Consider the following 57,671-nt stretch of genomic DNA (forward strand, 5'->3'; position numbering starts at 1 on the left):
TGGTCCTTGTTCTTCGAACTGCATCCCGGCCCGTGGCTATCAGGCCACATCAAGAGGCCTGACACACGACCGATAGAATTCCTCGTTCGCGGACTACCGTCAAAAAATCTTCTTGCCAAACCGGGGGCATCCACACACGCCCCGCCGCGATCCGTTCCACAGACTTGGAAGCTCCGCTTCGCGAGGTCGATCGTAAGGATTTGCACTTGTGTCATCTGCCTTTCCTCCGTGAGCGCTACCATGCGCGGGGCAGGCATCATACTCCGATGCCAACCGGAGGGGCATCCACCCCATCAGTTCATACTGTTGGTGCTATCAACAATTTCACTCAATGTCCGGCTTCCCCATTGGTCAATGCGCGGAGCGCAGTGGAGGCAACGATCTGTTTCGTTCTGCCTATCGATATGCCCAAGGCCGTCAAGCGGACATTGGAAGCCAGACTGATCGACGCAGCGAAGGAAATCTCCTTCGCTGCCCATGGATGAGGCAGCCCGTCCTTACAGGGGTATTGTCAGAACTCCCATGGGAGAATGACATTGAGCCAAACAGGGTTGCGCCGTCACTGTACCGTCCGTGGTGGGGCCAAGGTATGGGAAAAGACGATTTCGTCTCCTCCCTGCGTGCTCGCGTTTGTCGGGTCAGTAAGATGACAAAAGCATGTGCTTTCCGTGCAAAACGCTCGGAAAGTCGGACGTGCTTCATACTCCTGTGGCTTTATCTTTCGCGGTGATCGTTCTCTACTTTCATCCAGCGACGAGTGCGAGCGCACGGACTGGCGAGCCGGTGCCTTTTACGAACTTCAAAGGGGCTGCGATCAGGATCGCGCCCTTGGCCGGTAGTTGGTCAAGATTGCTCAGGCTTGCCAGACCGTATCGGTTTGCCTTGTGCATAAGATTGTGTGCTGGAAACGGTGGGGTCATATTTCCCGCCGATCCCGCATCTGTACCGATCGTTTCCTGACCCCAGCCAACAATGCCTTTGGAAAGCAGATACTCGATTGCTTCGGCCGTTGGTCCTGGAGAATGCGGGCCGTTTTCATCGGCATTCAGAAATGTATCAGTCGAACCATTGCGCTTGTACCAGTCGGTGCGCATCAAAACCCATGATCCGGCTTCAATTTCTCCGTGCTCGGCTTCCCATTCCTTGATGCTCTCCACCGTCAGAAGATAATCGGCGTCGGCGGCGGCCTGTGCGGAACGGTCAATTACGTTTACGGGAGCAACGAAGTTCTGCGGCGGGATCGTATCGGTGGTGTTGTCGGCGTGATCTTTGCCGGTAATCCAGTGACAGGGAGCATCGAAGTGGGTGCCGGTATGCTCGCCAAGCTCTATCCAGTTCCAGGCCCAAAACGGCCCGTTTTGATCGTATTTGCTTATAGTGTGAACTTTAACATTCGGCGTGTTCTTGCCGAACTGGGGGGGAAGGTAAAGGACAGGCGTATCCGGGCCAAGTGGGGCCGTGATATCAACGACCTTGACGGCACCAGACAGTAGCCCAGATGCAAGGCTGGAAAGAGCAGATATATCGTTCATGAAATCCCCATTTCGTCCTGAACCGGCGCCGGCATTATTGTGCGGTCGTTGATGAACCGGTCTCTTTCGGACGTTCGCTCGAAGCCTATGGCAGAGAATATGCTCTTGCAAGTATCCCTTTGTGAAAATCTTCTTGGACCGTCTCTTGGAACGGAGGAGTAGGCGTCTGAAAGGCAATTATCTGGACTTTTTTGTAAGAGGGGGACAGTCCGACTGACAATAAATCTCTGGCGGAGGCGAGTGTCATTATATGCATTCAAGTATAATAGCGGTCGCCGGTGGAAACTTCGCGTGCGTGTCCAAGGCTTGCATATTGTATCCTCACAGTTCGATTGCTTTTCAGGAGGATTGCGTCCCGACCAGCGGACCAATAAAAGGCGCGGGGTGAGGCACTCAGGTTTATTTAGGCTTGAAATATCGGCTGGCTGGCGCAATTCTCGTGACTGCAGCGCAATAATATCACCGGGCGGGTAATGGATCTTGAATTTATAGTCACTGAAGTTGATGAGGGCGAGAAGCAGGAATTGCGCCTCTGGCTTCGTATGCTGGCAACAACGAGACTGGTTTCACAGGAAATTCGCCGCCGTCTGCGCAATGAGTTTGGCGTGACATTGCCACAATTCGACATTCTTGCCCAGCTTTACCGGGAGCCGGACGGATTGAGGCTGGGGGAGCTGTCGCGCCGGACCATGGTGACGAACGGCAACATAACCGGCCTGATTGAACGGCTGGAATCCGATGGACTGGTGCGCCGTGAGACACCCGGAGCCGACAGACGTGTTACTGTCGCGCAGTTGACCGAAGCCGGACAAGCGGTATTCGCCAAAATGGCACGGGTCCATGAGAGCTGGCTACGGGACCTTATGGCTGAGCTCGACCGCGAAACGATCGCTTCGCTGCTGAGAGATATGAAACATCTCAAGGAATCGGTTGGTGGTCACCTTATCGATGATAATGAAGAATAGTATTCTCTTCTGCCTGTTCCATATGAACCGCATTGCTCTATCTTCTTCTGCCGTCGCGTTGATTATTGAATAAAAAACAAATAATAACAAATAGATAGAAGATAAATCATGTTTCCATGACAGCAAAGGCTTCAGGAAATATTCTTCTTGCTTATTTGATCAAATGATCGTTAGATTGGGTGTGCGGGGATCGTTTCGGTTGGAGCGGCGTTTCTGCGTACCCCTCAAAACAAGTGCCAGCAGCGGAACGGCGGTGCTGGCATTGGTCCGCCTGCCGATCATGTTCCCGGCAACGTCGCTTTGGCCGTCGTCTCAGGGCGGGCCAATGCCGACAACAACAGGAGAGATACATTCATGGCCCGCCTAGCCAAACGTATTACCGAAAGCTCCCGCAAATCCTTTGGTATGTATGCTCGGGCGGCAGCGCTTGGCGCGAATGCCGGTGACCTCATTCACATGGAGCTTGGCAGCCCCCATTCGGATACGCCAAGGCATATCAAACAAGCGACGGTCGACGCATTGATGTCAGGCGATGTTCACTATTCGCATTTTCAGGGAATTCCTAAATTGCGGGAAGCCTTGGCGGTCCGTCTGCGGGAAAAGAATGGTATGGATGTTTCAGCCTCCGATATCGTTGTCACCAATGGGCTGACCCACGGGTCCTTTGCCGCTTTCATGGCGCTGCTTGATCCGGGAGATGAGGCAATCCTGTTGGAACCTTATTATCCTCAGCATATCGGCAAGATAGAACTCGCTGGAGCCAAACCCATTCTGGCACCGCTGGATGCCAGCGATCGGTTTTCAATCAAGGCGGAACTGATCGAACCGAAAATCACAGCCCGCACAAAGGTAATTGTGCTGATCAATCCGTGTAACCCGACGGGACGGGTCTATAGTCGTGAGGAACTTGAAGTCCTGGCGGATATTGCCCGTCGTCACGATCTGGTGGTGGTTTCAGACGAGGTTTACGAAGAGATACTGTTCGATGGCGCACGTCATATTTCGATTGCTTCGTTGCCCGGCATGAAGGAGCGAACGATTTCAATGTTCGCCTTTACCAAAAGTTTCGCCATGGATGGCTGGCGCCTCGGCTATCTCGCAGCGCCTCCGCATATGATCGAAGGCATTTTGAAGATCACGACCAACGACGTCACTCACGTGAACACATTTGTTCAGGCGGGAGCACTGGCGGCCGTATCCGGTCCGGAGGAGATACTGGCCGAACTGGTGACGGAAGACAAAGTGAAGCGCGACATTGTCGTATCGCGGTTAAACCAGATGTCAGGTGTCACATGCGACTGGCCAGAAGGCACGATTTACGCATTTCCCAAAATCGCTGCGTTGGGTCTTAAGTCCCAGGATATGGCTGAACGCATCATGACCGAGACAGGCGTGGTGGTGGAAGCGGGGAGTTTTTACGGAGCGGGCGGCGAAGGACATCTGCGTGTCTGTTTCGGTTCGCAATCGGTTGCACGTGTCAATGAAGCCATGGATCGCCTACAGCGTTTTTTTGGTTCCATTTGAGCCGTTGGAAAGCATCTTTGCTACAGCACGATTGTTCAAGCCGACGCGTTTTTAGTTGAAACTTAAAATTCAGTGTGATCAAATAATCAAATAGGTCGACACAAGTAGAGCCTGGACTTCTACCGAAAAGAAACGACCCATAGAGGGAACAACAATATGATGATCTGTCGCCGTACATTTCTGGCTATGGCAGGCCTTGTGGGCGCCTTTGCCATAACAACCGCATCTCTGGCTGCCGACACGCTTAGTATCGGTGCATATCCCAGTAATCCTCCTTTTGAATTGAAAAACGCCGATGGGACATTCCAAGGGTTCGAAGTTGATATAGCTACGGAGGCAGCAAAGCGGGTCGGTCTGAAGCCGGAAATAGCTGATTACGGGTTTCAGGCACTGTTTGCCGCGACCACTTCTCGCCGTATCGACGTGGCCGTTTCGTCTATCACGATCACGCCCGAGCGCCTGAAATCGCAGTCCTTCACCCAGCCTTATTACGATTCAGACATTGGGGTTGCCACCAAGGCCGATAGTGCTGTCACAGGACTAGGTGATCTGAAAGGCAAGACGGTTGGCGCACTTTCTGGCTCTACCGGCGAAAAATGGGTCAAGGAAAACAAGGAGACCAGAGGTTTCGCCGATATCAAGGGCTACAACTCGCAACAGGATCTGTTTCTCGATCTCGGTGCAGGCCGTATCGACGCCGTCATCTCTGACATACCCGGCATGGAGCATCTCTTTCTCAAGATGAAGGGTTTTGCCGTGAAAGACCGAATTCAGACCGGCGAACAATATGGTCTGATGATGGCGAAGGACCATCCGTTGCTTGGCAAGCTCAACGATGCAATTACCGCGATGAAGCAGGACGGTACCACTGCGGCTATTCATAAAAAATGGTTTGGTACAGACCCAGCAGCCAGTTCTTCGACAGTAACCGTCGTACCGATCCCGAAGTCGTAGTCTTTTGACGTTGATGGCAGATGGGCCACATTTGCAGGATTGGCCCATCTTCGACCGTTACTGCTTCAACTGACCGGTCGTGCGCTCCCGGGATTGCCTGCGAAGGACGCCAATATGACATTCGTCGAAACCTTCCTGAATGCCGATGTTCTCGCTTCGAGTCTGCCAGCGCTTGGACGCGGCCTGCTCAATACGTTTCTTATCGGTATCGCCAGCATTTTCTTTGGTGTTCTATCAGGCTTGCTGATCAGTATTGTGCGCATATACGGGCCGAAGATACTTCGTTATCTCGCCATCGCCTATATTGATGTATTCCGCGCCATGCCGGTTTTGGTGGTGCTGATCCTCATCTATTATGCGCTTCCATTCATCGGCATACGTTTTTCGGCCTGGACTTCAGCCATCTTGTCTTTTTCCATGGTCATGGCCGCATATTCGGCGGAAGTGTTCCGATCCGGCATTGAAAGTGTGCCGCGCGGTCAGTTTGAAGCCGCTTCGGCTCTTGGAATTTCATTCCCGGTTACTCTTTGGAAAGTGGTTTTGCCACAGGCAATCCGTATCATCATTCCGCCGACTACCAGCAATTGTGTTTCCATGTTCAAGGACACTGCACTGGCGTCTACTGTAGCTCTGCCCGAGCTTTTGAAGGAAGCGCAGGACGCACAGGCGCTTTATGCCAATCCGACACCATTGATTGGCGCGGCACTGATTTATCTCATCCTTTTGCTGCCGCTGGTGCGCCTTGTGGCGCTCCTTGAGGCACGCTTCAAAAAAGAGAAAGTCCGATAGATCGCCTTCCGGTTTCACCAGTGGCATCGGCAATAGCAATATGGCAGACAGAACATGAGCGGCTATTTTCTCTATCACTCGATCGGCACCTTTCCGGGTAAAGCGGAAAAAGTGAGAACGGCACTCAATCGTTACTCGGATATATGGTCGGCGGAAAATGACGCTCAGTGGCCGGCAATGCTGGAGGAGCGGAGCCATTTCATCCGAAGTTGGGAAAGCCTGATTGGCGCTCCCGCTGGATCCATGACCACTGCGGAAAATGTGACGCTGGCCCTTTACAGCCTGATCGGTGCTTTGCCGGATGAATTATTGCGCGGCCGCCGCATTTTAACGGCTGCCGATTGTTTCCCCAGTCTGCATTTTCTACTGGCCGGGTTGCAGGCTCGGTTCGGATTCACGCTTGAAACGGTGCCCATGAGACCGGGTGAGAGTTTTGTACGTGATGAAGACTTCATCGACGCCTGGGGCAGCGACGTTGCGGTTGCGTTGGCAACATGGGTGTCATCCACGACGTCGAAGCGTGCAGACATGGACCTGATCTGCAAATACGGCAAGCAACACGGCACGATCATCGTGGCGGACATCACTCAGGGTGTTGGTATTCGTCCCTTTTCCGTCGGTGAGATAGACGTGGTGGTAGGGTCGTCTCTCAAATGGTTGTGCGGAAGCTCGGGAGCAGGGGCGATCTACGTCCGCCCGGAATTATTGGCCACATGCAAGCCGGAACTGCGCGGCTGGTTTAGTCAACCCAATCCGTTTTCCTGGAATCTCGATACGTTTGCCTATGCCGAGGATGCGCGGCGCTTTGACCATGGCACGCCTGCCGTTCTGGCGGCTATCGCCTCACAACCCGGTCTTGATTTTGTTTCCGCGATGGGGGTCGATATACTGGCCCGGCACAATGAACTGTTGACCTGCATAATTGCGGAACGGATAGCTGCCAACCCTGCACTGGCACTGGCCTCTCCAGAAAAGCCTGAAGAGCGGGGCGGCAGTGTAATGGTGCAGGCGACTTCTGTTGAAAAGGCGGCGGCGATCGCGGCCGCATTGAAGGAAGAAAATTTCTATTGTGATTGTCGCAGTCGCATTCTGCGGTTTTCACCAGGGTCGGTGACCTCCCGTGCGGAAACAGAAGCATTGTGCGACGCGCTGGATAGGCTGGCGATTGGTTAAGCATTGCAGTTAAATGCCGATTTCTACTCGAACCCGTTGTTTTCACCGTATTTATGCGGCACCCGGTGATCCTATCGGCCGTTAAAATGCTATAGCTAAAGAACACGGAGACAAGGGATTTGAAGCAAATGATCGGTGAAACCCGTCTGTTGAAAGTATCCTCACGCGTAACTGTACAGGACGGCGTCTACGAACAGCTTCGCCAGGCTTTGATGTGGGGATCATTCGAGCCATCGCAGGCAGTGACGATAGCTTCGCTTGCCGCGGAGTTCGGTACAAGCCATATGCCGGTACGCGAGGCGCTGCGACGGCTGGCGGCGGAAAACGGACTGGAAATTGCCCGCAACGGATCGGCACGCGTTCCCGATATTTCGCGTGAAAGGCTGGACGACATTTCTCGAGTTCGCGTCGCTCTTGAAGGGCTTGCCACTGAACTTGCAACACCACGGATGGGAGCTGCAGACATTGACCGCTGCCTGACGCTGGCGCGAGAGCATGAGGCTCTCGGCCATGAAGGCAAGATCTATGACATGCTGCGCAAGAATCACGAATTTCATTTCACGATCTATGAACTGTCGGGATCGGAAACGTTACCTCAGATGATTGAAACGCTGTGGCTGCGACTTGGACCCTATATGCGTCTTCTTTCCAATCATGTTCGTCAACAGGTTGATGATGGCATTGTCCATCCTTATTCAGCCTATCATTACGAAATGCTGGACGCCGTCCGCGCTGGCGACGCAAAGAGGGCGGGCAGCCTGATGATCAAGGATATAGAAGCTACGCAAAAGCTCTTGCAGAAACTCTGCTAGGCGCAGATGTGCTCAATCTTGCAAAATGGCGTGGGCGAAGCCGTGGATGTGCCAAACGCCAGATCGTTGTCATAAGCGCTAAACCCTTTCGAGTGCGATGGCGATACCTTGTCCTACTCCGATGCACATCGTGGCAAGGGCAAGGCGACCGCCACCAAGTTTCAGTTCCAGCGCTGCGGTGCCAGTGATGCGCGCTCCAGACATGCCGAGCGGATGTCCGAGAGCGATGGCACCACCATTCGGATTGACGCGGGTATCGTCGTCGGCAATTCCAAGAAGGCGCAACGTGGCCAAACCCTGGCTGGCAAAGGCTTCATTCAACTCGATTATATCGAATTGCTCCTGTCTCATTCCCAGCCGTGTCATCAATTTCTGACTGGCCGGCGCTGGACCAATACCCATGATGCGTGGAGGAACGCCGGCCGTCGCGCCGCCCAGAACGCGAGCGACAGGTGAAAGGCCGAATTTGCGGGCAGCAGCTTCCGAAGCAATGATGAGCGCGGCTGCACCATCGTTGACGCCGGACGCATTGCCAGCCGTAACCGTGGCCCCTTCCAGCCGGTTGATTGGTTTCAGTTTGGCCAATGCATCAAGGGTAGTTTCACGCGGATGTTCGTCAGCGCCGACAATCACGGGATCGCCCTTGCGCTGAGGAATGGAAACAGGTGTAATTTCTTGTGTCAGTCGACCGTTGCCTTGTGCTGCTGCAGCCTTCTTCTGGCTTCGCAAGGCGAATTCATCCTGATCGGCGCGTGTGACCGCGTAATCGACAGCCACGTGATCCCCGGTCTCCGGCATGGAGTCGATGCCGTATTGAGCTTTCATTACCGGATTGACGAAGCGCCAGCCAATTGTCGTATCGTGGATTTCCGCGCGACGCGAGAAGGGGCTGTCTGCCTTGGGTAAAACGAAGGGTGCGCGGCTCATGCTCTCCACCCCACCAGCAATCATAAGTTCTGCTTCGCCTGCACGGATGGCTCGTGCGGCGGCGAGCACTGCATCCATTCCGGAACCGCACAGTCTGTTGATTGTCGTCCCTGTAACAGCAACGGGAAAGCCCGCAAGCAATGCTGCCATGCGCGCAACATTCCGGTTATCTTCCCCCGCTTGATTGGCACATCCGAAAATCACGTCCTCAATCGCCTCGCAATCGAGTGCCGGATTACGCTCAACGAGTGCTCTGAGCGGTGTAGCGGCAAGATCATCCGCGCGGACGCTGGACAACGCTCCGCCAAAACGCCCTATTGGTGTGCGGATGTAATCGCAGATGAAAGCTTCTGTCATCGGGTTTCTCCAGTCTGGCGTGTCGCGAACATGGGGCCGCCCTTGATCGAGGGGAAGCCGTAGCCGTTGACCAAAACGAGATCGATGTCGTCGGAATGGCGCGCAATGCCTTCTTCAAGCAGGGCTTGCCCTTCATGCGCCATGGCGGCGAGCAGGCGCTGCATGATCGCTTCATCGCTGAAGCCGCGTGCGACAATGGCATTGCGTGCGCGGTAATCGTCGATCAGCGCGTGGACGTCCGGATCGTTTGTGCGAACACCGTCCACATAACGATACCAGCCGAGACCGGCTTTGCGACCAAAACGCCCAGCTTCGCATAACTTGTCGGCAACATCGAAATAGGGAAGGTTGGGATCGCGGCTTGCCGCCGCTCTCTTGCGCCGCGCCCAGGCAATTTCCAGGCCAGCCATGTCGTAAACCGCGAAAAGCCCCATCGGAAATCCATAGGCTTCCATGGCGCGATCGATATCTTCGGGATAAGCGCCTTCGGCCAGCATCTTCTCGGCTTCCGTGCGATAGGCCGAAAACATCCGGTTGCCGATGAATCCTTCGCAAACACCGGTGACGATGGGCAGCTTCTTGATCTTGCGGGCAAAAGCGATGCCGGTTGCAAGCGTCTCGTCGGATGTTTCCGCACAGCGCACCACTTCCAGGAGCCGCATGATATTGGCTGGCGAGAAGAAATGCAGGCCCAGCACCCGGTCGGCGCGGTTTGTGACAGCGGCCAGTTCGTCCGGGTTGAGATAGCTCGTATTGGTCGCCAGAATGGTTGCCGCAGGCAGCAAGGCGTCAAGCTCGCGGAACAGCGAGGCCTTGACGGTGAAATCATCGAATACAGCCTCGATGACGAGATCGGCATCGGCAAGCGCGGCCATGTCGGCGCTGACGGAGAGCTTTGCACGCTGCGTGTCAGCGGCCTCAGCGGAAAGCCTGCCGGTATCGACGGCCTTCTGGATCATATCGTTAATCCGCGCGTGGCCCTTGGCAGCGGCTTCCGCCGTCGTTTCATAGCCGATGACCTGGTAGCCAGCCGCAAGGCAGGCAACGGTAATACCTGATCCCATCAAGCCGGTTCCGGCGATGCCGATGGTGGAAAGCGCCAGAGGTTTCGCCTCCATGCCTTCCACTTTTCCAGCGGCGCGTTCGGCAAAAAACAGATGCCGCAAAGCTGCTGCCTCTTCGCTGTCGCGCAGGCGGAGGAACGTTGCGCGTTCTTCGGCCAGACCGTCGACAATCGCGGTCGTTGTGGAGAGCTGCACCAGCCGCGCGGCTTCGCCGGGGGCGGTCGCGCCGCGGGCTTTCTTCAGTATTTTCGCCTTGGCCTGCTCAAAGGCGGCAGCATCGGGTGCGGTAACTGGCAGATCGCCGGTCCGGCGCAAGGGCTTGCCGACCAGCGCATTGGCAAGCGCGATGGCGTCGGCCACAAGCTCGCCGCCCGATATCTGATCAATGAGGCCCAATTGCTGCGCTTCGTCCGGGGCGATCTGGCGTCCGGTGGCGATCATGTCCAGGGCCGCAAGCGGCCCGATCAATCGGGGCAGGCGCTGTGTGCCGCCAGCGCCGGGCACGATCCCAAGCTTAACTTCGGGCAAGGTAAAAGTGGCGCTGGTCGATGCGATCCGCGCGTGAGCGGCAAGTGCAACCTCCAGTCCGCCGCCCAAAACAGGGCCGTTAATCGCTGCCACTACGGGTTTGCCGGCGCTTTCGATGATCGCGATGACATCCGGCAATGTCGGTTCGACCGGCGGCTTGCCGAATTCGCGAATATCCGCCCCGCCGATGAAGATCTTGCCTGCGCCGCTCAGCACGGTGGCGCGGATCGCCGCTTCTGCGGAAGCATGGCGAATGGCTGCGGCAAAACCTTTGCGCACCTCGGCGGAGGTGGCATTGACCGGCGGGCTGTCGATCGTGACGACAAGAATGCCATCGACAACAGTGCCGGTCACAACGGAGGAGAATTCGCGTCTATCGGCCATGGCGGTCTCAGTCCGGTATAACGGCGAAAGCCTGTATTTCGATCTTGGCCCGATCTTCGACCAACGCGACCACCTGCACCGCCGCCATGGCGGGGAAGTGCTTGCCGATCACGTCGCGATAAGCGCGACCGATGCCTTTCAGATTGGCGGTATATTCAGCCTTGTCGGTGAAATACCAGGTCATGGAGGCGATATGCTCCGGCCTGCCGCCAGCTTCCGCCAGAATGGCGACGATGTTTTTCAGTGTCTGCTCGGTCTGCTCGACGAAATCGTCGGTCTCGAACTGTTGCTGTTCGTTCCAGCCGATCTGGCCGCCGATATAGACGGTGCGTCCACGCGCCTCAACGCCATTGGCATATCCGATGGGGCGGGCCCAGCCTTGCGGCTGAAGTGTCTTAAGCATGTTGTGTCTCCAGAAAATGCGCGCGGGAGGCGGGCTTTAATTCGCCTTCAGCAGTTCGCGCGCGATAATGAGTTTCTGCACTTCCGTTGCGCCCTCATAGATGCGAAGTGCGCGTATCTCGCGATAAAGCCGCTCGACGATTTCGCCGCTTTTCACGCCGCGACCGCCAAACATCTGCACCGCCTTGTCGATGGTTTGCTGGGCGTTTTCCGTCGCAACCATCTTGGCCATTGCGGCCTCCTTGGTTGTGTTCAGCTTCTGAACGTCGCGGCGCCATGCGGCGCGATAGGTCAGAAGCGCTGCGGCGTCGATATCGGTCGCCATGTCGCCAAGCGTGGCTTGGGTCAGCTGTAGGTCGGCCAATGCGCCGCCGAACATCGGACGCGACCGCGCATGCGACAGCGCCTCGCTGGCTGCACGGCGCGCAAAGCCAAGTGCTGCCGCCGCAACCGATGCACGGAAAATATCAAGCGTGCGCATGGCGATCTTAAAGCCCTCGCCCGGCGCGCCGAGGCGGCGAGAGGCCGGGATGCGGCAATTGTCGAAGCGGATCGTCGCCAGCGGATGCGGCGCGATCACGTCGATGCGCTCCGCGATGGAAAAGCCGGGATCAGTGGCGAAAACGACAAAGGCCGAAATGCCCCGTGTTCCGGGCGCTTCGCCTGTGCGGGCAAAGACGGTGTAAACATCAGCGATGCCGCCATTGGAAATCCAGGTCTTTTCGCCATCGAGCACATAGTGGTCGCCATCGGCTCTGGCAGCGCAACTCATCGCTGCCACGTCAGATCCCGCAAGTTTTTCCGACAGGGCAAAGGCTGAGATCCATTCGCCGCTTGCCACTTTCGGCAGCACGGCCTGCTTGAGCTCGTCCGATGCGGTGAGGCTGATCGCGCCGGTGCCAAGGCCCTGCATGGCAAAGGCGAAATCCGCCAGACCATCGTGATAGGCCAGTGTCTCGCGAGCAATGCAAAGCTTGCGGGAATCGATCCCTTCGCCGCCGGTCAGGCTGACGGCTGCTTCCAGCAGCCCGGCTTTGCCCAGTGCTTTCACCAAAGCGCGGCAGGCATTGTCCGTGTCGCTGTGATCGACATCGGCCAGTACCGGGCTTTGAGCAAAGGCATCCAGTTTTGCGGCCCAATCGGCATGGGCTTTGTCAAAAAACGGCCAGTCGAGGTGCCCCCGCGTCAGCGGCAGTGCTGCGGAACTTTCCATCATCAGTTCCCCTCGAAAACGGGCTTCTGCTTGGCAGCGAAAGCCTCGAAGGCGCGGCGGAAATCCTGCGTCGCCATGCAGATCGCCTGCGCTTGCGCTTCCGATTCCACCAGTTCTTCAATGCCCATTGCCCATTCCTGATTGAGCATGGTTTTGGTCATGCCATGCGCGAACCATGGACCATCGGCGATATTGCGCGCCAGTGCCTCGGCCTTGCCAAGCAGGTCGCCCTGGGGGTGAAGCGCGTTGAAGAAGCCCCAGCGTTCGCCTTCGTCAGCGCTCATGAAGCGTCCGGTATAAAGCAGTTCCGATGCGCGGCCCTGACCGATCAGTCGCGGGAGAATGCCGCATGCGCCCATATCAGCGCCAGCAAGGCCGACGCGGGTGAAGAGGAAGGCTGTCTTTGCTTCCGGCGTGGCGATGCGCAAATCCGATGCCATGGCCAGAATGGCGCCAGCGCCTGCGCAAATGCCATCAACAGCGGCGATGATCTGTTGCGGACATTTGCGCATGGCCTTGACGACATCGCCGGTCATGCGCGTGAAAGCGAGAAGATCGGGCATTGTCATATGGGTCAGCGGTTCGATGATTTCGAACACATCGCCGCCCGAAGAGAAGTTTCCGCCAGCGCCGGTCAGCACGATGGTCCGTACGTCGGAGGCATAGGCGAGATCGCGAAACAGATCGCGAAGCTCGGCATAGCTTTCAAACGTCAGCGGGTTTTTCCGGTCCGGGCGGTTCAAGGTCAGCGTGGCAACGCGACCGTCTCCGCTTGTCTGCCATAGAAAATGCGTGGCCTGATAGTCCTTGAAAGGCTTCAGATTGCTGGCCATCGAAACAGTGCCGTCGTTCATCCTGCCATTACCTCCCCACCGGCGATTGCAATCGCCTGTCCAGTTATCGATTGCGCGCCGGGCGATGTGAGCCACAGCACGGTTTCAGCTACTTCCTCGGGCTGTATCAGGCGTCCCTGTGGGTTCGCTTTGACGAATTCTGCCAGAACATCTTCCTCCGACCGTCCGGTCTTGGCGACAATGGCCGCAATCGAGCGGGAAATGATCGGCGTATCGGTGAAACCGGGGCAGACGGCATTGACGGTCACGCCCTTGCGGGCGAGTTCCAGCGCCAGCGCGCGGGTCAGGCCCACGACGCCGTGTTTTGCAGCGCAATAGGCCGAGACATAAGCATAGCCGCTGAGGCCCGCCGTGGAGGCGATATTGATGATGCGCCCGCCTTTGCCGCCCGCCTTGATGTCATCAAGGGTCGCCTGCGTCACATTGAAAACGCCGGTCAGATCGACATCGAGAACGCGGCTCCACATATCTAGGCTGGTTTTCTCGAAAGGTGCGCTCGGTGCTTCTCCGGCATTGTTGACAAGAATGCTGACCGGCCCGAATGCGGCGCGCGCGCTGTCCAGCCCGGTTGCAATGGCTTCGCGGTTGGTCACATCGAAACCATCGGCAATGAAGCACCGCTGACAGCCCAAAAGGGCGGCGGTTGCTTCCAGCGGTTCGCGACGGCGGCCTGCAAGCGTTACATTGGCCCCGGCGCGCGCAAGACCGACCGTGATAGCGGCGCCGATGCCACTACCGGCGCCGGTGACCAACGCATGCTTGCCGGAAAGGGCAAGCCCAACAGCGGCATCGTTCATCGCAATCTCCCCGTTCTCTCGCCGGCTCTATTTCGCGCCTTGCGGCGTAGCTGCGGCGCGGGCGAGATTGGCTTCATATTGATATTTGGCGGAGCGATATTGCTTCGGCCATGCGATGGAGTTGATGCCGATTTTCGCGGCCTCATGCAGCGTCCAAGACGGATCGGCAAGATGCGGTCGGGCCACGGCGCAGAGATCGGCGCGCCCAGCCGCGATGATCGAATTGGCATGATCGGCTTCCGAAATCGCGCCGACGGCAATGGTCGGAATGTGGATTTCGTTGCGAATCTTGTCGGAGAACGGGGTCTGGAACAGCCGGCCATAAACCGGCTTTTCTTCCTTCCAGACCTGACCCGACGAACAGTCGATCAGATCGGCGCCAGCAGCCTTGAACATCTCGGCAAAGATCGCCGCATCTTCCGGCGTGTTCCCGCCTTCAAACCAGTCGTGACAGGAAAGACGAACCGAGATCGGTTTGTCCTGCGGCCAGACTTCGCGGATTGCGTGGAAGACTTCCAGCGGATAGCGCGCGCGGTTTTCATAACTTCCGCCATATTCATCCTCGCGCCGGTTGGTGAGCGGCGAGAGGAAGCTCGACAGAAGATAGCCGTGTGCACAATGCAGCTCCAGCCAATCGACGCCCGCTTCTGCGGCGCGTTTGGTGGCGGCGACAAAGTCGGCTTTGACCCGGTCCATGTCGGCGCGGTCCATCGCCTTCGGCGTCTGGCTGTGCTTGAGATAGGGTAGGGCGGAAGCAGACAGAAGCGGCCATGACCCCTCTTCGAGAGGCTGGTCGATCCCTTCCCACGCAAGCTTGGTTGCGCCTTTACGTCCGGCATGGCCGATCTGCATGCCAACCTTGGCATTGCTGTTGCTGTGAATAAAATCCACAACGCGATTCCAGCCTTCGGCCTGCGTATCGTTCCAGATGCCAAGACAGCCGGGGGTAATCCGCGCATCGGGGGACACGCAGGTCATTTCGGCAAAGACCAGTCCTGCGCCGCCCATGGCGCGGCTGCCGAGATGTACCATATGGAAATCGTCGATCAGGCCATCAGTTGCGGAATACATGGCCATTGGCGACACGACGATGCGGTTCGGTAGTGTCACGCCGCGCAGCGTATAGGGCGTGAACATCGGCGGCAGGCAACGTTCATCTTCTGTCACGTTCAGCCCCTGCTTGCGAGCGAACCAGCGCTCATAACCTTCGAGCCAGTTCTTGTCGCGCAGGCGCAGGTTTTCGTGGCTGATGCGCTGCGAACGCGTGAGCATGGAATACATGAACTGTTCCGGCTCCAGCGTGTCCGCATAGCGTTGGCCTACGACCTCGAACCATTCCATGGCGTTGCGCGCAGCGTTCTGGATACGAGCGACATCGACCCGGCGGATTTCCTCATAGGCATGCAGGACTTCAGGAATGCCCTCCTTGCCGTGACCGAGCTTCTGGAACTGGTTGGCCAGTTCGATGGCGTCGTCGATGGCGAGTTTGGTGCCCGAGCCGATGGCGAAATGCGCGGTATGGGCTGCGTCACCCATCAAGACGACATGGGAGTTGCCGTTGAAGTGGCTCCATTTCCCGCAAATCAGACGGTTGAAGTTCAGCCAGGCAGAGCCGCGCAAATGGCGCGCATTGGTCATCAGCGGCGCGCCTTCCAGCGTTTCCGCAAAAAGCTTTTCGCAGAAATCGATGGAGGCGGTCTGGTCCATCTTGTCCAGACCATGCGCCAGATAGGCTTCCTCTGTGGTTTCGATGATGAAGGTCGAGGTCTTATCGTCGAACTTGTAGATATGCGCCTGGAACCAGCCGTGATCGGTTTTGCGGAAATCGAAGGTAAAGGCGTCGAACAGCTTTTCCGTGCCGAGCCAGATATAGCGATTGGGGCGAACGATCAGATCGGGTTCAAAAACTTCCTCATAGCGATTGCGGATGCGGGAATTCAGTCCATCCGACGCAATGATAAGATCGGCGTCGGGGAAATCGAGATCGCTTTCCACCTCAGTTTCAAACTGAAGCTTCACGCCCAGCGCTTCGCAGCGCGCTTGAAGAATGTTGAGCAGGCGTTTGCGTCCGATGCCGACGAAGCCATGGCCGCTGGTGCGCTGGCGCGTGCCTTTGAATAGCACCTCGATATCGTCCCAGTGATTGAAGGCGTCCTGAATTTCAGCCGCACTTTCCGGGTCCCAGACCTTCATCGATTCCATCGTCGCGTCGGAAAACACCACGCCCCAGCCGAATGTGTCATAGGGGCGGTTTCGCTCCACGACCGTGATGTCATGCTCTGGATGAAGCTTCTTCATCAGAAGGCCGAAATAAAGGCCGGCCGGACCTCCTCCAATACACACGATACGCATGTTGAGTTCCCTTCCCGATATGCTGCCAAACGGCGCCGGTTAATTATTTTAAGTTTAAAATATAATTGGCAACTTCGATGCGTCAAGCGAAAAAAACGCTACCATTTTTCAAATGGCTTCGAGGGCGAGGAGTTTGGTGACGCGGAAAAATATGCAAATGCAATAATTATCGTTAGTCTGAAAACCACTATTGACATGTTTTGGAATTGGAAAATATGCTGATGCAAATGAATTGATATTCCGGCAAACGGAAAAGGGGAACTGTCATGGCGGAGCGGTCATTCGCCCGCGAGGTCGAGGATCTGAAGCTCGGCGAAGGCGATATTTTCAGCGGTGAAGGCATTCTCGCCATTACCAAGGCACTGTTGCAGTCAGGCGTGTCCTATGTCGGCGGCTATCAGGGCTCGCCGATTTCGCATCTCATGGACGTTCTCGCCGATGCGAAGGACGTGATGGAGGATCTGGGCGTCCATTTCGAATCGTCCGCATCGGAAGCTGCAGCAGCGGCCATGCTTTCCGCCTCGGTGATGTATCCGGTGCGCGGGGCGGTCACCTGGAAATCGACGGCTGGCACTAATGTGGCGTCCGACGCCCTGTCCAACCTTGCCTCTGGAGGTGTGACCGGTGGCGCGCTGGTCATTATCGGTGAAGATTACGGCGAAGGCTCTTCCATCATGCAGGAGCGAAGCCACGCCTATGCGATGAAATCGCAAATGTGGCTCTTGACCCCGCGGCCCAACCTGCCTTCGATCGTGGAAGCCGTTGAAAAAGGCTTTGAACTGTCGGAAGCCTCCAACACGCCGGTCATGTTGCAGGTGGGTATTCGCAGCTGCCATGTGCATGGTCAGTTTGTGGCGAAAGATAATAAGAGACCCGCCCACACGCTGGCCGAAGCGCTGGAAAATCCGAGGCGCGACGTCAATCGCATCGTCCTGCCGCCTGCATCTTTCCTGCACGAGAAGGAAAAGCTCGAAAAGCGCTGGCCTGCAGCTGTCGAGTTCGTCAAAGCCAATCGTCTCAATGAATATTTCGGCCCGAAAGAGGGCGATGTCGGCATTATCCTGCAAGGCGGGCTTTACAACAGCGCCATGCGTGCCCTGCAGCAAATGGGGCTGGCCGATGTTTACGGCGAAAGCCGCGTTCCGCTTTATGTGATGAATGTCGCCTATCCGATGATAGACGATGAAGTCATCGACTTCGTTGCCGGCAAAAAAGCCGTGGTGGTGCTGGAGGAGGGCGCACCTGAATATATCGAGCAGGCGTTGCATACGCTGCTGCGCCGCCGCGATATCCAGACAAAACTGTCCGGCAAGGATGTGCTGCCGTTGGGCGGCGAATACACAACGCCCGTGCTTTTGAAGGGCCTGACGGCATTCTTCGATGCACACGCGCCGCAATTGCTCGGCAACCGTCCGCCGCTGCCCGATCCGTCGGCGGTTCTGGCCGATGCGCGCGTCAAGGCGCTGGCCGAAGTGGTGCCGCCGCGTCCCGCCGGTTTCTGCACCGGCTGTCCAGAGCGACCGATCTTCGCCGCCATGAAACTGGTGGAAAAGGAGCTCGGCGAGCATCACGTGTCTGCCGATATCGGCTGCCACCTCTTTTCCATTCTGCCGCCGTTCAATATCGGCGGCACCACGATGGGCTATGGCCTCGGTCCGGCCTCGGCTTCCGCTTTCAACGTGCCTGCGGGCAAGCGCTCCATTTCGGTGATGGGCGATGGCGGTTTCTGGCACAACGGCCTTGCCACTTCGGTCGGCAACGCGGTCTTCAACAAGCAGGATGGCGTCATCCTCGTGGTCGACAATTACTATTCGTCGGCGACGGGTGGTCAGGACATCATGTCTTCCAGAGCGATCAATCCGCGCCGCAAGACCAACAATTCCATCGTCGATGCGGTCAAGGGAATTGGTGCGGGCTGGGTTCGCCAGATCGACCACACCTATGATGTTGCAAAGATGCGCGACACTTTGAAGGAAGCGCTGACGACGGAAGAAAAAGGCCCAAAGATCATTGTGGCGTCGTCGGAATGCATGCTCAACAAGCAGCGCCGCGTGAAGCCGCAATTCGCCAAGGCCGTCAAGGACGGCAAGCGGATGGTCAAGCAGCGTTTCGGCGTCGATGAGGATGTGTGCACCGGCGATCACGCCTGCATTCGCCTGTCGGGTTGCCCGTCGCTTTCGGTGAAGCACACCGACGATCCGCTGAAGGACGATCCGGTCGCGGCTATCGACAATTCCTGCGTCGGTTGCGGCAATTGCGGCGAGGTTTCGGAAGCGGCGGTTCTGTGTCCGTCCTTCTATCGCGCCGATGTCATCCACAACCCGACGGGGTGGGACAAGTTCATGCATCGCCTGCGCTCCGGCGTCATTGGTTGGCTGCAAAAGCGCCGCCGCGCGTCGCGCATCGTCTTTGCGGATTGAGGAACAGGCCATGGCCACACTGAATGTATCGCCGTCCGTTCTTCTTTCGCAGGATAAACCACTTTCGATTGCCATCCTCGCCATGGGCGGTCAGGGCGGCGGCGTTTTGGCCGACTGGGTTGTGGCGCTGGCGGAAACCAATGGCTGGGTCGCGCAAACCACGTCCGTGCCCGGCGTGGCGCAGAGAACCGGCGCGACGATCTATTATCTTGAGCTGTTGCGGGCCCGCGAAGGTGCGCATCCGATCCTGTCGCTGATGCCCACGCCCGGCGATGTCGATATCGTCATCGCAGCGGAATTAATGGAAGCGGGGCGCTCGGTGCTGCGTGGCCTCGTGACGCCGGACAAGACCTTACTCATCACCTCCACCCATCGCTCTTTCGCGGTGGGTGAAAAGGAAAAGCCGGGCGACGGCACCGGCAATCCCGTGGTCGTCGAAGATGCGACAGCCTTTGCCGCGCGCAAGACCATTGCTTTCGACATGGAAGCGCTGGCAACCAAAAGCGGCAGCGTGGTGTCATCAGCCTTGTTCGGCGCGCTTGCGGCTTCCGGCGCTTTGCCCTTCGACAAAGCCGCCTTTGAAACGACGATCAAGTCTGGCGGCAAAGGCATTGAAGCCAGTCTCAAAGCTTTTGAAGCTGCCTATCAGCGCGCGCTTGGCGGCGCGAATGACAAGCTGGCAGCAACGCCTGCAAAGCGGCTCGACCCTCTGCCCGAACGGGCCGATCACCCAGCACTAGACGCGCTTATCAAGCGCATTCGCAGCGAGTTTCCGGTTGAATGCCATCCCATGCTTTTTGCGGGCATCAAGAAACTGACCGAGTTTCAGGACCCGGCCTATGCGGATGAATATCTGACCCGTTGCGCCGCCTTGCTCAAGGCGGATCGCGATAATGGCGGTGCGGCGCTTGGCTTTGCTTTCACCGAACAGGCGGCAAAATATGTCGCAGTCGCCATGGCTTATGACGATGTGGTCCGGGTGGCGGATATCAAGGTGCGTGGTTCGCGGTTCGAGCGGGTGCGCAAGGAAATCGGCCTCAAGAAGGACCAGATCGCCTATACGACCGAATATATGCATCCGCGTATGGAAGAGGTGTGCGGCACCTTGCCGAAAGGCATCGGCGCATGGATTGAAAATCGCCCGAAACTCTTTGCGTGGCTCGACAAACGTGTCAGCAAGGGTCGCCGGGTCAACACGGGAACGCTGTTCTGGTTCACCGGGCTTTATGTTGTGTCTGGCCTGCGTCGTTTCCGGCGCGGTAGCCTGCGCCATCAGCGTGAAGTCGAACACCGCGAAGCCTGGCTGGCAAAGGCTTTGGCCGCATTGCCCAAGAATTATGATCTAGCGGTTGAGGTTCTCGGCTGCCGTCGTCTGGTCAAGGGCTATTCCGATACGCATTCACGCGGCCTGTCGAAATTCGATCGCGTCCTGTCTGCTCTTCCTCTTCTGTCCGAGCGGGAAGACGGCGCGGTCTGGTTGCGGCGCCTGCGGCAAGCAGCCCTGCTTGATGAGGAGGGCATCGCGCTCGATGGCGCTCTGAAAACAATCGCAACGCTCTGATCAAAACGCGCGCCTCGCCAATTCAAAATAAAAGGGGAATGACTATGTCTCAAGTCCAGAGCATAGATGCGCCGGCTGTTGCCGGAAAGGAAATATCGGCAGGTAAAAGCCTGCTCGTCGTTGGCCTGTGTTGGCTTGCGATTTTTGCGGAAGGCTATGACGTCGGTGTCATTGGAGCCATTTTGCCCGCCTTGTCTGTCGATCCGGTCTGGCAACTGACGCCGATAGAGCTTGGCGCCATCGGCAGCTACACTGTGATCGGCATGCTGATCGGCGGTATTCTTGCGGGCACGCTGAGCGAACTCCATGGACGCAAGCCGCTCTTCATCGCCTGTATCACGTTGTTTTCGCTGTGCATGATCGTCAGCGCCATGGCGCCGTCCCCGTTCATCTTCGGATTGAGCCGTTTTATTTCCGGCATCGGTCTTGGTGGGATCATTCCTGTCGCAGCGGCGCTAACGGTTGAATATTCCCCTATCAAGAAGAAGAGCTTCAATTACGGTCTCATGTATTCGGGCTATTCGATGGGATTGCTTGCCGCAGCTTTGTGCGGTCGCGGTTTTCTTGAAGCGCATGGCTGGCGCACCATCGTGCTGATCGGCGCGATCCCACTGCTGTTCATCCCGGTCTTCCTAGCATTCCTGCCTGAAAGCGTGGAATCGCTGGTCCAGCGCGGCAAGCATGATGCGGCGCGTAAGACAGCAGCGCGCATGGACGTCGGCGTTCCGGCGGCGATTGTCCGCAAGCATAGCAAGGTTGGCTGGCGCACGGTTTTCAGCGAAATCTTCTCCCCGAAAAAGGCATTTGAAACAGCCTGTTTCTGGAGTGCGCTCTTCATGGGCCTGCTCTTGGTCTATGGCCTCGCGCAATGGCTACCGCAGATTATGCGCAAGAACGGTTATGATCTCGGCAACAGCCTGCTATTCCTTGCCGTATTCAGCCTTAGCTCGGCAATCGGGGGTATTGTATTGGGTACATGGGCGGATCGCTTCGGCGTGCGCCGTACGGTTACCTGTTCCTATGCGCTGGGTGCGCTTGGCATTGTGGCGCTTGCCTTCAAGGGCTCGCTGCTGATGAACTATGTTTTCGTCGCAATTGCTGGTTTTGGCACGGTGTCGGCATCGCTGGTTTTGACAGGCTTTCTGGCCCAGCGGCTCGACTCTTCGATCCGCTCCGCCGGAACCGGCTGGGCGCTGAGCTTCTCCCGCATCGGCGCTCTCTCTGGCCCGCTCCTGGGCGGACTGATCGCAAGCCTCAATGTCGGTCCGCAGTGGAACTTCTACATCTTTGCTATTGTCGCCGCTCTCGCAGCTGTGGCAACCGCGCTGATCCCGTCTAGCTCGTCGGATTGAGTCACAAAAAGGCCGATCCGCCCATGGCGGATCGGCCTCTTATTCAACATAATATCAAAGGTCGTTTTTACGGATATTGCGCAGCATTTTCTGCAAGGTGCCGACAAAGGCACGATGTTCGTCTTCATCGATACCTTCAAATAATTGAAGCAGCAGATCATACATGACCGGCCATGCTTCGTTGAAGATGTTGCGGCCTTCTTCGGTCAGCGAAATATCGCGGATGCGCATGTCTTCAGCGCGCGCCTGACGGCGGATGTAACCCTGCTCTTCAAGCGAATCGAGCGTGCGGCTCATCGTTGATTGTTCGGTCACGGTAAAGACCGCAAGCTCATTGATCGTGGCCGAAGGGGTGACACTCAAGACGGCTAGCGTGCGCAATTTGACGGTTGTGATCTGACGGTCCTTCAGCGCTTCGGCAAGGTTGGCGTTATAGCGCGCCATCAGGCGGTTCATCAGGTAGGGCGCAAAACTGTTGAGGCCGATTTCGCCCAGCGAACGCGCGGGGTTCTCCTCCTGATGCTCGGAAGCCAGAACCGTACCTGAGAAGCGTTCCTCCATGAATTCCCTCGTCATTGATCATGGTTGCAATAGCCATATGCCCGACGCGTTTCAGCATCAGGCGCAACAAGGCGCTCTCATCGGTGTTAATATCGGTTGCGCAAAGATGCCAGTGAAAAGCGAGCCTGAAGCGACAATCGCACCGACCCTCCCGTCTAGATTTCTGAAAACACCGCCGGTCTGGTCGCCTGATCGCAGGTTGGTGTCAGGGGCAGAGAAATTGAATGGCGCGGCTTTCGGGATCGCACAGCGTATCGATCACATTGCAATGATGCGTGCCGTCGATTTCCCAAGCGCTGGTCTCGATCCCCAATCCGTACCAGATATTTGCCAGCAGCATATTTTGCCGCCTGAATTCCATGAGCTCGCCGCCGCCGACACAGCAATGCACGGCGATATCGGCGCGCGGGCGCTGTAGTGCTGCACTTTCCGCGACCGCTTCCGCCGCATCCATCTGGAAAATATCGTTCATCGCGGTTTTGAGGAGCGGGCGCAGATCATGCAGCCCGCTGATGGAAAGAACACGCCTGATCCGTTTTGCCGTTGCGGCAGCAATGGGCGCGCTTTCGCAAGCCATGCGGCTGACCAGATGCCCCCCGGCTGAATGGCCGGTTAAAGCAATGTCGCCGTCCACTTCCTCCGCCAGATGGTCGATGAAGCTGCCGATTTCCCGCGTGATGCCGGAAATCCGCGTTTCGGGGCAGAGTGTATAGCTTGGCATGGCCACGCGATAGTCGCGCGCAAGCGCTCCTTGCGCCAGATGCGACCAGAAGCTTTTATCCAGTCCCTTCCAATAGCCGCCATGGACATAGACGAGTGTGCCTTTGGCCGAACCTTCCGGCAGAAAGAGATCGTAATGGTTGCGCGCGCCGGTGCCATAGGCAATGTCGGGTATCAAACGGCCTTGATCGCGCATTTTTTCGCGAAAGCTCGAGGCCAGTTCCGTCCAGCGCGGGGGATAACTGGCGGAATCGCTGATGGCACTCATATTGTCATAGGCGGTATCGAAGTCGCGAAGCACTGAATTCTCCTGCATATCCATGCGTGAAGCCGCGTCAGGCGCGGGCTTCGCTTGCCGCCTGCGCGCGCAGGGCAGATCGTTGCAATTTTCCGGATTCCGTCTTGGGCAGGCTGGAAACCCAGCATATCACGCGTGGATATTTATAAGGCGCGAGTTCGCTTTTGACGTGGCTTTGCAGTGCTTCCTGCAAGCTCGCATCGCCATTATAGCCCTCGTTCAGCACCACATAGGCTTTCACGAGGCAGCCCCGTTCGTCATCGGGTGCCGCCACCACGCCGCATTCTGCCACCGCTGGATGCGCAAGTAGGCTGGCTTCGACCTCCGGTCCGGCAATGTTGTATCCGGCCGAAACGATCATGTCGTCATTGCGCGCCTGATACCAGAAATAGCCGTCCTCATCCATGACATAGGTGTCGCCAGTGATGTTCCAGCCGTTCTCGACATATTTTGTCTGGCGCGGGTCGGCCAGATATTTGCAGCCGAGCGGTCCGCGTACGGCGAGGCGTCCAGGCGTCCCGGGCGGGCATTCCTGCCCATTGTCGTCAATCACACGCGCTTCATAGCCAGGGATGGGTTTGCCGGTCGCGCCGGGGCGGATATCTTTTTCCGGTGCTGAGATGAAGATATGCAGCATTTCCGTTGCACCGATGCCGTCTGAGAGCGACAGCCCAGTTGCGCGTTTCCACGCTTCAAAAGTGGGAAGCGGCAGGGCCTCACCGGCTGAAACACATTTGCGCAGCGAGGAAAGATCATATTGTTCGATCTTCGAAAGCATCGCGCGATAAGCCGTCGGCGCGGTGAAACAGACGGTCGGCTTGTATTCGCCAATGGCTAGCGCCAGATCATGCGGGGTGGTCTTTGCGGGCAGCACTGTAGAAGCCCCAATCCGGAATGGAAACAGGACCAGCCCGCCAAGACCGAATGTGAAAGCCAGCGGCGGTGAGCCGATGAAGATGTCGTTTTCCGTCGCGTCCAGAATGTGATGCGCATAGCAGTCACAAACGATCAGCAGGTCGCGGTGGAAATGGATGGTCGCCTTCGGCAGGCCGGTGGTGCCGGATGTGAAGCCGAGCAGGCACGGATCGTCCCCGCGTGTCGCAACTGCCTCGAAATCGCTGGAGGCGTCGGTCAGCAATGCGCCAAGCTCTCCGCCAGCATTGCCGTCCCAGGTCACCAGTGTTTTGACGAAGCTGGTTTGCGCCATCGCATTCTGCATTTCGCCGATCAGTGCGTGATCGCAAAAGGCAATACTGATTTCGGCCTTGTCGATGATTTGAACCAGCTCCCGGGCGCGCAACAGCGGCATGGTCGCGACTACAACGCCGCCCGCCTTGATGATCGCCATATAAAGCGCAATCTTGGTCGGGTTGTTGCCTGAGCGGATCATCACGCGATTGCCCGGTTTCATGCCAAGCTTGTCGGTCAGCACATTGGCGATCTTGTTGATCATGGCGGCAAGATCGCGATAGGTCCAGCGCACGCCCGGCGCCTGCAAGGCGATGCGGTCGCCCTTGCTGTTCGCCAGATGTGCATCCACCAGTTCGCTGGTCACGTTCAGCTGTTCCGGGTAACCGAGCTCTTCGAGGTTGATGATATCCGGCAGAAGCTCCGCAGCCGGCAGATTATCCAGTACGAATGTGTCCACATGAGCGCTGGGATGCATGCTCGTCTCCTGTCAAAGCCAGTCATTTGCGTTCGACTGTCCAAGCGATTCAGTGAAAGCTGAATCGTTGGAACCGTCCTAACTATTTGTTTTCATGCCCATCTTCTCGGAGGGCGATGTGTTCTTGGTCAAACGTGCAGGTAACGTTCCTTGACTTCCGGGGTGTTCAAAAGCGCGGCGTTGTCGCCGCTCCACACCACACGGCCTTTCTCGATGACCACGTGACGGTCTGCGAAGCGCGCCAGCGCATCGACATTCTTGTCGATGACGAGGATCGCTTCGCCCTCATCCTTGATGTTGCGCAGGCAGGACCAGATTTCCTCGCGCATGAGCGGCGACAATCCTTCCGTCGCCTCGTCCAGCACGACCATTTTCGGATTGGTCATCAGGGCGCGACCAACTGCCAACATCTGCTGCTCGCCGCCGGAAAGTTGATTGCCCATATTGCGCCGCCGTTCTTTCAGGCGCGGGAACATCCGGTAGATGCTCTCCAGTGTCCATTTGGACGAGCGCGCATCTGAGCGTCGCGTGGCCAAAAGATTTTCCTCGACACTGAGCGTCGGGAATATCTGCCGTCCCTCTGGGACCAGCCCCAGTCCCTCGCGGGCAATCGCATGGGGCGGCTTGCCGGTCACGTCATGACCATTGACGAAAACCTTGCCGCCCTTGGGCGGTAGCAAGCCAAAGATCGATTTGATAGTTGTCGTCTTGCCCATGCCGTTTCTGCCGAGAATGGTAACGACCTCTCCCGCACCGACTTCAAAATCGATGCCAAAGAGAATGCGGGACTGGCCATAGGCGTTCTGGAGTCCTTCGACTTTCAGCATCATGCGGCCTCCTCTTCACCGAGATAGGCGGCGCGCACGTCCGGGTCGGAGCGCACGGCGGCGGGCGTTCCGGATGCAATGACGCGTCCGTAGACAAGCACGCTCACCTGATCGGCCAGCGAGAAAACGGCGTCCATGTCGTGCTCGATCAGAACCAGCGTGTGGGTCTGGCGCAGTGAGCGCATCAAATCGACCAGCACCACGGATTCCTCGTGGCTGGTGCCCGCCAGAGGTTCGTCCAGCAACAGCATCTGCGCCTGCGTGGCGAGCGCGATGGCAATCTCAAGCTGGCGCTTTTCGCCATGCGACAGCGCTCCGGCCCGGCGATGAGCGCGGTCGTCCAGCCGCACTCGGGCAAGTGCCGCCATGGCTTGCTCGTTGATTTCGGCCTCCTTGCTTGCGGCCTGAAAGAAGCGGAAGCTTGAGCCGGATCGCGCCTGAACGGCCAGCGCAACATTGTCCAGCACGCTGAAACCTTCCAGAACCGAGGTGATCTGGAACGAGCGCGCGAGGCCCAAGTGAACACGCGCGGGCATGGCTAGACCGGAAATGTCACGACCATCAAACTCGACCGAGCCACGGTCACTTTTCAGGTTGCCCGAAAGCTGATGGATCAGCGTCGTCTTGCCAGCGCCATTCGGGCCGATCAGCGCGTGAATTTCGCTGCGTTTGACGGTGAGATTGACGCCGTCCGTCACCTTGAGCGCGCCGAAGCTCTTGTGCAGGTCATGGACCTGAAGAAGTTCATCCGACATCGGAACCTCCACGCAGCTTGCGGATCAGCCCGCCAATGCCGTCGCGGCTGAAAAGCACGACGAGGACGAGGAAAAGGCCGAGACCGAGTTTCCAATGCTCGGAGAAATGCGCCAGCACTTCTTCCAGCACGATGAAGGCGGTTGCGCCGAGGACCGGCCCGATCAGCGTGCCCATGCCGCCCAGAACGACCATGACGATCAGTTCGCCGGAACGCTGCCAGCTCATGAAAGCAGGCGAAACGAACTGGATCTGGTTGGCGAGCAGCACACCGGCAATCGCCGCCGCCACACCGGCAATCACATAGGCGGTGAGCTGAAACGAGAAGGGCGAGAAGCCGATGGCGCGCATGCGCACCGGATTGTCCCGCGTTCCGCGCAACACACGACCGAACCGTGAATGCACCAGCATGCGGAAGGTGAGAAACGCACCGACCAGCAGCGCCTGCACGAAATAGAACAGCACCAGATTGCTGGAAAGCAGCGTATTGCCAAACAGCGTGGAGCGCGACGACAGCGTCATGCCGTCGTCGCCGCCAAAGGCCGACAGGGAGACCATGAAGAAGAAAGCCATCTGACCAAAGGCCAGCGTGATCATAATAAAATAAACGCCGCTGGTTCGAAGCGAAATATAGCCCGTGACAAGCGCGAAGAGCGCTGCAGCAATGATGGCCGCGACCAGCTGCAAGATCAGATCGTCAATGCCATAGCTGGACAGGATGCCGACTGCATAAGCGCCGATCCCGATATAGGCGGCATGACCAAAGGAAACGAGCGCGCCGTAACCCATGATGAAGTTGAGCGAAAGCGCGGCCAGCGCAAAGATCATGATGCGGGTCACGATCACCAGAAGAAAGCTGTCGCCGAGAACGGAGGCGAGAAGCGGCACGATTGCAAAGGCGGAGAAGACCAGCCAGGGGCCTACATCCAGCAAAGGCGAGGCTCGGCCCTTTGCCTTTTCCGGCATGGCGGTATCGCGCGTGTTATTATGGGTAATCTCGCTCATCGCGTTCCTCCCTGTACCGGGAAGAGGCCTGTCGGGCGAAAATAGAGCACGGCTGCCATCAGAATATAGGTGAGCATCGGCACCAGCGTGCGGCCCATTTGCGAGGCTGCGGCGGGGTCGAGCAGATTGCGCAGCAGAATCGGCCCGAAGGTGCGGCCCAGCGTATCGACGAGGCCAACGGCAATGGCCGCAACAAAAGCGCCACGAACGGAACCGACGCCGCCGATCACGATGACGACGAAGGTAAGGATCAGGATGGAATCGCCCATGCCGGGATCGACCGAGAGGATGGGGGAGACCATGCCGCCGGCAAAGCCTGCCAGCATTGCGCCCAAACCGAACACCACCATGAACAGGCGGCGGATATTGATGCCAAGGGCCGACACCATGTCGCCGTTGGTGGCACCGGCGCGCAGCAGCATGCCGATGCGCGTGTGATTGACGAGGACATAGAGACCTGCCGCCGTGATAAGGCCAGCTGCGATGATCAGCAGGCGATAGACGGGATAGCGCAGGTTTCCGAAAAGCTGGATGGAACCGGAAAGCGATTCCGGCATCGGCACGCTGAGCGGTGCGGCACCCCAGATGATCTTCACCAATTCATTCACGATCAGGATCAGCCCGAAGGTTGCCAGAACCTGATCGAGATGGCTTCGTTCATATAATCGTCGAAAGACCAGCACTTCCAGCACGATGCCGATGACCAGCGTGACGGGAAGCGCGATCATGATGCCATAGAAAAAGCTGCCGGTCATGGCAGTGAAACTCGCGGTCAGATAAGCGCCGACCATATAAAGCACACCATGCGCCAGATTGATCAGGTCCATGACGCCGAAGATCAGCGTCAGCCCGGCGGCGACGAGAAAGAGCAAAATGCCGAACTGAATCCCGTTAAGGGATTGCAGCAGAAAAAGATTGAGCATGGGGGACGTCCGGAACTCGTTGTACTGAAGCCGGCGTCACGCCAGAGCGGCTGGCGTGACCTGTTTCAGACTTGGAAATTGAGAAGACTGGGCTCATCGGAGCACCCTTCTTCCACCGGGTTACATCTTGCATTCAGCTGCGTAATTGTCCTTGTAGTCGTTGAAAATCGTTTCAACATAGGACGTGGCGAACTGGCCGTCGTCACGCTTGACGACTTTGGTCAGATAGAAATTCTGAACCGGGAAGTGATTGTCGCCGATGCTGAATTCACCACGCGGCGAGGTGAATTTCGCGTCTTTCATGGCAGCGCGCAACGCGTCCTTGTCGGCGATATTGCCTTTGACCTGCTTGACGGCCGCATCGATCAGCATGGCGGCGTCATAGGCCTGCACGGCATATGTTGCCGGTACGCGCTTGAACTTCGCCTCATAGGCGGTCGCGAATTCCTTGGCGGCAGGTGAATCGAGATCAGGCGCCCAGTTCGAACCGGCGAAGAAGCCGACGGCTGCATCCTGCTGCGCGGGCAGGGTCGTTTCATCCACGGTGAATGCGGAGAGGAACGGCGTGCCTTCAAGACCAGCCTGACGATATTGCTTGACGAAATTCACGCCCATGCCGCCGGGCAGGAAAGCATAGACTGCGTCCGGCTGTTCTGCGGCGATCTGCGCCAGTTCCGCCGAATAATCCAGCTGGCCGAGCGGCACATAGATTTCCTGCGCGACTTCGTTCTTGTAGGAATGCTTGAAACCGGCAAGCGCGTCCTTGCCGGCCTGATAGTTCGGGGCGATCAGGAAAACGCGCTTATAGTTCTGTTTTTCGGCATATTTGCCGGAAACCTCATGCATCTGGTCGTTCTGATAGGAGGTGACGAACAGATTGGCGTTGCAATCCTTGCCGGCCAGATTGGACGTGCCTGCATTGGTCGAGATGAGAAACGCGCCGGAATCGGTCGCAGGCTTGACGATAGCATTGAGGACGTTGGAGAAAATCGGCCCGACCACAAAATCCACCTTGTCGCGCTGGATCATCTGCTGGACCTTGTTGACGCCGATATCCGGCTTCTGTTCATCGTCCTGAATGATGATTTCCGCATCGAGGCCGCCGAGCTTGTTGCCCAGCTTCTCCATGGCAAGCAGGAAGCCGTCGCGGGATTGTTCGCCCAAAAGGGCGGACGGTCCGCTGAGCGTGTAGATCAAACCGATCTTGATCTTGCCGTCCTCGGCCTGCGCGGTTCCGGTTAGCATGGTTGCGGCGAGCAACGCGAAAGCCGCTTTCGTCGAAATTGTCATAGTTCCACCTCGATTGCAGATTTTTGCTTTGTTTTCTTATTCTTTCGCATTGTCCGACGCTGGAAATGCTTATTACCCTGCAGATGTACTCCCATACGCCTGCCGGGCGGATGCATTATTCTTCTGGCGCGGGCAAAAATTCAACCTCATGTGTCGGCGCAACGCGAACTATTTCAGCGGGATCGCCGACATTGTTGATGCGAACGAACAGGTCCCAGAGTTTTGCGGTGGGCGAAACCCAGAAAACGCACTTCACCGGCTGTTCGGTCTTGTTGAAAATGCCATGTGACACGTTGCGTGGCAGGCAGACGAGGTCGCCAGCCTCCGCAACGGCTTCCTTGCCGTCGAGAAGCAGGTCGAAGCGTCCTTCCAGCACATAGATGAATTCTTCCTGCGTGGTGTGGATATGCGGCGGTACGAAGGTGCCGGGAGGAAAGGTTGCGTGCCACGACATGGAGCTTTCGCAGACGTGCTTGGGCACATAGGTCTGGCCCAGGATATGCCAGACAACACCGTCCACGGAGGAGCCGGATTTGGTCACGCCAGCTGGAAGATCAGTCACTCTAAGTTCCCTTCACAATATTAAAGATGCAAATTTTCAGGCAGAAGCGGGGTCACTTTCCGGTTGACCTGCAGTGTTGAAAAGCCAGCCTTCGCGGCATAGCCGCGCACGATTGCTTCGCGCTCGGCAAAGCTGATGATGCCGTCCAGATCGGCAACGCCGGACGGTGCGCGACGTTCGACCTCATCAATGACGCCTTCCGGGCCACCCAGCCGGTTAAGCCTGACGATTTCCGCCGTCGCGGGCAGGCGGATGGACTGATAGGCGGCAAGTGCTGCGCGGCCATGCTCAGCGGTGGCAAGATGATCAGCCAGCGTGCGCGCGTCGATGATCGCCTGGCTCGCGCCATTCGACCCCACCGGATACATCGGATGGGCGGCGTCGCCGATTAGCGCCACGCGGCCATCCGTCCACCAACGGGCGGGATCGCGGTCGCACATCGGATATTCGAAGAATGTATCGGTTGCCCGCACCAGAGCGGCGAGGTCCACGACATTGATGCCGAATTTTTCGACATGTGGCATAAGCTCTTCATGCGTGCCGCGACGGCTCCAGTCCTCGCGCTTCGGGGCAGGTGATCCGTCGGTGCCGGGACGATAGGTCACGACCCAGTTGTTGAGAATTTTGCCGGGCGTGGTGGCCCTGGCTATCGGATAAAGCACCAGCTTGTAGGTAAAGCCGCCAGCGACGATCATGGTGCGACCGTCAAGGAACGGGTCGCTTTCAACAGCGCCGCGCCACATCATGACGCCATTCCATTTGAGACCGGCTTCGTTCGGGAACATCTGCTGCCGGATAACGGAATGGATGCCATCCGCGCCGATGATGACATCTGCAGTTGCAGATGCAATTTTCGACCCTTCGGCAAAGTGAATGGTCGCCGAACCTTCGTTCTGTGCATAGCCGACGCAGCGCTGGTCGGTGACGATGGCGTCTGGTCCAAGCCGCTGGATCACCGCGTCATAAAGCAGTTTCTGCAAATGTCCGCGATGGATAGAAAATTGCGGGACGTCATAGCCCGCATCCATGCCGCGCGGTTCGCGCCAGATTTCCTGGCCCTGCCGTGTGGCGTAGATCAACTCACGAGTGCGGATGCCGGTGGCGTCGAGCGCGGGAAGCAGGCCGATTTCGGCCAGTTCGCGGATGGCGTGCGGAAGAACATTGATGCCAACGCCCAATTCGCGGACTTCCGGCGCTGCTTCGAAAATCTGGCAGTCAATGCCCCGTGCATGCAGCATCAGTGCCATGGTGAGGCCGCCAATGCCTCCTCCAACGATAATCGCTTTCATTCGCGGTTCCCTTTTTTCTGGCTGCTCTCTGGCGCCTAGGCCCAACGATAAAAGCGGGAACGACGCTGTCTATCACCAAAACGCCATGCCTTACAGGAAACCGCCAGAAACACGCTTTCTGGCAAAATATTCGCGATGCTTGCGCTCTGGGCGCAGCGTGATACTTTAATCTTAAAATAAAATGCTCTCTAAATGAGATACGGGGAATATCGTGATGCTGACTACGAGCTATATGCACCGGCTTTCGCCGTCCATTGATTCGTTCCAGGATACTATGTCCGGGCTGCTCCGGCCTTGCCGCATCTCGAAGAAATCCAGCCGGACCTACCGCACGGAAGTCGCACACGGGCGCATGCGTCCCTTTGGCCTGACGGCGATCCGCATCGGCGGTCATGCACGCATCGAGGTGGACGCGCATAACGATATGACCTTGTTGCAGGTTCCGTTGCAGGGCATCTTCGTCTCACGTGACCGGCGCGGCGACGAGCTTTTGTATCAGTCGGGCATGAATGCCCAGCTGGTCGATGCGCATTCGGCCATCGACCTTGAGTTTCACCCGTCCACGCGCATGCTGATCTTCAGCCTTAGCGATGCCCAGATCGACATTCTGGGCGGCAAGGAGTTCATCGAGCAGTTTACCCATAAAAAGCGGGTCGTATCCTTCGACACGCCGGTCGGCCATGCCTTCTATCATCTGGCGCATTTCGTCATGAACGAGATCGAGAAGGACAAGGAAGCATTTTTCCATGGTGGTTTGTCGGAGCGGCTGGAAGACAGTCTGATGGCGTCACTTGCGGCGGCGCTCGATACGCAGCTCTACGCAAGACCGCTGGCGAGCGTGGTTCCAAGCTATATCCAGCGTGCCGAAAAATTCATGCTCGACAATCTCGACAAGCAACTGACCTTGCAGGAGCTGGTCGACGCAACAGGCACCAGCGCCCGCACCTTGCATCGCACCTTCCGCAGTATCCGTGGCAACACGCCGCTCGGCGTTTTCAAGAACATGCGGCTGGACAAGGTGCATGCGGAACTTACCCGTGGATATGCCGGGCCCGGTGATATTACGCGTATCGCCATGGCCTGGGCTTTCAACCATATGGGCCTGTTCTCGGCCGATTATCGCCAGCGCTTTGGCCATCTTCCATCCGAAACCGTGCGCCGCGCGCGATAATCCATCAATACATCCTGGGACCAAACAGCTAGACACGGCACTGCTTTTGGGTGTCCTGTGACTGTCGATTTCAGGGGGTGGACAGGCGGCTTCTTGTTAGGATGAAGCTGGTGCTGGTTTAATTATTTGGAGAATGGCGCAAAGCAAGAAAAGGCGACCGTTCGGTCAATTTGGACTACTTGCGCCTTTCTCTTGGGTGCCTTTGGATGGTGCAATTCAGAAACGCTCGCGCCAAGCGCCGTCAAATTGCACTTCGGGAGAACTGTCTTCCTTGTCGTAAAAGACGTAGATGGGAGACAGAACGATACGGCCGGGAGCCCGGCCTTCAAGGTTCGTCAGTGGATTGAGTCTCAGTTGCTGAAATTCAGAACCGCTTCAAGCTCGTCATCGTAGGTGTCTCCAGTCGGAGTGAAACCAAGACGCTTATAGAACTCTTCCGGACTGCCTTCTCCCAAGCCGTAGCTCGTATAGAGTTCCTTGAACCCTCCTACTTTCAGGTCTCGGACCAGCAAGCTGATTGCCTTCTTTCCGAACCCCATCCTCTGATAAGGGCCGGCGATCATAAACCGCCATAGAAAGACGCCGGGGCAGTCGATGCCGTCGTCATGATCAGCTCCAATGTGCAACATGATGAAGCCGATCAGAGTCTCGTCGGCATAGATGGCCCGGAACCACGCGTTCTCTGAAAAATGCGCTTCAGCGATGGACGTACCATTGTCTGCGACCACATTTCGTTGGGCGTCCGACAAAGTTTCGCTGAGAGCGCAAACATCGGTGACGGTCAAAGCGGAGATACGCCGAAACGAAATCTCGGCATCCCGCGAGACGACTATCTCACTCATAACACTTCCCTAAATTTTGAGAGAAAGCCGACAATAAGTCAGCGCGGTTTCGAAATCGTCCGCCAACGACGTGGGCTATTGTACCCAGATTGTAGTTGAAACAAAATTCTGACGAAGGTCAAGAGGCGCTTGCCTTGCGGCAGAGCTTCCTGTCCATACGTTCCCAATCGTTCTCTGGGGTGAATGCCCTGCAGGTGGCCGACGCACCTGATGCAAGCCATTCATGAGGTGATGGCCGGACGGACTGTATCCGCTCTTGCTCGCGGTTCGCATTGCTGCTATACGGATGACCGGTCAGCAGTTCACCTAGGCATCGCCGCCCTCGGGCAAGCTAAACCTGCATTTTTTGTTTCCTTGACGCATACACCTTCCTCGTGCCGCGTCGGAATGGCGATCACCGATTTTCTATTGAACGGCACGCCTTGAGGATCAGGGATCATGCCTAGGGAATTGATACCATTTCATGTCAACGACATTTCCAGTTTGGCTCGCAGTTTACGCAGTACGTTGGCCGAGCGGGATAAACCGCTCTCTCATGTCGAGGTTCTGAACATCCTCGCCAAAGGTGCCGGTTATAAAAATTTCCAGCATTTGCGGGCCGGCGTCGAAAAATCGGAAAAGATCGCGGAAGATCAGCAGCCTGTCATTAATCAGACGCATGTCGAGCGCGTAGCTCGCTGCTTTGACAAGCAGAAGGTTCTCACACGTTTCCCCAGCAAGCGGTCGGATCAGATACTGGTACTATGGATCTTGTGGTCACGATTACCCGCCCGAACCGATCTGACAGAGGGTGAAGTAAACGCGCAGTTGAAATCATGGCACAGCTTTGGCGATCATGCTTTGCTGCGGCGCGAACTATGCGATACGGGATTGGTTTCGCGGACCCGCGACGGTCGTGTCTATCGTCGCATCGAGCAGCCGATGCCTGCCGAAGCGCAGGCTGCCGTGCGCCTCGTCGCTTTAAAATAAGCCGACATCCATCGCCTGACGAAAGCAGCTATCGCTGCTGAGGAAACATCATGACCAATTTTCAAACCGGCTTTCTGCTTGGCAAAATTCCCTATATTCGCACGGAAGATCAAACTGACCCTGTGATCGTCATCAATGGCGGACAGGGATTTGTGCGCAAGCACAGCTTTGAAAGAATGCAGCGGGACGCAACACGAGTTGCGCGCATGCTTCCGGTGAAGCGGGGCTTCATTCTGATCGGTTACGATCAGCAACCTCATCCGGATGCAACCATCGAGACGATCGTCGCGGATATTGAACTGGCAATCCGTTCATTAAACCCCGAGGCCTCTACCCTTATGGGAATATCCTATGGCGGGTTGCTGGCGACACGGCTTGCCGCCAGACCGACAGGATGGATCAAGAGCCTTGTTCTGGTGGCGAGCGCTCACAAATTCAGCAAAGAAGGCGAGAGGCGCATCCGCCGGCAGGAACAGTTCGCCGCACAAGAAGAATACCGCCAGCTGGTGGACGACTTTACCACGATCTTCCGCAATCCGTTGCTGAATCTTCTCCTGAAGATGAAGCTTTGGATCGACCGCAAAAAACTTGCTGAGAAAATGAATTCAGGCCAAGTCATTGTCCGATACCTTCAAATGATAACAGAGGCGCGGCCAGCCGATTTGGCCTCGATCACAGCAAGAACGCTGATAATCGGTGGCGAGCGGGATCAGTTTTTCGGGGACGGTACGATGGAATCCGCCAGAAGCGGCATTCAAAATGCCCAACTGCGGGTTCTGAAAGGCCAAACCCATATGGCCCTAGTGGAATGTGCCCGGCAAGTTCGGTTCTGCCTGACGGAATTCCTCGCATAGGGATACAGTCAATTCTCCACGAAGGCGTTGGCAGCGGCGCGCCGTTTCAGACCTTCCCTGAGCAAGATAGCTGAGGGCCCCAAGGGAAACTTCCGAGCTCCGTTCGTCGCCGTGCTTGCGTGGATCGTGTCATCGAGGAACCGGGTGTGTCCGAGAGACGGGCATGTCCGGTCTCGGTCAGCATTGTTCCACAGCGCAAGATCGCCAAGACCCCGGACGATGAAGCGGCGTTGACCGCCGACATCACGGCGTTTGCACCAACATTCCAAACGGATCACCTCATGGGCGCAGACCAAGGGCTTGGAAGGAGGCCGTTCATTTCACGTGGCCGGTAAAGTGATTGTAGAGAGCCGATATACTGTTCATCCGTTCCTCGACCGAAGGGCCGATCTGGTTGACCACCTCGTTCAACAGCAGATTGCCCAGAACACCCATCATTGCGGTCGAGTCCCAGAAGGTCCCCAGTTCAGTCGGTACATTGAACGTTTCGCTAGCAACGCCTCTGCACCAGTGGCAGTAAGGATCGGTAAAAAGCGTGATCGGAATATTCAGTTCCTTTGCCTTCCGGGCAAGCAGCATGGCAAGGTTGGAATATTTTCTCGCCTCGAACATGACGAGCGCGGAATCGGCGTGGTCCGCCAGAAATATTTCCTGAAAATTACCACTGGATGTGTCGACGAGGAAAACGCCGTCCCGTAGGTATTGCAATTGGTTTGCGAAATATTGCGCCAGACCGCGCTCGGTCTGAAAACCGACGACGAATATCCTGTTGGCGCTCGCGAGGCGACTGGCCGCGCGGGTCCATTCGGGCTTGCGGGTAAATTCGTGAATATGAACCAGGGCAGCGATTTCCTTTTCAAGTATCTTTGCGGAAGCATCGCCCTGATTGCTCTGTTCGGTGAACTCCTTGAGACGGTCGCCCACCAGCCATGGCTGGTCTCCGATGGATTCACCCAAATCCTTCTTCAAGTCCTTGAAATGCCGGTATCCGAGCTTGCGGCAAAACCGTCCGATCGTGACTTCGCCGACCCCGATTTTTTCCGCAAGCGTCGCCGCGTTCTCGAAGGGGAGCGTGTTCAGATTGATAAGCATGTAGTTCGCTATCAAGCTGTCGGCGGCGGTGCCCGCTTCCAGGCTGGCCTTGAGACGCTCACGGATAGATTCGGACATTGACTCTCCTTTTTGCAGTCATGGTATTTTTCTGTCATAAATGTATTGACGATAGAAATATACCAAAATACCATCAGCCCTAATATGACGCGTCAAGGCATCGCCAAACAAGACGCGCAATCCGGAACATATGAACGGTCAGTGGAGGAGTTATGAACCGTCGCGTATTTCTGCTGTCATCGTCAGCCCTTGTGCTGGCAACGGCGGTCTCGTTTTCCGCACTTCTGCCCGTGCAGGCAGCGCCCTCGGAAGCCACGATCATCCTCTCGAGCGATGAAACCGGTGCGCCGCATCTCGATCCGATTCGCGCCACGCTTTTGAGCGTCGCCGCTGATCTGATCTATGACCGGCTTGTCGCCATGTCCAATGAGCACACATTTCATCCGCATCTGGCACAGTCCTGGCAGGAGAGCGATGACGGTCTCAACTGGACATTCCAGCTGAAGAAGAACGTTCGCTTCCATGACGGCGAACCTTTCAATGCCGATGTAGTCGCCTGGTGGATACCCCGGTTCAAAGGCACTGCGAACGAGCATGTGGCTGGTGCAATCGAACGGGTAGTCGTGTTGGATGAGCATAGCGTTCGTTTCGAGATGAAGCGGCCCGATCCGAATTTGCTCTATAACCTGGCCTCCTATTTCATGGGTATTCCATCTCCCAAGGCCTATGACGCAGCGGGAGAGAATTTCGGCGTCATGACAGCGGTTGGCACCGGGGCCTACAGGCTGGAGAGCTTCGTTGTCGGACAGGAGACGGTCCTTGTCGCCAATGAGGATTATGCCTGGGGAAGCGAGCTTTCGCAGAATAAGGGAGCGCCTGCGATCCAGAAATTGGTGCTGCGTGAAATACAGGATTCCTCGACGGCATTTCTGGAACTGAATACGGGCGGCGCAGATATATTGCTCGGCGTTCCAACGGAATTTGTTCCCCAGTTGAAAGCGAATGGCGATATCGAATTGCGTAATATGCCAGCGACCGGCGTTTCCTATTTGCAGTTCAATACGAGTACAGCGCCGTTCTCCGATCCGGCCATCCGGCAGGCGGTGGCGCTTGCGGTCGATCAGGAGCCCATTCTCAAGGCGATATTCGGCGGTTCGGGCGCGGCGGCGCATCAGTTTCTCGCTTCTTCGCTGGAGGAATCGAAGGTGAAACCGGCGCTTCTGATCCAAAAGGATGTTGCGAAAGCAACGCAGCTGCTGGATCAGGCGGGATGGAAGCCGGGGGCGGATGGTGTTCGCAGCAAGGACGGAGCGCCGCTGAAGATACAACTATGGTCGTCTTCCGAAACGGCCTACAAGCGCATGGCCGAAATCATTCAGGCCCAGCTGCGCGCTGTGGGGTTTGTGGTGGACATCACTCTATACGACAGCGCAAGCCTGCGGGACGCCTTGCGGCGAGGCGAGCATCAACTGGTCGTCAGCCATTACGATTGGGACAATGCCGACATCCTTGGCTGGTTCTTCAGTGCGCAGAACATTCCGCATCCCAACAGCACGCGCTGGGATGATCCCCAGTCCGAAAAACTGCGCAAAGATGCTGAAAGCGGCGCCCTTAACTGGAATGAGCGGGTCGCCAAATATACGAAATATCACGAAAACCTGTTGCAGAATTTCGTATTTGTTCCCCTGCACGAATTCGAGAAAATAAACGCCATCAATCGCAGGCTGGTTCTGCCGCCGAACATTCGTGAGGTCGCTATCGGGAGCATGACGCTTCTCGACGCGAAGTGGCAGTAGGCCATGACAGCATTCATATTGCGGCGGCTTCTCGGCGTTCTGCCGGTCTTTTTCGTCGTCTCCGTCATAGTTTTTCTGCTGATCCATCTGGTCCCGGGAAATCCGGTCGACAACCTCCTGCGCGCCGGGTCATCCCCGGCGCTGCGTGAGCAGATGACAGCCCGATACGGTCTCGATAAGAGCCTGTTCGAGCAGTATGTCATCTGGATGGGGAATGTCCTGAAGCTGGATTTCGGTACCTCGATCATCCAGTCGCGGCCTGTCGCGGCACTCATCGCGCAGAACCTGCCGGATAGTCTGCTTCTTGGCGGCGCGGCGTTTCTTTTTTCAACCATCGCTGGCATCGGCGCCGGTGTGGTGGCGGCAAGATATTACGGAACGCGTATCGATAGCGGCATCACCACCGGCATTCTGCTCGGCTCGACCATTCCGGGCTTCTGGCTGGGACTTTTGTTGATTCTGGTATTCGCAGTATGGCTGGGCTGGGTTCCGGTTTCGGGTGCCCGCGGGTGGAACTCGCTGATCCTGCCCGTCATTGCCACGGGCCTTGGCGGCGTGGCGCTGGTGGCGCGCGTGACCAAGGTTGCGATGATCGAGATTGCCCGACAGGATTTCGTCATGCTGCTGCGCGCAAAAGGCGTTTCGGAGCATGCGATCCGCCTGCGCCATGTGCTGCGTCATGCCCTTGTGCCTGTCATTTCCATTCTTGGCCTGCGGATCGGCTGGATTCTGGGCGGAGCAATCACCGTGGAAGTGGTTTTCGCCCGCCCGGGTCTGGGATCATTGCTGATCCGGGCATTGAATCAGCGCGATTATCCGCTTGTTCAGGGATGCCTGCTGATGCTCGCCATGGCGGTCATCCTCGGTACTCTTATGGGAGACATCGCCCAGGCGGCCATGGACCCAAGGCAGCGTGAGGTTTCAAAATGACCGATACGGTCACCTTGCCGTCGCGGTGGCGGCTTTCCATTTCGATGCCCGTGGCTCTGGCCGCAAGCTTCATCGTCCTCCTGGTGTTTGCGGCGATTTTCGCTCCGTTCGTTGCTCCCTATGCCTATGATGCGCAGAACATCGCGATAATGAATGAGGCTCCCTCACTCGCCCATCCATTCGGCACGGACGAGTTCGGTCGAGACGTCCTGTCCCGCATGATTGTCGGGGCGCAGACTTCCTTGTCCGTAAGCGTCACGGCGGTTGGTTTCTCGGTTCTGCTCGGCCTGGTGCTGGGTGCCGTCTGCGGTTATTTCGGCGGTTTCATCGACCGCTCGCTGATGACGGTTATCGATCTCACCTGGTCCTTTCCGGAAATACTCATCGCTCTCATGCTTGTCGCCGTGGTCGGCGCGGGGCTGCATGGCGTGATCATTGCGGTTGCCATCGCCTATCTTGCACAGTTTGCGCGGCTGACCCGCACACAGGTCATGCAGATCAAGAAAGAGGCTTATGTGGATGCGGCGGTCAATCTGGGGGCGGGAAGCTTCCATATCCTGTTCCGGCATCTCTTGCCGAATGTGCTGGCGCCAGTCCTCGTCGCGGCCATGCTCGCCACGGGTGACGCCATCATTCTCGAGGCGACGCTTGGCTTTTTCGGCCTTGGCGCCCAGCCGCCGACACCGAGCTGGGGAGCAATGATGAGTTCGGGAACTGCGCAGCTCTTTGTGGCTCCATGGGTGATTATCATACCCGGCTGCGCTGTAGCCTTGACGGTCATCGCGCTCAACGTCGTCGGCGACGCGATCATTGGAGCGCTGGATTTCCGCACCAGGGCGAGGGAAGGGTGAATATGCTGCTTTCCATTGAGAAACTGCAGATAGCATTCGGGGCCTTCATACCCGTGCGCGACGTTACAATCAGCGTTGACCGTGGCGAAATCCTAGGCCTGGTCGGGGAATCGGGATCGGGCAAGTCACTTACCGCCACTGCAATCATGGGCCTGCTCGGCTATGTCGGGGGCCGCTTTGCAGGGGGCCGGATTATCTTCGATGGAAGCGATATAACCGGCTTGCCGGAAGAGGGGATGCGTCGGCTGCGTGGCGGCCGCATAAGTCTGATCACGCAAAATCCGATGACATCGCTCGACCCTATGGTTCCTGTCGGCAGGCAGATAGAGCAGGCTACCCGCCTTCATCTCGGGCTGGATGGCAAGGCGGCTTTCGCAAAGGCACTGGAGCTTATGAAGGATGTGCGCATTCCCGATCCCCAAAGGGTGCATCGGCTTTATCCTCACCAACTGTCCGGAGGGATGAAGCAGCGGATCGTTATCGCCATGGCTCTGGCGGGTGAGCCCGACCTGCTGATCGCCGACGAGCCAACGACGGCGCTCGATGCGACGGTTCAGGCGCAGATCATCCGCATTCTCGTGGAATTGGTCCGGCAGCGCGGCTTGGCGATGATCCTTATCACCCATGACATGGGCGTGGTCGCGCAAACCTGCGACCATGTCGCGGTCATGTATTGCGGTCGTATCGTGGAGCGCGCGCCGGTCCGATCCATTTTCGCAGCAGCCCGCCATCCCTATACGGAGGCGCTTATTCGCTGCATTCCGCGCAGCGACATGCAGAGAGGCAGTCTCGTGGGAATTCCCGGCATGGTGCCCAGCATGGCGGCGCTGCCGCCAGGGTGCAATTTTCATCCACGCTGCGCAAGGGCGCAGCCCGTTTGTGGTGAAAGTGTTCCGGAGTTCCGGCAATGCGGAAATCATGCTGGCGTCGCGTGCCATCTAGTGGAATCGATATGACCGGAATTCTCACTGTCAGCAATCTGAGCCGTCGCTTCGTGACGAAACGCCTGTGGCGCAAGCCGGAAATCTTCTCTGCCGTGCGGGACGTGAGTTTCGATGTCGCCCGTGGGGAAGTCGTCGGCGTAGTGGGAGAATCCGGTTGCGGCAAGTCGACCTTGGCACGATTGATCCTGCGGCTGCTGGAACCGAGCGAGGGTGGCGTCGCCTTCGAAGGTCGTGACCTTGCTTCGCTTTCCAAAAGGGAAATGCAGCGCTCGCGCCAGAAGATGCAGATGGTCTTTCAGGACCCTTACTCCTCCATAGACCCCCGTTTCACCGCGCGCGAGGCATTGCTGGAGCCCTTCAGGGTCCAGGGGATGCAGGCGGTCGGAACGGAAAAGCGCATTGCGGAGCTTTTGACCATGGTGGGGCTTGATGCCTCTCTTGCGCGCCGTTATCCCCACCAGCTATCCGGAGGGCAGAAGCAGCGCGTCGGTATCGCGCGTGCACTTGCGCTGAACCCGTCACTGATCGTGCTCGATGAGCCGACTGCGTCGCTGGATGTCTCCGTGCAGGCGCAGATTATAAGCCTGCTCGATCGGCTGCGCAGCGAACTCGGCCTCACCTATATTTTCATTTCCCATGATCTGAGCCTCGTCCGCTATTTCTGCGACAGGACAATCGTCATGTATGCGGGCCGGATTGTCGAGGTGCTCCCGAAGCAGGGAGTGCCGGTGCACCCCTATACGCAAATGCTGATGAGCAGCGTTTTCGAACCGGACCCGGAAAATCGGCGCGAGATTACCAAACTGGCTGGCGAAGCGCCCAGCGGCTACGCCTTGCCCGCAGGTTGCGCCTTCGCGGCACGCTGCGCTCAGGCAAACGGAATATGTCATCAGGCCGATCCGGCGCCGGAGCAGTACGCCGTCGGCCATCAGGTTGCCTGCCATCACGCCCAAAGAGAGGAAGCGCAATGAGCTATTGTGTCCTGACAGCTGAATTCGCCCATGAAACGAACACCTTCAACAGAGTGAAAACCGGTTATGAAGCATTCGCTTCGGTCGGTATTCTTGAAGGTCGGGCGGCGATTGCAGCTCGTGGCGATGCGAATACCGAGCTTGCCGGATTTCTCGACAAGGGGCGCTTATATGGCTGGGATGTCGTGCATACGGTAAGCGCCGAGGCGGAGCCGGCGGGGCCGGTGACGCGCGATGCGTTCGACCGGATTGCGGGCAGGATCATCGACAGGGTGCGTGAACTGGGATACCGTCTCGATGGCATTTTGCTTGGCCTTCATGGAGCGATGGTGACGGAATTTTCGCCGGACGGGGAGGGCGAATTACTGGAACGGTTGCGTCACGCAATGGGGCGTCGCATTCCCGTCGCCGTAACACTGGATCCCCACGCGAATGTCACCGCCAAAATGTGCGAGTACGCGGATATTCTCATCTCGTTCAAGACTTATCCCCATGTCGACATACGCGAGACGGCGCATCATGCCGGCGAACTTCTACAGCGCGCCATGGCAGGCGCCGTCAAACCCCGAACCCTTCTCGTTCGCCGCCCCATGCTTGAGGAAGCCAATTCCGGTCGCACCGATATAGGCCCGATGGTCGAATGGATCGCCGAGGCAAGGGCGCATGAAAAGACACCCGGAGCGCTCGCGGTCAGCATCAATGGCGCTTTCGCCAGTGCAGACATTCCCGAAATGGGACCGACGGTTCTGGTGACCTATGATGGTGATGCAACACCGCACAGGGTTTTCGCCGAGCGGATCGCTGACAGTATGTGGGGCAATCGCGCCAACATCCTGAACAGGTTTCATACGCCGGAAAATGCCGCCCGGCTCGCCACGCATTATTCAGGAACACGCCCGCTCGTCATCGCTGACTATGCGGATAATCCGGGCGCAGGCGGTTACGGTGATTCAACGGCGCTTCTGGCTGCTTTGCTGGAAGCGGGCGTCAAGGATGCCTGTTTCGGTCCCATGATCGACCCGGAAGCGGTAGATAGTCTGTCCCGGGCGGAAATTGGAGATACGGTATTCCTTTCGCTGGGCGGCAAGATGGACCCTCGCTTTGGCGGCGCCCCGCTGGATGTGAACGCGAAGCTGATGCATCTGAGCGACGGCAGGCTGGTGGGGACGGGCCCACAGATGGGCGGTCTTGAGTTCAGCTTCGGGCCGACCGCCGTCGTGGCAATCGGTGGAGTGAACGTATTGGTCGTGAGTGAGCGCTCGCAACTTCTGGATCAGCAGCAGTTCAGGGCGTTCGGGATCGAGCCGACCGCACATCGCGTGATCGTGGTCAAATCCATGCAGCATTTCCGCGCTGATTTCGAGCCGATTGCCGGAGAGGTAATCGTTTGCGATAGCGGTGCACTGTGCACGATGAATTACGCGAAGCTTCCATACCGGAACGTGCCCCGGCCCATTTATCCCCTTGATCAGATGTAGGCACTGATTCAGCCGGGGATTTCCGCAGTCTTTGAAAGTGGAGAATATAATCATGACAGGCGCTGCTGCGGCGACACGGGCGGATGTTCTGGTGCTTGGGGCGGGTATAGTCGGCGTTTGCGTCGCGCTTCATCTTCAAAAGCGCGGAAGGTCCGTCGTGCTTGTCGATCGCAGGGAACCAGGAGAAGAGACCAGCTACGGCAATGCAGGGCTGATCGAAAGATCGAGCGTGGTGCCCTATGGGGTGCCGCGCGAGTTCGGGACCTTCCTGCGTTACGGATTGAACCGCTCGGCAGACGTGCGTTTCGATTGGTCATATCTGCCGCGTATTGCGCCGTGGCTCTGGCGCTTCTGGCGGGAATCCTCGCCCAAGCAATTGGCGAGGGCCACGACCGACATGTGGCCACTCATTCGCCGTTCGGTCTCAGAGCATGAACTGCTGGCGCAGGAAGCGGGCGTATCGCTGGAATTGCGCAAGACGGGCTGGATCGAGGCATTTCGCAACGAAGCCGCATTTGAAAAGGCCAGAACATCTACCGAGGTGCTGGTTCCCTATGGGCTGCGCTATGAATTGCTTGATGGCGCCGCGTTGCGGAAACGGGAACCACACCTTTCTTCAGAACTGGTCGGTGGTATTCATTGGTTGGACCCTGCCACCGTGCGCGATCCCGGAGCACTCGTGAAAAGCTATGCGGCCTCGTTTCTGCAACAGGGCGGCCGCTTTTGTCAGGCGGATGTATCGAAACTGGAGCGGGATGGCGAGGTGTGGCGTCTGAAAAACGAGAGAGAAGAATTCCATGCCGGGGAGGCGGTGATCACGCTCGGTCCTTGGTCGATCGATCTGGCTGCGAAATTGGGATACAGCATGCCGTTCGCGGTCAAGCGTGGTTATCACGTGCATTTTTCAGCGCAAGGCGAAGCTATCCTAAATCGTCCCATTGTCGATGCCGATGGCGGCTTTGTGTTGTCTCCCATGCGTCAGGGCGTCCGGCTTTTAACGGGAATCGAATTCGCGCCTCGCGACAGCCGTCCAAATTATAGTCAGTTGGACCTCGTGGAGCCGCTTGCACGGCGCGCCTTTCCGCTCAATAAGCGCATCGAACCCGTGCCATGGATGGGTGCGCGGCCCTGCCTTGCCGATATGCGCCCTGTCATCGGAAGCACAAGGGCTTGTGGTTCGGCTTCGGCCATAATCATCACGGCCTGACCTTGGGGCCTGTCACGGGTCGGCTGCTGGCCGAATTGATGACGGGGGAAGCGCCGTTCACCGATCCGGCCCCCTATGCTATATCCCGGTTTTCATAGGCGCCGACCATTCGAGGCGAGGGTTCCAATGTTGTTGACATTCGTTTCAGGAGTAATCATGGCATCCATTTCCACCAGTGACCTGTCGCACCTTGATGCTGAAAAAGTCCAGACCATCGATCGATATGTAGCCGCAGAGATGAAGCGCCAGCGCATTCCGGGGTTGGCGCTCGGGATTTACAGGAACGGCTCCATCGTTCTGGCAAAGGGTTATGGTCTGGCAAATGTCGAGCTGAATGTGCCGATGACGGCGGACAGCGTTCTGCAATCGGGTTCTGTTGGCAAGTCCTTTACTGCTACTGCTATCATGATGCTGGTGGAGCAAGGAAAAATCGGGCTGGATGACAGCATCGCGCAGTATTTTCCGGAAGCGCCGGAGAACTGGAAACCAATCAAGATTGCCAATCTGCTGTCGCACACTTCGGGGCTTTCATCCTATGACACGCCCGAATTGCAGAAACCGGGCGGTCCGTTCGATATCCGTCGCGATTATTCCGAAAATGAGCTGGTGGCGGCGATCACGCGGCTGCCCATCGATTTTCAGGCGGGCGATGGCTGGGCATACGAAAATACGAATTTCGTCCTGCTCGGTGTCCTTATTCACCGCGTTACCGGGATGCCCTACGGCGAATTTCTCAACCAGAATATTTTCGCGCCGTTGGGCATGAAATCGACACGCATCGTTTCGGACACCGACATCGTTTTCAACCGGTCGTCCGGCTATGAAATCGTTGACGGCAAACTCCAGAACCAGCAATGGGTCTCGCCAACCTTCAACGCGACCGCAGACGGCACGATGTATTTTACTATCCGCGACATCGAACATTGGGACCGGGCGCTTTACGGCGAAACCCTGCTGACAGCGGAATCGCTGGAGAAGATGTGGACGCCTTACCCCCATCAGGGACAATGTCCGAGAGGAGGATATGGCTTCGGCTGGGAAATCCATTTTGTCAATGGGCATCGCGTGATTGAGCACGACGGCGCGTGGCAGGGCTTTACAACCTCCTTCTCGCGCTATGTGGATGACGGGTTGACGGTCGTTGTGCTGACCAATCTCGCCTCCGAGCATAGCGATCCCGGCATCTTCGTACGCGAAGTCGCCGGGTTGATCGAGCCAGCCCTGGCCGTTCGGCCTAGCAGCAACCCCTGATGACGTGGGCAATGGAGCGTTCAGAGATGGCCAGGAACACGAATGTGGATTCGCTTCGGAAAAGCGGAGAGACATTTGCATTGAGTCGGTCATTCGCTCGAACTGAGCCGGGCTCAGATAATCGAGTGAAGAATGATGGCGGATGGATTGTAGAAGCCGTCGATATATAGGGCAATAGCTATTTCTGCATCGTGCCTTGTCTGGAATACCGTCCTCCAGATCAGCTCTGATTTCAACCTCTTGAAGAATGTTTCAACCCTTGCGTTATCGTAGCAATTTCCCTTTTCAGACATGGAAATCGCGATGCCGTTCGCCTTCAGATTCGCCCGGTAGTCAAGGGAGCAATATAGATTTCTGCGGCTCGAATATTGGTAAGCCTGATCACCGTTGATGGTAATGAAAACAAAAAGTTAGCAATAATGATCTTCCTCATGCATCACTATATATCCTTACCATTTCTATTCATTTGATTGTCATTTAATTTCTGGCTTACAACTATACCATGCAACTCAAAGCAATACGCTTCTTTTGAGATAATCCAGCATCTCAGCCAAAGAGCATCCTGGTTATTCAAATAAAAGCCCAACCATCACATGCTGGGGCCAAACACTTAGCCCAACCCGGTGACCGAAAAACCGGGAGCAGGCCATTTTGACATGTCTTTTCCATGCTCGGTTCGTATTGTAGACTTCCATTTTTTAGGGAGATGTTCTGGTCTCCGGCTTACCGCGCTCTATTTCGAGAGGGAGAGGTTTTGCTATCATAGTAAAATACACAAAATAACATCATTTCAGATGACATTCAGTCTAACTTACCTGTTCTCGAGGCTGGAGGGGAAATGAGTAGCTTAAATTTCAGTATGGTGGCTACACACAAGGTGGAGGATCTAGATGGAATTGAGGTGATTAAAACCAGTGCGGCGTTGGGCTCGCCTAATACATATGTTTATACTTCCAGAATTTGGCCCTTCAAGGCAAGATTTTCGGCGGTGCCGTCTCTACTGGTGGGAATGGCTACCAGAGGATACGTCAGAGGTAGATTTTCAATTAGAAACACTCTTTCTCAAATTTCCTTGGCGCCAGGGTCAATTTTTGTAATACCGCCCAACACAACTTTTGATGCCGAGATTGAATCCAATGCGGAAATTATTCAAATATATGTTTCCGACCGTCTTTTTAAAAACATAGAACAAGAGTTTTTGGCGGCGAGTGAAGGTCTTTTTAATCTAGGCTCCAGATTCTCTATTTCAGACCAGTTTCTGACCCAGACGATTCTATCGATTAAGGAGATAGTAGAAAGGGGAGGGACGTTCGCGCGAATAGAACTTGAATATTTGACCAGAGTGCTAACCGCACGATTGATCGCCAAATATTCAAATAGCCGCGAGGAAGAATATGGTGGAGAGGGCAGTCTGCCAGCAAACATCCTGCGTGATGTGATTGATTTTATAGATAAAAATATCGGCCATCGTATCACTGTAAATCAGTTGTCGGCAATGGCGGGACTAGGCCCGGCACAGTTTGCTCGATTGTTCAAGCGATCAACGAATGTGACGCTGCATCAATATATTATAATGCGCAGGATAGAACGCGCGCGGGCTTTGCTCGAGGAAACCGATCTACCCATTGTGGAGATCGCCCAGGAATGCGGTTTTTCCGATCAGGTGCACCTCTCCCGATTTTTTAGCCGCATTATTGGGACCAGCCCGGCTTCTTTCAGAAGGAAGGCGCGAAATCGATTGCCGGGTCAACGTCATAGTTCGTGAGCAATGTCAATTTTGTGCAAACGTGTCGATATCTGCATAGAAATTAATTTAGACATCTATACTTCTTTGTCAGACAGGTCTGGCAATGAATAAATGGATTTGCAGTCAAATCTAGAAGAGAGGGTGACATAAGCGCCAACTGAAAAATTGATGAGTTTTTTACTCAAAGTAAAAATAGTCTCATCATATCGTTAGACTCATCAGTTAAAATGATTCTCTCTCTTTGTGACTGCGATTTTTCTCTCTTTGCCGGTCGTATTGCCGAGGAGGGGCTCATTATGGTTGTTGTCACGAACAAAGCGACCGGTTCGTCGAGTACAGTCGCGGGTAATAGCATTGTTCTTTCGTCTCCAAGTGTTGTTAGGCTGTCATTAAGCCCCCGCGCAATTGCTGATTACCAGAAGGTCGGCGACGATCTCGTCATTCGACTTCACAACGGCGAGACAATCCGAATTGTTCATTTTTACGCTCATTATCCGAATGGCGATGATAATGACTTGGTCCTGCAAGACGAGGACGGGAAACTGTGGGTTGGTCAACACGGTGACGGATTAGCAGATTTCAACTTTACGGAAATTCAGTCGGTTGACCAATTGATGGGTGGCGCAACGGGCGGTGTAAGTCCTGTTCTCCTCGGACTGCTTGGCCTTGGCGCGGTTGGTGGGATTATTGCTGCGGCCTCGGGTTCTGATAGCGACGACGACAATGACAATGGCGCAGGTGTTGATAGGGATCCCCCGGCAGCGCCCGCCGCAGCCCTGCAAAATGATACCGGCGTTCCAAATGACGGTATTACTGGCGATGGGACGGTCGTTGTAAGTAATCTCGAGGAAGGCGCAACTTGGCAGTATAGCATAGATGGGGGCAAGACCTGGCATGACGGGAACGGCGCCAGCTTTGAACTTCAGTCTGGCGCCTATGGTGCTGGGGATATTCTGGTTCGCCAGATAGACTCTGCAGGGAATGTTGGTCCTGCGACTTCACTCGGACCTGTAAATGTCGACACAACCCCACCGACGACTACGGTCGCCATCACCGATCCGGAAGGCGACAATATCCCGACGGCTTCGGGCACGACGGAACCGGGTTCGACGGTTGTGGTGACCTGGCCGGACGGCACCACGTCTGAGATCGTGGCTGACGGCACGACCGGCAACTGGACGGCGACGGCTGTCTTGGCTCAACCGGCTGGCACTGTGTCGGTTGCCGTGACCGATCCGGCAGGCAATCCGGGAAGCGGTTCGGGCGGCTGGACGCCGAACACCACAACGCCGGGGGCGGCTGATGATCTAGCCACTGCAAGTGTGGACGTCGTGCCGACAGAAACGGCAGTCGGTAATGGATCTACGACCTATCTGTTGGGCATTGGTATCGGTCTGGGCCTTATCGATCTCCAGGCGACGGTCCTCGGTGTTCCCTCCGTCGGGTTCACGATCGCGGACGGACATACCCAGGACCTGACCTTCGCTTTCGGCGGTCTGGCCGATGTCGGGGTGCTGGGCGACTATCAGGTTGTTGTCCAGAAATGGGATGCCTTGACGGGAAAGTGGACCAATATCGATGGCTCCGCCACAGGCGGGTCTATCCTCAATATCGGTCTTCTCGATGGGGGCGCGAATGGCGTTGTGATCCCCGACATGGATGCGGGCCAATATCGCGCCTTCATGGTCTACAATGGTGTGGGACTGTCGGTTCTGACCACCATGACCGTAAGCGGCCTGGATCACGACTATATCAATACGAGCATCGTAACCGGCGAAGCCAGCGGCAATGTGCTCGATAATGATGGCGGCGCTGCCGCTGCCGGACATATCGTGACTAGCGTGAATTTCAATGGCACTGATTATCCGGTGGCAGCAGGACCCGCTGGCACCACGATCACCGGGCAGTACGGACAACTCGTCATCCATCAGGATGGCAGCTACACCTACACGCCGAATGCGGACGGTACCGCAATCGGCAAGGTGGATCATTTCGTCTATACGCTCCATGATCCGGTAGCGAACACGGATACTCAGGCGAACCTTTATGTTCGTATCGACAGCGAGGGGCAGGGCTTGGTGTGGAGCGAGACCGATCCCGCTGCGGATGCGACCTATAGCGTTGCTGCTACCAATGATGCGGCGGAAATCGACATTACGTGGGTCAACCCGACGGATACCGCGTACTTCGACCAGTCGCAGTCTTTGACTGGCCCACTCGTGCTTGGCAGCACGCAGGCCAACAGTAACCAATTCGTCATCGATGCCAACATGGCGGTAAGCGGTACTGTGACCGTCGCGGCCACTTTGGCGGTGCTCTCGAACGGGACGGTTACACTTCAGGAATTCGTTGGTGGCGTATGGCAGGACGTTCCAAACAGCCAGGTTGCGTTCCCTATTCTGGCCGGTGTTTTGGGAACTGTCGCGACCATTGATCTCGGAAGCTTGGGTCTCGATGCCGGGACTTATCGGGTTCATACAACGCTTAGCGGCGCGGCATCCATCGTGTCGATTACCACAGACGTGAACGTTACCCATCTGGATCAGCACGTGATCTCCGGCGATCCGTCGATCAGCGGCAGCTTGGTCGCCAATGATGGTGTCGTGCCGGAAGGATCGAGGCTCGAGGTTTCAAGCGGCGGCACTTTTGTCGACGCGACCACCACGGGAACGGTCATTCATGGACTGCACGGCGACCTGACTGTCTATAGCAACGGCACATACAAGTATGAGCCGCTGGACACGCTGGCTTATGCCGACCGAGAAGCGACGGACACCTTCACATACAAAATCGTACTCCCCGGCGGTTATGAAACCACGGCGGAACTGGTTGTCCAGCTTCATGACGGTGCGGCCGTAGCCTTCACAACCGCGTCGGCTGAGCCAGTATCGGCAGAGAGTTTCTCGGCGGATACATCTGGCGATGTCGTGGCGCTTGACGGCCTCGCCGGATCGGATGCTTCCGATAGCTCGCCCGAACCGGCGCAGCAAAATCTGTCGGAAGCTCTTCTCCTCGATGACGGTGGCGGCGAAATCGTTCTGCCTTCCAGCGATAGCGAAGCGGGCGGGGGCAGCTCTGCCGATACGGCGGTCAGCAGCACCGGTGCCGATTTGATAACGGTCGACGATAGCAGCGCGGTCACCGATCCGTTGGCTTATCTGACGCCCGATCCGCTGACGCAGGAGGACCCGCTCCACTCCGCACATATGGTTTGATCGATCCACCCTGCCGCCGGCTGGTCGGCGGCAGGGGTTCATCCGATAATTTTCAGGCTTCGGCCGGTCATAACGGATATTAGATGCGCAAAAACCGGGTCTTAAATCATTCACCGATCATATTGCTCAGTTCATGCCTTCTGGCTGCATGTCAGACCACTGCAATTGACCCAGCCCCGGAAAACAAGCTTTCTGCACGGCCAATGAAGAAAATCGAGGCTCCCCAGCCCCTGTCAACAGCGCGTTCCGTTCCCCCAGGTCCTGCTGTTGGCGGGGGCAGTCCGGCTCGAAATGATGCGTCCCGGATGCAAGCCTCCAACGGGTCCCTGACGATGGAAACCGCCGTTCGGCGTGCCATCGGATGGCATCCCGCAGTGGACGAGGCGACAGGCCGGATTTATCAGGCCGAAGAACGCATTCGGGCTGCACAGGCAGGTTATTATCCCAAGCTCAATGCGGGTGTTGCTTCCGGTTATCAGAGTAGCAATCGGGAGGGCTGGCGGCCGAATTTCAATGTTTCGGCATCACAGATGCTTTACGATTTCGGCAAGGTTTCCAGTTCGGTCGAGATTGAACGGGCCGTTAAGGGTATTAGCAATGCTCGCCTCCTTCTCGCTATCGATGATCTATCGCGTGATACTGCGAACGCTGTTGTCGAGGTGCAGCGCTACAAAAGGCTTTCGGCGCTGGCGCAGGAACAGGTGGCAGGAGTTAAAGTCATTGCCGGTCTTGTCAATCAACGTACGGACAAGGGGGCGAGCACCATGTCCGACAAGGTGCAAGCCGATGCGCGCGTCGAGTCCGCGCTGGCTACGCAGTTGCAATATCAATCCGAACTGAGCCGCTGGCAGGTAGCTCTCGGCGCTTTGATTGGTGGCGGTTCTCCGAACCCCGTTTCCGGTGAACCCGGATGGCTTGGCAAAGCCTGTGAAGCGGCAACCCCGGACTGGGAAGAAGTGCCTGCAATGCTGCAGGCCAAGGCAGAGAAGGAGGAGGCTGAGGCGCAACTGGCAGCCAGCCGCGCTGAGGCTCTCCCGACCGTATCCCTTGAGGCGATGACCGGATACGATCTCAACGCATCGCGGGACGATACAAGAAGCAATGACCGTCAGCCGGAATATTCCGTAGGTTTGAATGTTTCGTCGAACCTTTACAACGGCGGCCAGACGGCTGCGCGCAAGAGAGCCGCCGCCTATGCGCTCCAGTCGGCAGAAGCGGCCATCAGTACCGCTCGCTACGATATTGAGCGCAATCTCATGGAGGCTAGAAGCCAGATTGGTACATTGGGCCGATTGATGGGAACACTGGAATCGCGCGCCGACATGATGGTCAAAACGCGCGATCTCTATCGCGAACAATATCTGGAACTGGGAACCCGAACACTTCTGGATCTGCTCAATGCGGAGCAGGAATTGCATGAATCGCGATTCCAAATAGCCAATACGGTCCATGACCTGCGACGGCTCAACGTAAGCTGCCTTTATAATTCCGGTAAGATACGTCGCGAGTTCGGCATCAATCCGGCGATGGTGCGAGGAGGCGTGGTCAACCTATGAAACATGGCGAAATCCCTCCCGAAATGGGGGCAGTCTTGACCTTTGAACCAGCAGAACACGCGCAGAAGCCAGAGTTTCGTCAGGAACGCTGGCTGGAAGCCTTGCGGCTCGTTGCACAATATTACCGACTTCCGCTTTCTGTTCATGGGGTAAAACTCGCCGCCGCTTCCGTAGACCCCAAAGCCACCGACCAGATGAAGCTTCACGCGATGGCCCGGCGCATGGGGCTTGGCATCAAGCTGGTCGATCCACAAAGCATCAGTCTTTCAAACTGGCATGTGCCTTTCATTCTTGAATTGACGGACGGGCAATTGGCCGTCGTTCACAAGATTTCAAAGGACCGGGAGGCTGGTGTCTGGCTGAGCGACGAACAGGGGCTGGAACATGCATTTCCCCTCGATGAGCTTGCGGCGCAAACCCGTCATGTGTTGCTGGCTCGTCCGGCGCGGACCGTTCCTGATGCGCGCGTCGATGCTTATATCAAGCCTTTCGAGGAAAATTGGCTAAGGCGGATCATCTTTCATGATCTTGGGTCCTACAGCCATGTGCTGGTCGCTTCGCTGATCGCCAATGTACTTGGGCTGACGGGCATCATTTTCTCGATGCAGGTCTATGACCGGGTGATCCCGGCGCAGTCGTTCAATACGCTATATGTGCTGTTCAGCGGTGTCGTGCTGGCGATCTGCTTCGATTTCATGATGCGTCGCGCGCGGATGGGCATCATCGATATGCTTGGGAAGCGCACCGACCTGCAAATGTCAGATGTCGTTTTCGGTCACGCGCTGCGGGTGCGAAACCGTGCCCGCCCAACCTCCACGGGTTCTTTCATCGCGCAGTTGCGCGATATTGAACAGGTGCGTGAATTGTTGACCTCAACGACCGTTGCTGCGATTGCCGATCTGCCGTTTTTCCTTCTGTTTCTGGTGCTGTTCTGGTGGCTGGCGGGGCCGTTGGTCTTTATCCCGCTGGCCGCGATCGCAGCCCTGATCTTGCCCGGTGTCTTTCTGCAACGGCGCCTGCGCCAGCACGCCAATGAGGCCATGCGCGAGTCATCCTTGCGAAACGCCATGCTGGTGGAAACCGTGCAGGGCATAGAGGACATTAAAAGCCTGCAGGCGGAGGATCGCTTCCAGCAGCAGTGGAACCATTTTAATGCAGTTACGGGCGAGGCGCAGATCAGGCTTCGCTCGGTCACAAACGGATTGAGCGTTTGGACCCAGAATGTGCAAACCGGCGTTTATGCGCTCACGGTTTTTATCGGTGCGCCAATGGTCATCAGCGGCGACATAACCACCGGCGCGCTTGTGGGCGCGTCCATCCTTGGCTCGCGCATGCTGGCGCCGATGGCGCAGTTTACCCAAATTGCCGGGCGTTTGCAGCACGCGAGGATCGCGAAACAGGGCCTCGACCGACTTATGCAGATGCCGGTCGACCATCCCGACAGCGAAACCCGGATTCACTGCCCGCATATCAAGGGCTCGTATCTTCTGAAGAATGCGCTCTTCCGCTATGGCGATGAAAGCTCGCCTCCCGCGCTGCTGGTGCGCGATCTCAAGGTCGAACACGGGGAACGGATCGCGCTTCTCGGGCGAAATGGGGCAGGCAAGTCCACACTCCTGCTCGCCTTGTCGGGGCTTCTGGATGCAAGTGACGGGGAGGTTCTGCTGGACGAGCTTTCCTTGCCGCAAATTGACCCGGCGGACGTACGACGCGATGTCGGTCTTCTGACACAGAATTCGCGCCTGTTCTTCGGTACGCTGCGCGACAATATCACGATGGGCGCGCCAGACGCTTCCGACGATGAGATTCAGCGTGTTCTTGCCATGGTCGGAGCTGACGGCTTCATCCGCAAACTGCCGCAAGGGCTGGAACATCTTGTTCAGGAAGGCGGAAGCGGTCTTTCGGGCGGTCAGAAGCAGGCGATATTGCTGGCGCGTCTGCTGATCCGCGACCCTTCGGTTGTGCTGCTTGATGAGCCGACATCCACAATGGATGAGGCAACCGAGCGCCATTTCATCCAGCAATTCGCACAGTGGAGCGCGGGGCGCACGGTGGTCATCGCGACACATCGCACGCGGGTGCTTGAACTGGTCGAACGGCTTATCGTCGTCGAGAACGGACAGATCGCACTCGATGATGCGAAAGAACGCGGGCTGCAAACCCTGCTTGGCGTAAGCAAGGTCGAGGCCCCCAAAAAAGCATAGATTATCGAAGCTCTGTCTTTTGTTTTCACGTGCATCTTGTTCCGGAAACTTCTGGGGGATGCGCTAGCCGGAGGAAAGGAACATGGCGGCCCTTGGCGAAGATTTCGGCGACTGGGTGAATGGAAGTGCCGACGGGGCACGGCTGAAACGTTCGAAGCGTTTTGTCCGGCTTGTATTCTTGTTCTTCTCGGTTCTGCTGGTCTGGGCTTATCTGGCGATGCTTGATGAGGTGTCTACCGGCACCGGCAAGGTAGTTCCGACATCGCAAGAGCAAGTGATCCAATCGCTGGAAGGCGGTGTTCTTGCAAAGCTTTATGTTCGCCAGGACGATGTCGTCGAACCGGGCAAGATACTGGCTCAGCTCGATCCGACAGTCACTGAAGCGACGGTTCAGGAAAGTTCCGCCAAATACCGCGCCGCGCTGGCCAGTTCGGCTCGTCTGACGGCGGAAGTCAATGGGAGCGAACTGGAGTTTCCTGACGAACTGGATGCATTTCCCTCGCTCAAGGCATCCGAGACCCGGTTATATGAAGCGCGCAAACGCAGCCTCAAGGAGTCGCTCGATTGGCTTGCGGAGTCTAAAAAGCTTGCGCAGGACGAACTCGCGATCAGCCAGTCGCTGACCAAGATGGGGGCTGCCAGCAATGTGGAAGTCATCCGGCTGAAGCGGCAGCTTGTCGAGCTTCAACTCAAGGAAACGGAGATCCAATCCGACTATATCGTCAAGGCGCGCGAGGAACTTGCAAAAGCCAACGCGGATGTTGAATCGCTCTCTTCTGTGATCCGGGGCCGTGCAGACGCGCTCGCGCGACTGACACTGCGGTCTCCTGTCCGTGGCATCGTGAAGAACATCGAAGTCTCGACAATAGGCGGCGTCGTTCCTCCCAACGGCAAGTTGATGATCATTGTCCCGCTCGATGAACAGCTTCTTATCGAGGCTCGCATCTCACCGCGCGACATTGCCTATATTCATCCTGACCAGCCAGCAACGGTCAAGGTAACGGCCTATGATTATGCTATATATGGTAGCTTGAAAGGGAAAGTTGTCAGTATTTCACCGGACACAATTCAGGACGAAGTTAAACCGGAAGAGTTCTATTATCGTGTTTTCATAAAAACCGAAACGGACGCGCTTTTCAATAAAAGCGGCGAGCGCTTTCCAATCGTGCCCGGCATGGTCGCCACTGTCGATATACATACGGGTAGCAAGACCGTTATGGATTACCTTATCAAGCCGTTCAACAGGGCGCGGGAAGCGCTGCGGGAAAGATAGTTGGCCTGGAGTTTCCCTATCCGGATGATCGAATCAGCTCCCATGGTCCGCAAGAACCAGTTCGCCAGTGACAACCGCTCGTCTTTCCAGGCCTTTGCCGAACTCGTAGCATAATTACGCAGATAAGTAAGCGACAGAACCCTTTCTCGGAAAGAAGTGGCGCCGCTCCAACTATTTGTTTTGTCGCATTTTCCAACGCAAAACCGTTTCACACTTTTGCTGGAAATGCGCCAGCGGCGCGCTGAAGTATGTCAGCTATTACCCGACCTCAGGCGATGAGGGCAGGTTTACAGGCTCGCGAAAGGTTCGTTGCAGTTGGCCCCAAGCGGGATCATGCATATGGTTTTGCAAGCCCGCTCTCGCCACCAGTGCACGCGCCTCTGCTTCGCCGAAAGCCAGCGCTTCATGCATATGGGCGGTCAGCACCTTGCCGTCCTCCATGAGAATTTTCCCGTCCACGATAACGGTATCCACATCGCTCCCCAGTGCCTGATGGATCAGACGGTGAACCGGCATCCAGTTGGGTGTCAGATGGGGCTTGCGCATATCGATGATGGCGATATCGGCTTTCTTGCCCTTTTCGAGAGAGCCAATCTCGTGATCCATGCCAATCGCGCGCGCCGCGTCGATGGTGATCATTTCGAAGACCTTGCCCGGTGGCAGGAGATAGCGGTCGTGATTGTGCAGGATATGCTGCGTCGACTGGGCAATGCGTGCGATCTGCAGCATGTCGAAATGGCGGCTGGGAGCGGCGCCGTCCGAAGTAATGGCGACCGGTACGCCGCGCGCCATCATCTGCATGATCGGCGTAGACCGACCGGGAGGGGCATGAGTGACATGCGTGCCTGTTTCAGCGAGGATATCTATTTCCTCATGCGAAATGCCCCAGCAATGCTGGAGATGAACGTCAGGCCCGAGCAGGGCATTTTCCTTGTCCTGCGCGGCCATGCGGATCTGTCCGGCGAAGGCATCGGAATGAATGCGCACGCCCCATTTGCGGGCTGTTTCGCGGATGCGCCGCGCCTGCATCCGGTCGTCCTTGGTCAGGTTTACGGCGAAGTCCGGCGTCGAGGCATTCGACGGCTCAACCGAGGGGACGATGGTGAATGGAGTCAGAAACACCTTGATGCGTCCGTTGGCAGTTCCGTTCAGGCTTTCGATAACGGCCTCTGCACCCTCAATCATCTCCTCGAAGGAAACGCTGTGCCGCTCCGGCTTGCCGCTTTCCCAGCGTGTAACCGATTGCGGCCATGGCAGGCCGGCAGGGCCCACGCAGATGATCTCCCGCAAGCCGAGTTCCGAATAGGCGCGGGCATGATTGATTGCGAAGGCCGGATCGTCGCTGCGCGGCATGGAGGTGATGATGCTGGCAGACGTCGTTACGCCAGCGCAGAGCCTTTCGAGGCCGGAAACGAGACCATCCGCGTACCAGTAGTCTCGCGTGACAT

The 57,671-nt window shown here is 56.9% G+C and carries 45 protein-coding genes and 3 pseudogenes (1 of these 48 running past the window's edge); 26 read left to right on the plus strand and 22 right to left on the minus strand.

Going from position 1 to position 57,671, the window contains the following annotated elements; genetic code table 11:
- Positions 1-743: 743 nt before the first annotated feature.
- Entirely contained in the window at positions 744-1,532 is a 789-nt protein-coding gene (locus tag AC0TOF_RS17295; RefSeq protein WP_473769146.1) for a cyclase family protein, read from the minus strand.
- Between the two features lie 473 nt (positions 1,533-2,005).
- Here AC0TOF_RS17295 and AC0TOF_RS17300 point away from each other — a divergent pair, with 473 nt between their 5' ends.
- From AC0TOF_RS17300 to AC0TOF_RS17325, 6 genes are all read left to right on the plus strand, one after another.
- A complete protein-coding gene (locus AC0TOF_RS17300; RefSeq protein ID WP_473769147.1) occupies positions 2,006-2,497 on the plus strand; it encodes a MarR family winged helix-turn-helix transcriptional regulator in 492 nt (163 codons plus the stop codon).
- Between the two features lie 354 nt (positions 2,498-2,851).
- Positions 2,852-4,021: a pyridoxal phosphate-dependent aminotransferase gene (locus AC0TOF_RS17305; protein ID WP_473769148.1), complete on the plus strand. Its 1,170-nt coding sequence runs from the start codon at positions 2,852-2,854 to the stop codon at positions 4,019-4,021.
- A gap of 156 nt (positions 4,022-4,177) precedes the next feature.
- On the plus strand, positions 4,178-4,975 hold the full coding sequence (locus tag AC0TOF_RS17310) for an ABC transporter substrate-binding protein (RefSeq protein WP_473769149.1): 798 nt from the start codon (positions 4,178-4,180) through the stop codon (positions 4,973-4,975).
- A 114-nt stretch (positions 4,976-5,089) separates the two neighbouring features.
- Complete coding sequence (locus AC0TOF_RS17315) at positions 5,090-5,764, plus strand: amino acid ABC transporter permease (RefSeq protein ID WP_473769150.1); 675 nt, start codon at positions 5,090-5,092, stop codon at positions 5,762-5,764.
- A gap of 54 nt (positions 5,765-5,818) precedes the next feature.
- Positions 5,819-6,937 (plus strand): aminotransferase class V-fold PLP-dependent enzyme, encoded by a 1,119-nt coding sequence (locus tag AC0TOF_RS17320; protein WP_473769151.1) that lies wholly within the window; start codon positions 5,819-5,821, stop codon positions 6,935-6,937.
- 128 nt (positions 6,938-7,065) lie between these two features.
- Positions 7,066-7,749, plus strand: coding sequence for a GntR family transcriptional regulator (locus tag AC0TOF_RS17325; RefSeq protein WP_122002081.1), 684 nt, complete (start codon positions 7,066-7,068; stop codon positions 7,747-7,749).
- Between the two features lie 78 nt (positions 7,750-7,827).
- Here AC0TOF_RS17325 and pcaF read toward each other — a convergent pair whose 3' ends face one another.
- The 7 genes from pcaF to AC0TOF_RS17360 are packed head-to-tail and all read right to left on the minus strand — an operon-like array spanning position 7,828 to position 16,627.
- Positions 7,828-9,033, minus strand: coding sequence for a 3-oxoadipyl-CoA thiolase (gene pcaF, locus AC0TOF_RS17330; RefSeq protein ID WP_473769152.1), 1,206 nt, complete (start codon positions 9,031-9,033; stop codon positions 7,828-7,830).
- Entirely contained in the window at positions 9,030-11,009 is a 1,980-nt protein-coding gene (locus AC0TOF_RS17335) for a 3-hydroxyacyl-CoA dehydrogenase NAD-binding domain-containing protein (protein ID WP_473769153.1), read from the minus strand. Before AC0TOF_RS17335 ends, pcaF begins: the two co-directional genes overlap by 4 nt.
- Before the next feature lie 7 nt (positions 11,010-11,016).
- Positions 11,017-11,412 (minus strand): RidA family protein, encoded by a 396-nt coding sequence (locus AC0TOF_RS17340; RefSeq protein WP_122002078.1) that lies wholly within the window; start codon positions 11,410-11,412, stop codon positions 11,017-11,019.
- Between the two features lie 36 nt (positions 11,413-11,448).
- A complete protein-coding gene (locus AC0TOF_RS17345) occupies positions 11,449-12,624 on the minus strand; it encodes an acyl-CoA dehydrogenase family protein (RefSeq protein WP_473769470.1) in 1,176 nt (391 codons plus the stop codon).
- A 2-nt stretch (positions 12,625-12,626) separates the two neighbouring features.
- A complete protein-coding gene (locus AC0TOF_RS17350) occupies positions 12,627-13,478 on the minus strand; it encodes an enoyl-CoA hydratase family protein (RefSeq protein WP_473769154.1) in 852 nt (283 codons plus the stop codon).
- Positions 13,475-14,275 (minus strand): SDR family NAD(P)-dependent oxidoreductase, encoded by an 801-nt coding sequence (locus tag AC0TOF_RS17355; RefSeq protein WP_473769155.1) that lies wholly within the window; start codon positions 14,273-14,275, stop codon positions 13,475-13,477. Before AC0TOF_RS17355 ends, AC0TOF_RS17350 begins: the two co-directional genes overlap by 4 nt.
- A gap of 27 nt (positions 14,276-14,302) precedes the next feature.
- On the minus strand, positions 14,303-16,627 hold the full coding sequence (locus tag AC0TOF_RS17360) for a bifunctional salicylyl-CoA 5-hydroxylase/oxidoreductase (protein WP_122002074.1): 2,325 nt from the start codon (positions 16,625-16,627) through the stop codon (positions 14,303-14,305).
- Between the two features lie 266 nt (positions 16,628-16,893).
- On the opposite strand from AC0TOF_RS17360, the gene AC0TOF_RS17365 reads away from it, so the two are divergent.
- From AC0TOF_RS17365 to AC0TOF_RS17375, 3 genes are read left to right on the plus strand one after another with little or no spacing between them, the layout of a single operon-like run.
- Positions 16,894-19,047, plus strand: coding sequence for a thiamine pyrophosphate-dependent enzyme (locus tag AC0TOF_RS17365; RefSeq protein ID WP_473769156.1), 2,154 nt, complete (start codon positions 16,894-16,896; stop codon positions 19,045-19,047).
- A 10-nt stretch (positions 19,048-19,057) separates the two neighbouring features.
- Positions 19,058-20,608 carry an indolepyruvate oxidoreductase subunit beta family protein gene (locus AC0TOF_RS17370; protein ID WP_473769157.1) on the plus strand — a complete coding sequence of 517 codons (1,551 nt, stop codon included), beginning with the start codon at positions 19,058-19,060 and terminating at the stop codon, positions 20,606-20,608.
- Between the two features lie 44 nt (positions 20,609-20,652).
- Positions 20,653-21,960, plus strand: coding sequence for an MFS transporter (locus tag AC0TOF_RS17375; protein ID WP_473769158.1), 1,308 nt, complete (start codon positions 20,653-20,655; stop codon positions 21,958-21,960).
- A 54-nt stretch (positions 21,961-22,014) separates the two neighbouring features.
- Here AC0TOF_RS17375 and AC0TOF_RS17380 read toward each other — a convergent pair whose 3' ends face one another.
- The 10 genes from AC0TOF_RS17380 to AC0TOF_RS17425 form a co-directional block, all read right to left on the minus strand.
- Positions 22,015-22,521, minus strand: a complete 507-nt coding sequence (locus AC0TOF_RS17380) for a MarR family transcriptional regulator (protein WP_122002269.1) — start codon at positions 22,519-22,521, stop codon at positions 22,015-22,017.
- 205 nt (positions 22,522-22,726) lie between these two features.
- On the minus strand, positions 22,727-23,542 hold the full coding sequence (locus AC0TOF_RS17385) for an alpha/beta hydrolase (RefSeq protein WP_473769159.1): 816 nt from the start codon (positions 23,540-23,542) through the stop codon (positions 22,727-22,729).
- A 34-nt stretch (positions 23,543-23,576) separates the two neighbouring features.
- On the minus strand, positions 23,577-25,205 hold the full coding sequence (locus AC0TOF_RS17390; protein ID WP_473769160.1) for an AMP-binding protein: 1,629 nt from the start codon (positions 25,203-25,205) through the stop codon (positions 23,577-23,579).
- 128 nt (positions 25,206-25,333) lie between these two features.
- On the minus strand, positions 25,334-26,032 hold the full coding sequence (locus AC0TOF_RS17395; RefSeq protein WP_473769471.1) for an ABC transporter ATP-binding protein: 699 nt from the start codon (positions 26,030-26,032) through the stop codon (positions 25,334-25,336).
- Positions 26,032-26,787 (minus strand): ABC transporter ATP-binding protein, encoded by a 756-nt coding sequence (locus AC0TOF_RS17400; protein ID WP_473769161.1) that lies wholly within the window; start codon positions 26,785-26,787, stop codon positions 26,032-26,034. Before AC0TOF_RS17400 ends, AC0TOF_RS17395 begins: the two co-directional genes overlap by 1 nt.
- A complete protein-coding gene (locus tag AC0TOF_RS17405; RefSeq protein WP_473769162.1) occupies positions 26,777-27,790 on the minus strand; it encodes a branched-chain amino acid ABC transporter permease in 1,014 nt (337 codons plus the stop codon). The genes AC0TOF_RS17400 and AC0TOF_RS17405 overlap by 11 nt, the downstream gene beginning before the upstream one ends.
- Positions 27,787-28,713 (minus strand): branched-chain amino acid ABC transporter permease, encoded by a 927-nt coding sequence (locus AC0TOF_RS17410; protein ID WP_473769163.1) that lies wholly within the window; start codon positions 28,711-28,713, stop codon positions 27,787-27,789. Before AC0TOF_RS17410 ends, AC0TOF_RS17405 begins: the two co-directional genes overlap by 4 nt.
- 120 nt (positions 28,714-28,833) lie before the next feature.
- A complete protein-coding gene (locus AC0TOF_RS17415; RefSeq protein WP_473769164.1) occupies positions 28,834-30,003 on the minus strand; it encodes an ABC transporter substrate-binding protein in 1,170 nt (389 codons plus the stop codon).
- Between the two features lie 115 nt (positions 30,004-30,118).
- Positions 30,119-30,565: a cupin domain-containing protein gene (locus tag AC0TOF_RS17420; RefSeq protein ID WP_473769165.1), complete on the minus strand. Its 447-nt coding sequence runs from the start codon at positions 30,563-30,565 to the stop codon at positions 30,119-30,121.
- A gap of 20 nt (positions 30,566-30,585) precedes the next feature.
- Complete coding sequence (locus tag AC0TOF_RS17425; RefSeq protein WP_473769166.1) at positions 30,586-31,854, minus strand: flavin-dependent oxidoreductase; 1,269 nt, start codon at positions 31,852-31,854, stop codon at positions 30,586-30,588.
- A gap of 214 nt (positions 31,855-32,068) precedes the next feature.
- Between AC0TOF_RS17425 and AC0TOF_RS17430 the strand changes: the two genes are divergently transcribed.
- Complete coding sequence (locus AC0TOF_RS17430; RefSeq protein ID WP_473769167.1) at positions 32,069-33,025, plus strand: AraC family transcriptional regulator; 957 nt, start codon at positions 32,069-32,071, stop codon at positions 33,023-33,025.
- A gap of 350 nt (positions 33,026-33,375) precedes the next feature.
- On the opposite strand, the gene AC0TOF_RS17435 is transcribed toward AC0TOF_RS17430, so the two are convergent.
- The gene (locus AC0TOF_RS17435) at positions 33,376-33,867 is read right to left on the minus strand and encodes a GNAT family N-acetyltransferase (RefSeq protein WP_473769168.1); all 492 of its coding nucleotides are present in this window, start codon (positions 33,865-33,867) and stop codon (positions 33,376-33,378) included.
- A gap of 438 nt (positions 33,868-34,305) precedes the next feature.
- Here AC0TOF_RS17435 and AC0TOF_RS17440 point away from each other — a divergent pair, with 438 nt between their 5' ends.
- Both AC0TOF_RS17440 and AC0TOF_RS17445 read left to right on the plus strand, forming a co-directional pair.
- Positions 34,306-34,836: a DUF2087 domain-containing protein gene (locus AC0TOF_RS17440; RefSeq protein WP_473769169.1), complete on the plus strand. Its 531-nt coding sequence runs from the start codon at positions 34,306-34,308 to the stop codon at positions 34,834-34,836.
- Between the two features lie 50 nt (positions 34,837-34,886).
- The gene (locus AC0TOF_RS17445) at positions 34,887-35,690 is read left to right on the plus strand and encodes an alpha/beta fold hydrolase (protein ID WP_473769170.1); all 804 of its coding nucleotides are present in this window, start codon (positions 34,887-34,889) and stop codon (positions 35,688-35,690) included.
- A 315-nt stretch (positions 35,691-36,005) separates the two neighbouring features.
- On the opposite strand, the gene AC0TOF_RS17450 is transcribed toward AC0TOF_RS17445, so the two are convergent.
- Positions 36,006-36,860 carry a MurR/RpiR family transcriptional regulator gene (locus AC0TOF_RS17450; protein ID WP_473769171.1) on the minus strand — a complete coding sequence of 285 codons (855 nt, stop codon included), beginning with the start codon at positions 36,858-36,860 and terminating at the stop codon, positions 36,006-36,008.
- Between the two features lie 152 nt (positions 36,861-37,012).
- Here AC0TOF_RS17450 and AC0TOF_RS17455 point away from each other — a divergent pair, with 152 nt between their 5' ends.
- The 8 genes and pseudogenes from AC0TOF_RS17455 (at position 37,013) to AC0TOF_RS17490 (ending at position 46,228) form a co-directional block, all read left to right on the plus strand.
- Entirely contained in the window at positions 37,013-38,596 is a 1,584-nt protein-coding gene (locus tag AC0TOF_RS17455; protein WP_473769172.1) for an ABC transporter substrate-binding protein, read from the plus strand.
- Positions 38,597-38,599: 3 nt separating this feature from the next.
- Positions 38,600-39,526 (plus strand): ABC transporter permease, encoded by a 927-nt coding sequence (locus AC0TOF_RS17460; RefSeq protein WP_473769173.1) that lies wholly within the window; start codon positions 38,600-38,602, stop codon positions 39,524-39,526.
- A complete protein-coding gene (locus AC0TOF_RS17465; protein WP_473769174.1) occupies positions 39,523-40,377 on the plus strand; it encodes an ABC transporter permease in 855 nt (284 codons plus the stop codon). Before AC0TOF_RS17460 ends, AC0TOF_RS17465 begins: the two co-directional genes overlap by 4 nt.
- A gap of 2 nt (positions 40,378-40,379) precedes the next feature.
- Positions 40,380-41,333 carry an ABC transporter ATP-binding protein gene (locus tag AC0TOF_RS17470; RefSeq protein WP_473769175.1) on the plus strand — a complete coding sequence of 318 codons (954 nt, stop codon included), beginning with the start codon at positions 40,380-40,382 and terminating at the stop codon, positions 41,331-41,333.
- Positions 41,330-42,292 (plus strand): ABC transporter ATP-binding protein, encoded by a 963-nt coding sequence (locus tag AC0TOF_RS17475; protein WP_473769176.1) that lies wholly within the window; start codon positions 41,330-41,332, stop codon positions 42,290-42,292. Before AC0TOF_RS17470 ends, AC0TOF_RS17475 begins: the two co-directional genes overlap by 4 nt.
- Positions 42,289-43,770, plus strand: coding sequence for a M81 family metallopeptidase (locus AC0TOF_RS17480; protein ID WP_473769177.1), 1,482 nt, complete (start codon positions 42,289-42,291; stop codon positions 43,768-43,770). Before AC0TOF_RS17475 ends, AC0TOF_RS17480 begins: the two co-directional genes overlap by 4 nt.
- Positions 43,771-43,822: 52 nt before the next feature.
- Positions 43,823-45,075, plus strand: a pseudogene (locus tag AC0TOF_RS17485) (NAD(P)/FAD-dependent oxidoreductase).
- A gap of 58 nt (positions 45,076-45,133) precedes the next feature.
- Complete coding sequence (locus tag AC0TOF_RS17490) at positions 45,134-46,228, plus strand: serine hydrolase domain-containing protein (protein WP_473769178.1); 1,095 nt, start codon at positions 45,134-45,136, stop codon at positions 46,226-46,228.
- 93 nt (positions 46,229-46,321) lie between these two features.
- Here the strand turns inward: AC0TOF_RS17490 and AC0TOF_RS17495 are convergent.
- Positions 46,322-46,587: pseudogene (locus AC0TOF_RS17495) on the minus strand (integrase core domain-containing protein); the annotation flags it as partial.
- Positions 46,588-47,066: 479 nt separating this feature from the next.
- Between AC0TOF_RS17495 and AC0TOF_RS17500 the strand changes: the two are divergent.
- The 6 genes and pseudogenes from AC0TOF_RS17500 to AC0TOF_RS17525 all read left to right on the plus strand — a co-directional run bounded on the left by AC0TOF_RS17500 (position 47,067) and on the right by AC0TOF_RS17525 (position 56,223).
- A complete protein-coding gene (locus AC0TOF_RS17500) occupies positions 47,067-47,993 on the plus strand; it encodes a helix-turn-helix domain-containing protein (protein ID WP_473769179.1) in 927 nt (308 codons plus the stop codon).
- A gap of 278 nt (positions 47,994-48,271) precedes the next feature.
- Positions 48,272-48,559: pseudogene (locus tag AC0TOF_RS17505) on the plus strand (BapA/Bap/LapF family prefix-like domain-containing protein); the annotation flags it as partial.
- Between the two features lie 30 nt (positions 48,560-48,589).
- Complete coding sequence (locus AC0TOF_RS17510) at positions 48,590-51,190, plus strand: BapA/Bap/LapF family large adhesin (protein WP_473769472.1); 2,601 nt, start codon at positions 48,590-48,592, stop codon at positions 51,188-51,190.
- Between the two features lie 332 nt (positions 51,191-51,522).
- The gene (locus tag AC0TOF_RS17515) at positions 51,523-52,746 is read left to right on the plus strand and encodes a TolC family outer membrane protein (RefSeq protein WP_122002642.1); all 1,224 of its coding nucleotides are present in this window, start codon (positions 51,523-51,525) and stop codon (positions 52,744-52,746) included.
- A gap of 35 nt (positions 52,747-52,781) precedes the next feature.
- The gene (locus AC0TOF_RS17520) at positions 52,782-54,950 is read left to right on the plus strand and encodes a type I secretion system permease/ATPase (RefSeq protein WP_473769180.1); all 2,169 of its coding nucleotides are present in this window, start codon (positions 52,782-52,784) and stop codon (positions 54,948-54,950) included.
- An 82-nt stretch (positions 54,951-55,032) separates the two neighbouring features.
- Complete coding sequence (locus AC0TOF_RS17525) at positions 55,033-56,223, plus strand: beta-barrel domain-containing protein (RefSeq protein ID WP_473769181.1); 1,191 nt, start codon at positions 55,033-55,035, stop codon at positions 56,221-56,223.
- A 258-nt stretch (positions 56,224-56,481) separates the two neighbouring features.
- Here the strand turns inward: AC0TOF_RS17525 and AC0TOF_RS17530 are convergent, their stop codons facing one another.
- Positions 56,482-57,671 carry the 3' portion of an amidohydrolase family protein gene (locus AC0TOF_RS17530; RefSeq protein ID WP_473769182.1) on the minus strand. Its footprint extends 289 nt past the window's final position, so the window shows 1,190 of its 1,479 coding nt (coding positions 290-1,479); its start codon lies off the right edge, out of view — the gene reads right to left on this strand; its stop codon occupies positions 56,482-56,484.

The sequence above is a fragment of the Ochrobactrum sp. PL_is501 genome (genome assembly GCF_055816895.1).

Excerpts from the sequence above, each read along its gene's own strand:
- AC0TOF_RS17295 (WP_473769146.1), bottom strand. The coding sequence starts at position 1,532 with ATGAACGATATATCTGCTCTTTCCAGCCTTGCATCTGGGCTACTGTCT.
- AC0TOF_RS17300 (WP_473769147.1), top strand. The coding sequence starts at position 2,006 with ATGGATCTTGAATTTATAGTCACTGAAGTTGATGAGGGCGAGAAGCAG.
- AC0TOF_RS17305 (WP_473769148.1), top strand. The coding sequence starts at position 2,852 with ATGGCCCGCCTAGCCAAACGTATTACCGAAAGCTCCCGCAAATCCTTT.
- AC0TOF_RS17310 (WP_473769149.1), top strand. The coding sequence starts at position 4,178 with ATGATGATCTGTCGCCGTACATTTCTGGCTATGGCAGGCCTTGTGGGC.
- AC0TOF_RS17315 (WP_473769150.1), top strand. The coding sequence starts at position 5,090 with ATGACATTCGTCGAAACCTTCCTGAATGCCGATGTTCTCGCTTCGAGT.
- AC0TOF_RS17320 (WP_473769151.1), top strand. The coding sequence starts at position 5,819 with ATGAGCGGCTATTTTCTCTATCACTCGATCGGCACCTTTCCGGGTAAA.
- AC0TOF_RS17325 (WP_122002081.1), top strand. The coding sequence starts at position 7,066 with ATGATCGGTGAAACCCGTCTGTTGAAAGTATCCTCACGCGTAACTGTA.
- pcaF (WP_473769152.1), bottom strand. The coding sequence starts at position 9,033 with ATGACAGAAGCTTTCATCTGCGATTACATCCGCACACCAATAGGGCGT.
- AC0TOF_RS17335 (WP_473769153.1), bottom strand. The coding sequence starts at position 11,009 with ATGGCCGATAGACGCGAATTCTCCTCCGTTGTGACCGGCACTGTTGTC.
- AC0TOF_RS17340 (WP_122002078.1), bottom strand. The coding sequence starts at position 11,412 with ATGCTTAAGACACTTCAGCCGCAAGGCTGGGCCCGCCCCATCGGATAT.
- AC0TOF_RS17345 (WP_473769470.1), bottom strand. The coding sequence starts at position 12,624 with ATGGAAAGTTCCGCAGCACTGCCGCTGACGCGGGGGCACCTCGACTGG.
- AC0TOF_RS17350 (WP_473769154.1), bottom strand. The coding sequence starts at position 13,478 with ATGAACGACGGCACTGTTTCGATGGCCAGCAATCTGAAGCCTTTCAAG.
- AC0TOF_RS17355 (WP_473769155.1), bottom strand. The coding sequence starts at position 14,275 with ATGAACGATGCCGCTGTTGGGCTTGCCCTTTCCGGCAAGCATGCGTTG.
- AC0TOF_RS17360 (WP_122002074.1), bottom strand. The coding sequence starts at position 16,627 with ATGCGTATCGTGTGTATTGGAGGAGGTCCGGCCGGCCTTTATTTCGGC.
- AC0TOF_RS17365 (WP_473769156.1), top strand. The coding sequence starts at position 16,894 with ATGGCGGAGCGGTCATTCGCCCGCGAGGTCGAGGATCTGAAGCTCGGC.
- AC0TOF_RS17370 (WP_473769157.1), top strand. The coding sequence starts at position 19,058 with ATGGCCACACTGAATGTATCGCCGTCCGTTCTTCTTTCGCAGGATAAA.
- AC0TOF_RS17375 (WP_473769158.1), top strand. The coding sequence starts at position 20,653 with ATGTCTCAAGTCCAGAGCATAGATGCGCCGGCTGTTGCCGGAAAGGAA.
- AC0TOF_RS17380 (WP_122002269.1), bottom strand. The coding sequence starts at position 22,521 with ATGGAGGAACGCTTCTCAGGTACGGTTCTGGCTTCCGAGCATCAGGAG.
- AC0TOF_RS17390 (WP_473769160.1), bottom strand. The coding sequence starts at position 25,205 with ATGCATCCCAGCGCTCATGTGGACACATTCGTACTGGATAATCTGCCG.
- AC0TOF_RS17395 (WP_473769471.1), bottom strand. The coding sequence starts at position 26,032 with ATGCTGAAAGTCGAAGGACTCCAGAACGCCTATGGCCAGTCCCGCATT.
- AC0TOF_RS17400 (WP_473769161.1), bottom strand. The coding sequence starts at position 26,787 with ATGTCGGATGAACTTCTTCAGGTCCATGACCTGCACAAGAGCTTCGGC.
- AC0TOF_RS17405 (WP_473769162.1), bottom strand. The coding sequence starts at position 27,790 with ATGAGCGAGATTACCCATAATAACACGCGCGATACCGCCATGCCGGAA.
- AC0TOF_RS17410 (WP_473769163.1), bottom strand. The coding sequence starts at position 28,713 with ATGCTCAATCTTTTTCTGCTGCAATCCCTTAACGGGATTCAGTTCGGC.
- AC0TOF_RS17415 (WP_473769164.1), bottom strand. The coding sequence starts at position 30,003 with ATGACAATTTCGACGAAAGCGGCTTTCGCGTTGCTCGCCGCAACCATG.
- AC0TOF_RS17425 (WP_473769166.1), bottom strand. The coding sequence starts at position 31,854 with ATGAAAGCGATTATCGTTGGAGGAGGCATTGGCGGCCTCACCATGGCA.
- AC0TOF_RS17430 (WP_473769167.1), top strand. The coding sequence starts at position 32,069 with ATGCTGACTACGAGCTATATGCACCGGCTTTCGCCGTCCATTGATTCG.
- AC0TOF_RS17435 (WP_473769168.1), bottom strand. The coding sequence starts at position 33,867 with ATGAGTGAGATAGTCGTCTCGCGGGATGCCGAGATTTCGTTTCGGCGT.
- AC0TOF_RS17440 (WP_473769169.1), top strand. The coding sequence starts at position 34,306 with ATGCCTAGGGAATTGATACCATTTCATGTCAACGACATTTCCAGTTTG.
- AC0TOF_RS17445 (WP_473769170.1), top strand. The coding sequence starts at position 34,887 with ATGACCAATTTTCAAACCGGCTTTCTGCTTGGCAAAATTCCCTATATT.
- AC0TOF_RS17450 (WP_473769171.1), bottom strand. The coding sequence starts at position 36,860 with ATGTCCGAATCTATCCGTGAGCGTCTCAAGGCCAGCCTGGAAGCGGGC.
- AC0TOF_RS17455 (WP_473769172.1), top strand. The coding sequence starts at position 37,013 with ATGAACCGTCGCGTATTTCTGCTGTCATCGTCAGCCCTTGTGCTGGCA.
- AC0TOF_RS17460 (WP_473769173.1), top strand. The coding sequence starts at position 38,600 with ATGACAGCATTCATATTGCGGCGGCTTCTCGGCGTTCTGCCGGTCTTT.
- AC0TOF_RS17465 (WP_473769174.1), top strand. The coding sequence starts at position 39,523 with ATGACCGATACGGTCACCTTGCCGTCGCGGTGGCGGCTTTCCATTTCG.
- AC0TOF_RS17470 (WP_473769175.1), top strand. The coding sequence starts at position 40,380 with ATGCTGCTTTCCATTGAGAAACTGCAGATAGCATTCGGGGCCTTCATA.
- AC0TOF_RS17475 (WP_473769176.1), top strand. The coding sequence starts at position 41,330 with ATGACCGGAATTCTCACTGTCAGCAATCTGAGCCGTCGCTTCGTGACG.
- AC0TOF_RS17480 (WP_473769177.1), top strand. The coding sequence starts at position 42,289 with ATGAGCTATTGTGTCCTGACAGCTGAATTCGCCCATGAAACGAACACC.
- AC0TOF_RS17490 (WP_473769178.1), top strand. The coding sequence starts at position 45,134 with ATGGCATCCATTTCCACCAGTGACCTGTCGCACCTTGATGCTGAAAAA.
- AC0TOF_RS17500 (WP_473769179.1), top strand. The coding sequence starts at position 47,067 with ATGAGTAGCTTAAATTTCAGTATGGTGGCTACACACAAGGTGGAGGAT.
- AC0TOF_RS17510 (WP_473769472.1), top strand. The coding sequence starts at position 48,590 with ATGGGTGGCGCAACGGGCGGTGTAAGTCCTGTTCTCCTCGGACTGCTT.
- AC0TOF_RS17515 (WP_122002642.1), top strand. The coding sequence starts at position 51,523 with ATGGAAACCGCCGTTCGGCGTGCCATCGGATGGCATCCCGCAGTGGAC.
- AC0TOF_RS17525 (WP_473769181.1), top strand. The coding sequence starts at position 55,033 with ATGGCGGCCCTTGGCGAAGATTTCGGCGACTGGGTGAATGGAAGTGCC.